Here is a 54,654-nt window from a genome sequence, read left to right as displayed (position 1 = left end):
CACCGCCATCTGGCACAACTGGACCGCAGGCACACCAGCCAAACGCTCACTGATCGCGTACGACCACTGAAGACATCGGACTCAATCATCTAGGGTTCGGGCGGCGGCCGGTGCTTCGGCCGGCGCAGGCCCGCGGCCGTCAGCCGGCGCAGCAGCTCCTTGCTGCCGACCTCCACCGCTCCGGCGCGCACCGCATCCTCATACCGCTCCGCCGGCAGGTCGTAGTGATCACGCTCGAAAGCCCGCCGGGGCAGGCCGATACGCGCCGCGAAGTCGTGCAGCTCGTCGAAGGACTCATCGCTGATCAGATGCGACCACATCCGGCCGTGCCCCGGCCAGATGGGCCGGTCGATATAGACCGCCACGTCAGCTCTCCGGCCCCATGGCCATGTCAGTTCTCCGGCCCGATCGCCATGTCAGTCCTCCGCACGGGCAGCCACCTCAGCCTTCCGCCGGCGTGCCCAGCCGGCCGACCCGGGCCACCGCGACCGCCGTCTTGGGACAGACCCAATGCGGGTCGGGCCCCAACTCCGGTTCGACGTCGAGGGCATGGGGATCACCCGACTCCGTACACACGGGGCACAGCGGCCAGCGGCCGTACCGCTCCAGGAGGGCGTCCTGGACGTCCTGCGCTATCAGTCCCGCGACGAATGCCGCGCCTTCAGGCCACTGCTCCACCCACCATCTGCGGTGAACGACCGCATCCTCCACCAGCGAGACGATGTCGGCATCGGCCACCTCGTCCGCCATCAGGTCGGCGAGCACCAGCGCCCGCGCGGCGTGCAATGCCTGTTCCAGCTCCATGCCCCCCATTGTCTCCCGACCTCCCGCCGGCGCCCGGCGTTGTCCACAGCCCCGGCCGCGGGTCACGCCGGTTGTCCACAGCCCTCGGTGAGGGGATTGACGCACAGTGCGGATGAAATTACTTTTCAAGAGTGAGTAGCAGCGTGAAGGAAACTTTCAAGGATGTGCCGGCCGAGACCCGGCCGGCACCGACCCCACCCGCCCCCGCGGCGCTCGCCGCCAAGGTCCGCACACTCGCCCCGACGATGACCCGCTCCATGCAGCGGGTCGCCGAGACCGTCGCGAGCGACCCGGCCGGCTGCGCCGCGCTCACCGTCACCGGCCTGGCCGAACGCACCGGCACCAGCGAGGCCACCGTCGTACGCACCTCCCGGCTGCTCGGCTACCCGGGCTACCGCGACCTGCGGCTCGCGCTCGCCGCGCTCGCCGCGCAGCAGGCGGCCGGCTGCGCGCCCGCCGTGACCGCGGACATAGCGGTCGACGACTCCCTCGTCGACGTCGTCGCGAAGCTGGCGCAGGAAGAGCGCCAGTGCCTCGCCGACACCGCGGCCGGGCTGGACGTCACCCAGCTCGAAGCGGCCGTCGCCGCACTCTCCGGAGCCCGCCGCATCGATGTGTACGGCATCGGCGCCTCCAACCTCGTCGGCCAGGACCTCGCCCAGAAGCTCCTGCGCATCGGCCTGATCGCGCACGCCCACGCGGACCCGCACCTCGCCGTGACCAACGCCGTGCAGATGCGCACCGGCGATGTCGCCATCGCCATCACGCACTCCGGCCGCACCACCGACGTCATAGAGCCCCTCCGGGTCGCCTTCGACCACGGCGCGACGACCATCGCCATCACCGGCCGCCCCGACGGCGAGATCGCCGCCTACGCCGACCACATCCTGACCACCTCCACAGCCCGCGAAAGCGAACTGCGCCCCGCCGCGATGTCGTCCAGGACAAGTCAACTGCTCGTCGTGGACTGCCTGTTCATAGGAGTCGCGCAACGCACCTACGAGACCGCGGCCCCCGCCCTCTCCGCGTCCTACGAGGCCCTGGCCCACCGCCACTCGCCACGCCACACCCCGCGCTGACCCCGCACCGCCCCGCCCGCCGTCCGTCCCCCTCCCCCCGCCGCTGGAAAGAGCCGCCACGCCATGACCTCCACCGCCGACCACGCCCGCCTACGGGCCGAGCTGGAGACCCTCACCACCGAGGCGTTCCGCCCGGACCTGGCGGAGATCGACCGCCGCCCCACCCTCGACATCGCCCGCACGATGAACGACGAGGACGCCACCGTCCCCGCCGCCGTCGCCGCGCGCCTCCCCGAGATCGCCGCCGCCATCGACGCCACGGCCGCCCGGATGGCCCGCGGCGGCCGCCTGATATACGCCGGCGCCGGCACGGCCGGCCGCCTCGGCGTCCTGGACGCCAGCGAATGCCCGCCGACCTTCAACACCGACCCGTCCGAGGTTCTCGGCCTCATCGCGGGCGGCCCGTCCGCGCTGGTCACCGCCGTCGAAGGCGCAGAGGACAGCAAGGAGTACGCGGTCAAGGACCTGACCGCGGCCGGCCTGACCGAGCTCGACACCGTCGTCGGCATCTCCGCCTCCGGCCGCACCCCCTACGCGGTCGGCGCCGTCGAGCACGCCCGCGCCCTCGGCGCACTGACCATCGGCCTGTCCTGCAACGCCGGTTCACCCCTGGCCGGCGCCGCCGAGCACGGCATCGAGGTCGTGGTCGGCCCCGAACTGCTCACGGGCTCCACCCGCCTCAAGGCGGGCACCGCCCAGAAGCTGGTGCTCAACATGCTGTCGACGATCACCATGATCCGGCTCGGCAAGACCTACGGGAACCTGATGGTCGACGTCCGCGCCTCCAACGAGAAACTGCGGGCCCGCTCACGGCGCATCGTCGCACTCGCCACCGGCGCCACGGACATGGAGATCGAGACGGCGCTCAGCAGCACACACGGCGAGGTGAAGAACGCCATCCTCACCCTCCTCGGCAGCGTCGACGGCCCCACCGCCGCCCGCCTCCTCGCCGCCTCCGACGGCCACCTCCGGGCAGCCCTGGAGGCCGCCAAGAACCACTGACCGCCCCCTGGCGTGTCCCCACAGCAAGGCGCCGCACATGCCCGAAGACAAGAACCGCGCCACCGCCGCCGCGATCCTTCCCCTCGTCGGCGGCGCCGAGAACATCACCTCCATCGCCCACTGCATGACCCGCCTCCGCCTCGGCATCCAGGACCGCACACGAGTCCAGGACGAGGCCCTCAGAGCCCTGCCGGCCGTCATGGGCGTGGTCGAGGACGACACCTACCAGATCGTGCTGGGCCCCGGAACAGCCTCCCGCGTAACCCCCGAACTCGAACACCTGACAACCCAGCCCCACCCCACACCCCCCACCCCCACCACCCAACAACCACCCCCCGCCCACCCCACCCCACCCTCCGCACCACCTCACAAGGATCCACCCCACAACAAACCACCCCGCAAGGATCCACCCCACAAGAATCCAATCCGCAAGGAACCAATCACTCTCCGTAATCGTTGCCGGAACAAGGAGGCACCCCACCAGGCAGAAACAACACGGCCCCAAGCAGAAACAACCCACCGCACAGAGACCCCACCCCTGGCAGCAACCACGCCCTTGCCAGCCACACCACCCAAGCCCCGCCCAACCACCACCCCCACCCCCGTCGACGGCCCCACCCCCGCCAACCCCGCCACCGCCAGCGCCACCGCCGACCCCACGACCACCACCGACCAACTCCCCCGCCCAGACACCCCCACAGCCGACCAACTGGCCGCCCAAGGCGCCGCCATCAAAGCCCGCCAGAAGGCCAGAAACGCCACACCGCTCAAGCTCTTCCTCCGCCGGATCGCGAACATCTTCGTCCCGCTGATCCCCGCCCTCATCGGCTGCGGCATCGTCGCCGGCATCAACGGACTGCTCACCAACCTCGGCCAACTGCCGTCCGTCGTACCCGCCCTCACCGCGATCGCCTCCGGTTTCCTGTCGCTGATCGCCGTCTTCGTCGGCTTCAACACCGCCAAAGAGTTCGGCGGTACACCGATCCTCGGCGGCGCGGTCGCCGCCATCACCGTCTTCCCGGGCGTCACACACATCACCGCCTTCGGCCAGCAGCTCTCCCCCGGTCAGGGCGGCGTACTCGGCGCGCTGGCCGCGGCGCTGTTCGCCGTCCAGGTCGAGAAACGGTGCCGCAAGGTGATCCCCGAGGCGCTCGACGTCCTGGTCACCCCCGCCCTCACGGTCCTCGTCACCGGCCTGGTCACGCTCTTCGGCCTGATGTACGCGGCGGGCGAGGTCTCGGGCGCCATCGGTGCCTTCGCCACCTGGCTGCTCGCCCACGGCGGAGCGTTCGCCGGCTTCGTCCTCGGCGGTCTCTTCCTCCCCCTCGTCATGCTCGGCCTCCATCAGGCCCTGATCCCCCTGCACGCCACCCTCATCCAGCAGCAGGGCTACACGGTCCTGCTGCCGATCCTCGCCATGGCCGGCGCGGGCCAGGTCGGCGCCGCCATCGCCGTCTACCTCCGCCTCCCCCACAACCGTTCGCTCCGCACGACCATCAAGTCCGCCCTCCCCGCCGGCTTCCTGGGCGTCGGCGAGCCGCTGATCTACGGCGTCTCGCTCCCGCTGGGCCGGCCGTTCATCACGGCCGGCATCGGCGGCGCGTGCGGCGGCGGCTTCATCGGCCTGTTCAACCAACTCGGCGACACTGTCGGCTCCACCGCCATCGGCCCCTCCGGCTGGGCGCTGTTCCCCCTGGTCAAGGGCAACCACGGCATCGCCGTCACGCTCGTCGTCTACGCCCTGGGGCTCGCCGTCGGCTACGTCACCGGGTTCCTCGCCACCTACTTCTTCGGCATCAGCAAGCAGATGCGGACGGAGCTGAACGCGGAGGGGTAGGCGGGCACGGAGAGGGAGGCGGGCACGGAGCAGGAGACGGCCACGGAGAGAGACACGTACGCGGAGGGGGACGCGCGCACGGAGGGGGACGCCCCCGTGGAGAGGGAGGCATGCGCGGAGCGGGAGGCGCGCGTGGCAACCGGGGCGAAGGCGGGCGCAGTGAGCGCGGCGGCTGACGCGCCTGCAGGGGCGCGGCTCACACCTCAGGCCCCGACTCCCGCTCCGGTCGGCACTCACGTCCCGTCCGACACTCGCGCTCCGTTCGGCACTCACGCTCCGGCCGATACTCGCGCTCCGTCTGACGCAGAGTCATGGCGTGGTCCAGCAGGCCAAGCGCCCTGAGCCGGCCTCGTTCACGGGATTCGATCTCTTCCGCGCTCTCGCCCGTCGCGGCGACCCTCGGGCAGTCGGGGCATGCCCACCGGTCCGTCCAGCTCCGCACCGGCGGCCGCATCGCGACCTCGCAGTGCGGGCAGCGCACGGTCACTCCCTCGACATGGCCGCAGAACGCGCAGACCCAGACGGGCCCTTCGCTGTCGCGCTGCTGCCACATGGTCCGCCGGCACAGCGGACATCCCTTCGTTCCGATCCCCAGCGACCCCATGATCGGCGGGTCCGGCGTCGCGTCGGCATAGGCGACGATCTGCTTGCGCAGCCGGTCGTCCGAGGTGTTGGCCATCCTGAGCAGCCGCACCGTGCGGGAACGGACTTCTTCGACAAACTCGGTCATCGTCGCAGCAGCGTACGCGGCTTCCCACCGGGCAACGCCCGCTTCTGCCGAAACCAGCGGCGCAGTCTCCGCTGCCTGTACCCGCAGCCTCCCCCGCCCGTGCCCATCGCTGCCCTCCGCCGCCCTCCCTGACCTCCGCCACCCTCCACGAGTGACACACCCTCACATGATTGACGGCTACGGGGTCATGAGGACGCAGGCACATGATTGACGACCGTCGGGCCATGACCACCGGCCACGCGAGCGACGACCACCGCACCGTTACCACCAGCCACACGAGCCACGCCCCCCGGACGATGACCACCAGCCACACGATGGCCGCACCGGACCGTAGCCACCACCAGCCCCCATCGACGGTCAGCCGACCGCGGCCACCGGCAGGCAGGCCACCGGCGGACTACAAGGGCGTGCCCGCTGCCGGGATCTCTTCTCCCAGGGCGGATGGGCCGGTTGGCGTAACGCGGCCGGGCCACCATCGGGATGATCTGGCCAACTCGGCTGCCAGCAAGGCGAACCACACGCCCACCAGCGTCAGATGCGCCCGCTGTGCGACGCCGTGCCAGCCGGGTCGGCCGAAGAGCGGGCCGACCGTGCACACGGCGGTGGGAAGGGCCAGCGCCAGGACGCGCGTGCCCCAGCGGCGGATCAGCGGCAGGCGGGGCCAGGCGGAGACGGCGGCCCGGCTGAGCAGCGCCATGGAGGCGAAGACGAAGAAGTGGGCCAGCGCGCTGGTGACCGTGTGGCTGGGGTGTACGGCCTGGCAGGCGGGGTCGACCGAGGGCGCGCAGCGCATGGGCAGGAGGACATCGGCCACGGAGGACATGCCGAGGCCGAACAGCGCCAGCCAGCCGCCCCGCCACCAGCCGTCCGGCGCGGACCCGGACGCCAGGAGCGCCCCGACGATGACGAATGCGGCAGAGACACTCTCGATACCGCCGAAGAGCGGCCGGAAGGGCTGGTCGGCGGCGTACAGCTCGCTCACGTACGAGTGGCGCGGATCGAGTCCCGTCGGCAGCAGGTACTCCAGCAGCCACCCGTTGTAGAGCACGGCGGCCGCGGCCAGCAGGAGGGCCGCCCACGCTTCCCTGCACCGCCGGCCGCCTGGCCGCGCCGGCCCGCGCGTCAGGTCTGGAGTCCGCTCACCGACAAACATGATCAGTCACTGTCCATGCTCGACCCGTTCACGCCCGTACGCATCCCGGTTCACGCAGATGCTCTTCCGACATTGACCACTCGGGTCACGTTTTCCGACCACTCAGGACCATTTTTGGATCACTCGGTCCTCGGCGCCGGACCGCTCGGTCCTCGGCGCCGGACCGCTCGGTCTACGGCGCCGGACCGCTCCGTGCTCGTCGCCGAACCAGCTCAGGCCATGTCCACGCACCCACTCAGGCCACCCCTCCACCCCTTCATCCCCCTCACCTCACCCCCTCACATCAACACCCCCTCACCTCAGCCCCAGCCCCTGCACGCCGCGCACAAAGCCGTACGCAAAGCACGCCCGCAAGGCCGTACCCGAAGCAGCCCGCACCCCGCACCCAACGCCACCCCCAAGCCCTCCGCAAAGCCGCCCACAACCGCCCGCAAAGCACGCCCACAAAGCCACCCACAAACCCATAAGCCAAGCCCGCAAGCCCACACGCCACCCCACCCCCCCACCCCAAACCGCCACCAGGGCGGCACCCCCTGGGAGAGGGGTGCCGCCCTGGCGTACTGAGGACGTGTGATCCGTGCGGGATCAGCGTTCCGATCCGGGGGATCAGAAGTCCATGTCACCGCCCGGCATGCCGCCCGGAGCGGCCGCGGCGGCCTTCTCCGGCTTGTCGGCGATGACGGCCTCGGTGGTGAGGAAGAGCGCCGCGATGGAGGCGGCGTTCTGCAGCGCGGAGCGGGTGACCTTGGCCGGGTCGATGATGCCTTCGGCGATCATGTCGACGTAGTCGCCGGACGCGGCGTTCAGGCCGTGACCCGGGGTCAGGTTGCGCACCTTCTCCACCACGACGCCACCCTCGAGGCCGGCGTTGACGGAGATCTGCTTCAGCGGGGCCTCCAGGGCCAGCTTCACAGCGGCGGCACCGGTGGCCTCGTCGCCGTCCAGCTCCAGCTTCTCGAAGACCGAGGAGGCCTGCAGCAGGGCGACGCCACCGCCGGCGACGATGCCCTCCTCGACGGCCGCCTTCGCGTTGCGAACGGCGTCCTCGATGCGGTGCTTGCGCTCCTTGAGCTCGACCTCGGTGGCGGCACCGGCCTTGATGACCGCAACACCGCCGGCGAGCTTCGCCAGGCGCTCCTGCAGCTTCTCGCGGTCGTAGTCGCTGTCCGAGTTCTCGATCTCGGCGCGGATCTGGTTGACGCGGCCCTGGACCTGGTCGCTGTCGCCGGCACCGTCGACGATGGTGGTCTCGTCCTTGGTGATGACGACCTTGCGGGCGCGGCCCAGGAGGTCGAGACCGGCGTTCTCCAGCTTGAGGCCGACCTCCTCGGAGATGACGGTGCCACCGGTGAGGATGGCGATGTCGCCGAGCATGGCCTTGCGGCGGTCACCGAAGCCCGGGGCCTTGACGGCGACGGACTTGAAGGTGCCACGGATCTTGTTGACGACCAGGGTCGACAGGGCCTCGCCCTCGACGTCCTCGGCGATGATCAGCAGCGGCTTGCCGGACTGCATGACCTTCTCCAGGAGCGGCAGCAGGTCCTTCACGTTGCCGATCTTGGAGTTGACGATGAGGATGTACGGGTCGTCGAGCGACGCCTCCATACGCTCCATGTCGGTGGCGAAGTACGCCGAGATGTAGCCCTTGTCGAAGCGCATACCCTCGGTGAGCTCCAGCTCCAGACCGAAGGTCTGGGACTCCTCGACGGTGATGACGCCTTCCTTGCCGACCTTGTCCATGGCCTCGGCGATCAGCTCGCCGATCTGGGTGTCGGCGGCGGAGATGGAGGCGGTGGAGGCGATCTGCTCCTTGGTCTCCACGTCCTTGGCCTGCTCGAGCAGGGCGGCGGAGACGGCCTCGACGGCCTTCTCGATACCGCGCTTGAGGGCCATCGGGTTGGCGCCGGCGGCGACGTTGCGCAGGCCCTCGCGGACCAGGGCCTGGGCCAGGACGGTCGCGGTCGTCGTGCCGTCACCGGCGACGTCGTCCGTCTTCTTCGCGACCTCCTTGACCAGCTCGGCGCCGATCTTCTCGTACGGGTCCTCGAGCTCGATCTCCTTGGCGATGGAGACACCATCGTTGGTGATCGTGGGGGCGCCCCACTTCTTCTCGAGGACGACGTTGCGGCCCTTGGGGCCGAGGGTGACCTTGACGGCGTCGGCGAGCTGGTTCATCCCGCGCTCGAGACCGCGCCGTGCCTCCTCGTCGAACGCGATGATCTTGGCCATGTGAAGTGGTCCTCCCGGACTGGGGTGGATTGCTCCGGACCGCGCCTGGCGCCCGCGACGGACGACCTGCAGACCTGTGTGGTTCCTTGCCCCACCCGGCCTGCGGGCCTCACCGACCCGGTCCTTCTTTGTCACTCTCACCCGGAGAGTGCTAACGCCAATGATTAGCACTCGGGGTGGGAGAGTGCAAGCCGCCCGGAGGGGGTCGTTGAGGGGTGGCGGTCGGGTTGGGGGCACCTCCCAGCGTGAGCTTGGGGAGGGTGGGCGCAGGCGACCGAGGGTCAGTTCCGCCCTTCGAGGGCGGCGGGCGGACGGCAGAAGGCCCGTACCCCCTCCAGGGGTACGGGCCTTCACTACGCAGCAGTCGGTCGGCGCCTCAGCCGGCCACCCGGACCATGTCCGCCTGCGGCCCCTTCTGGCCCTGCGAGATCTCGAACTCGACTCGCTGGCCCTCCTCAAGGGTGCGGTAGCCGTCCATCTGGATCGCGCTGTAGTGGACGAATACATCCGCACCACCGTCGACCGCGATGAAGCCGTACCCCTTCTCCGCGTTGAACCACTTGACGGTGCCCTGAGCCATGCCTAACTCCCCTATTACTGGCCCTTGCGCAGGACCGCACTCCGCGGACCCGGGTCAGACCTCACCCCGCGAAGGCCCGTGGGGTGTGCGCCGGAACGCGTCGACCGCCGCTGAATGTATCTGCACCGATGCCCAGCGCAACAGGTCAATCGGACGAGAATTCTGGCGCCGCAGAATCGGCAATATGGAGGGAAATCCCGTTTCTCCGGGGCAAGTCGGGCCGGGCATAGCGCACGTAAGCGACAAATACCGCACACACTTTGGACACAACTCTCCGCGGTTTCCTATGCGTTCGGCATGTGCGCGGAGTTATCCGGAACGGGGATCGTCACAATGGTATCCCCTTTCACGAAGCGGAATTGCCCCGTCCGAATTCAGCGGACGGGGCAATTCCAGTCAAGCGGGAGAAGAGATGGCGCAAATCAACGCCCGGTCGTCGGCCATCCGGTGGCCGACGGGCCCTCAGCCGCCGGCGACCGCCGGGATGATCGAGACGCCCGCGCCGTCCGGCGTCGGCGTCTGCAGGCCCTGCTCGAAGCGCACGTCGTCGTCGTTGACGTAGACGTTCACGAAGCGGCGCAGCTTGCCGGCGTCGTCCAGCACGCGGGCCGCGATGCCCTGGTGGTTCTTCTCCAGGTCGGCGATCACCTCGGAGAGGGTCGCGCCCTCGGCGGTGACCTCGGCCTCGCCACCGGTGTACGTGCGGAGGATGGTGGGGATGCGGACCTTGACGCTCATGGGTTCTGCCTTCCGGACAGGGGGTGCGGGTACGGGTCGGGGAGCTGCGGCCTCAGCCGGCCAGGCCGGCCGCGCGGAACGCGTCCAGGCTCGGGCGGATCGTGGCCGTGGGCCCGGAGGTCGGCGCGACGGCGTCAAGTGTCTTGAGGCCGTCACCCGTGTTGAGGACGACGGTGGTCAGGGACGGGTCGAGCAGACCGTCCTCGATCAGCTTCTTGGTGACGCCGACGGTCACGCCGCCCGCGGTCTCCGCGAAGATCCCCTCCGTCCGGGCCAGCAGCTTGATCGCGTCCACGACCTGCTCGTCGGTGACGTCCTCCACCGCACCGCCCGTACGGCGCGCGATGTCGAGCACATACGGCCCGTCGGCCGGGTTGCCGATCGCCAGGGACTTGGCGATGGTGTTCGGCTTCTGCGGGCGTACCACGTCGTGCCCGGCCTTGAAGGCCGCCGACACCGGGGAGCAGCCCTCGGCCTGGGCGCCGAAGATCTTGTACGGCCGGTCCTCGACCAGGCCGAGGGCGATCAGCTCCTTGAGCCCCTTGTCGATCTTCGTCAGCTGCGAGCCGGACGCGATCGGGATGACGATCTGGTCGGGCAGCCGCCAGCCCAGCTGCTCGCAGATCTCGTACGCCAGCGTCTTGGATCCCTCGCCGTAGTACGGGCGGAGGTTGACGTTGACGAAGCCCCAGCCCTCGCCCAGCGGGTCGCCGATGAGCTCCGAGCAGAAGCGGTTGACGTCGTCGTAGTTGCCCTCGATGCCGACGAGGTCGCCGCCGTAGACCGCGGCCATGACGACCTTGCCTGCCTCCAGGTCGTGCGGGATGAAGACGCAGGACTTGAAGCCGGCGCGGCGGGCGGCGGCGCCGACCGCTCCGGCGAGGTTGCCCGTGGAGGAGCAGGACAGGGTGGTGAAGCCGAAGGCGCGGGCGGCCTCGACGGCGATGGCGACGACGCGGTCCTTGAAGGAGTGCGTCGGGTTGCCGGAGTCGTCCTTGACGTACAGGCCGCCGGTGACGCCCAGCTCGGCGGCGAGCCGGTCGGCCTTGACGAGGTGGGTGAAGCCGGGGTTGAGGTTGGGCTTGTCGGCCACGTCCGCGGGGACCGGCAGCAGGGGGGCGTAGCGCCAGATGTTGTTCGGGCCGGCCTCGATCCGCTTGCGGAGGGCTTCGGGGTCGCCGCCCGGCAGGTCGTAGGCGACTTCGAGCGGCCCGAAACAGCTCGCGCAGGCGAAGATCGGCCCGAGGTCGAAGCGCTCGCCGCACTCGCGGCAGGACAGCGCCACGGCGGGACCCAGAGCGACGGCGGGGGTGTTTGCGGTGGTTTCGGCGGTCTGCACAGCCATGGAGGCGAGGCCCTTTCTCCTCATCTTCCTCGCGGCGCATCTCGCCACGAGACGGATTTGGCACCTTCCCTAGCCGGGAGCCTCGCTGCTGGCAGCAAGAACCGACTGGAGGGTTGCCGGGGCTTCAACGGGCCGTATCCCTCTGCCCCTCTGGATGAGCGGTATGGCGCTGGGATCGAACCCAGGCGTTTATGGCGCGGTGACCCCGACATGCGACGGTCATCCGCGTTGTTCAAGACTGTAACCGAAGGCACTGACAGTTGAGATAGTCGTCCGCACCGCGAGATGGATCACAGAATGGCCCAGACGATGGATTGCATACCGGTCGCGGCACCGGCGGCCACCGAGGAGTCGTAGACGTGCTGGAAGAGGTGGAGCGCTGGCTGAGCAGCCGCTCCTGGTCCGCCGCGGACCGTCCGCTGGAGCAGCTGCTGGAGGCGAAGCGCCAGACGGGCCGTACGGTCAGCGTCGTGCTGCCCGCGCTGGACGAGGAGGCCACGGTCGGCGCGATCGTCGCGGCGATCCGCGCGGGGCTGATGACCGACGCCGTGCCTCTGGTCGACGAGCTGGTGGTGCTGGATTCCGGCTCCACGGACCGTACCGCCGAGGTCGCGGCCGCGGCAGGTGCCCGGGTGGTCCACCGCGACACCATCCTGCCGCGGCTGCCGGCGCTGCCCGGCAAGGGCGAGGTCCTGTGGCGGTCGCTGCTGGTCACCACCGGCGACATCATCTGCTTCATCGACGCCGACCTGCGGGAATTCTCGGCCACCTTCGTCTCGGGAATCGTCGGCCCGCTGCTGACCGACCCCGACGTGCAGTTCGTCAAGGCGATGTACGACCGCCCTCTGGAGCCGGGCGGCCGCCCGTCCGGAGGGGAGCAGGGGGGCCGGGTGACCGAACTGGTCGCGCGGCCGCTGCTGAACCTCCACTGGCCGCAGCTGGCAGGCTTCGTCCAGCCCCTGGGGGGTGAGTACGCGGCCCGGCGCTCCCTGCTGGAGCGGCTGCCGTTCCCGGTGGGTTACGGGGTGGAGCTCGGCCTCCTCGTCGACGCCCTGCACACCGTCGGCCTGGACGCCCTCGCCCAGGTGGACGTCGGCGTACGCAGGCACCGCCACCAGAGCGGTCAGGCCCTCGGCCGGATGGCGGCGGCCATCTACCGCACCGCCCAGCTCCGGCTCGCCCGCGGCCACTTGGTGCGCCCCCGGCTGACCCAGTTCGACCGCGGCGAGGAGGGGTTCGTCCCGCGCACCACGGACGTGGACACCGAGGAGCGCCCGCCGATGGCCGGGGTCCCGGAGTACGCGGCGCGCCGGGCGGCGTGACCGGGTCCGTACGTGACCGGGTCCGTACACGACGGGGTCCGTACATGACGGGGTCCGTACATGACCGGGTCCGTACGTTTGCACGGATCTGCCGCTGGTTAACCTCGCGTCATGGTCTCCGAGGGCGGTGTGGTGCAGGCGGGTGCCGAGGTTCTGGTCGCGTCCAATCGCGGGCCGGTGTCGTACGCCCTGGCGCAGGACGGGACGCTGAGCGCCAAGCGGGGCGGGGGCGGGCTGGTGTCCGGGCTGTCGGCGATCGGGCCCGGTACGGACGCGGTGTGGGTGTGTGCGGCGCTCGGTGACGGGGACCGGGAGGCCGTGCGCCGGACGGGTGGCGCCCTGGAGCGGGCGGACACCGGCGGACAGCGTGTCCGCATGCTGGACATTCCGTCTCAGGTGCATGCCGACGCCTACAACGGCATCGCGAACTCGGTGCTGTGGTTCGTCCACCACATGCTGTACCAGACGCCGCTGGAGCCGGCCTTCGGCTCCGCTTTCCGGCAGCAGTGGGGCGCGTACGAGACGTACAACCGCGCCTTCGCGCGGGCGCTCGCCGACGAGGCCGCCGAGGGGGCGGCGGTGCTGGTGCAGGACTACCACCTGGCGCTGGTGCCGGGCATGCTGCGGGCGCTGCGGCCCGACGTCCGCATCGCGCACTTCTCGCACACGCCGTGGGCGCCGCCGGACTACTTCCGGATGCTGCCGGACGATGTCGCGCGGCAGCTGCTGGAGGGCATGCTGGGCGCCGATCAGCTGGGGTTCCTCACCCACCGGTGGGCGGACGCGTTCACCGCGTGCTGCGCCGAGGTCGTCGGCGGCACCGGGGGCACCCGGCTCGGCGTGTACGGGCTCGGGGCGGACGCGGGCTTCCTGCGGGAGCGGTCGCGGCGGGCGGACGTCGACGAGCGGCTGGCCGCCCTGCGGGAGCAGATCGGCACCGGTCCCGACGGCGCGCCGCGCAAGGCGATCGTCCGGGTCGACCGGACCGAGCTGTCGAAGAACATCGTGCGGGGCCTGCTGGCCTACCGCCAGCTGCTGGCCGAGCGGCCTTCCTGGCGCGAGCGCGTGGTGCATGTCGCCTTCGCATATCCGTCGCGCCAGGATCTGGCCGTCTACCGGGAGTACACGGCGCAGGTCGGGCGGCTCGCCGAGGAGATCAACGCCGAGTACGGGACGGCGGGCTGGCGCCCGGTGGTGCTGCACGTCAAGGACGACTTCGCGCGGTCGCTGGCCGCGTACCGGCTGGCGGACGTGGCGCTGGTGAACCCGATCCGGGACGGGATGAACCTCGTGGCGAAGGAGATCCCGGTGGTGTCCGAGCGGGGCTGCGCGCTGGTGCTGTCGCGCGAGGCAGGGGCGCACGAGGAACTGGGCCAGGACGCCCTCACCGTCAATCCGTACGACGTCAGCGGTACGGCGCAGGCGCTGCACGAGGCGCTGTCGATGGATCCCGGGGAGCGCGACCGGCGCACGGCACGGCTGGCGGCGGCCGCGACCGCGCTGCCGCCGGCGCAGTGGTTCCTGGGGCAGCTGCGGGAGCTGGGCGGGTGAGGGGGCGCCGACGCCCTCCGGCCACCTGCGACACCCGCCCGCCTCCTGACCGGGGCCCGCGTGCGTGACCGGCGTCACACCCCGTCGCCTTGAGGTTCACATAAATGTGAGGGTTCGAGGCTGCATGCGTACCGGCAGGAAGCGCAGTGCGCAGCAGACGCGAGGTGAGCGTGATGGACAACCGGCTCTACGACTACAGCCCGATCACCGGCCGGGAGCCGATCCGGTGGCCGGGTGGCGCCCGGGTCGCCTTCTACGTCGGCCTGAACGTCGAGCACTACCGCATCGACCGCCCGTCGACGAGCACCTTCCCGGGCACCGCGGAGCTGACGCCGGATCCGCTGAACTACGGCTGGCGCGACTACGGCCCCCGGGTGGGCATCTGGCGGCTGATCGAGAGCCTCGACCGCCATCAGGTGCGCGCGAGCGTGCTGCTCAACTCCGAGGCGGGTGAGCGCTATCCGCAGATCGTCGAGGCGGGCCGGGCGCGGGACTGGGTGTGGCTCGCCCACGGCCGGGACAACTCCACCTTCCAGTCCGGTATGACGCCCGACGAGGAACGCGCCTATCTGGCCGATGTGGTCGGCAGCATCGAGAAGACCACCGGCCGGCGGCCGCGCGGCTGGATGGGACCGGCGCTCACCGAGACCTTCCGGACACCGGAGCTGCTCGCCGAACTCGGCCTGCGCTACGTACTGGACTGGACCAACGACGACCAGCCGTACCCGCTGAACGTGCCGGGGATGCTGAGCGTGCCGTACTCCGTCGAACTCAACGACATCGGCCTGTTCGTCAGCAAGGGCCTGACCGGGCCGGACTTCGTACAGATCGTCAAGGACCAGCTCGACCAGCTCCATGAGGACGCGGCGGACAGCGGCCGGGTGATGTCGCTGGCCCTGCACCCGTTCGTCATCGGCCAGGCGTTCCGTCACAAGTACCTGGACCAGGCCCTGGAGTACGTCGTGAACCACCCCGGGGTCTGGCTGACGACCAGCGACGAGATCGCCGACCACTACGCCCGGGAGCGGGCCGACGCCCGGGAACGGGCCGGTGCCCGGGAGCGGGATCGCTCCGCGGGCGGGGCGCGTAACTGACCGGGGCGCAGCGGCCGGGCCGCGGCGCAGCGGCCGGGCCGTCAGGTCGCGGCGAGGTGTTCCGCGAGCGCGCCGAGCAGTTCCACGACGCCGGTGGGGCCGTTGACCACCAGGTCGGCGCGGTCGGCCAGTTCGGTGACCTCGTTGCTGCCGCTGCAGACCAGGACGCCGGCCAGGCCGTCGGAGCGGAGCTTGTCGACGGCGGCGAAGGCGGCGAGGTCGCCGAGGTCGTCGCCGGCGTAGAGGACGGCGGATGCCCCGGTCTCGCGCACCCACTCGGCCAGGGCGACGCCCTTGTCCATGCCCGGGGGGCGCAGTTCCAGGACGAAGCGGCCCGGTTCGACGATCAGGCCGTGGCGTTCGGCGAGCGCGCTGAGCGGGGTGCGCAGCCGGTCGAAGGCGCCCTGGGGGTCGTCGGCGCGGCGGGTGTGGACGGCGATGGCCTGCCCGCCCTTGCGCTCGACGGCGGTCTCGACCCAGGTGCCGTGCCAGACGCCGGAGGCGTCCAGGACGCCGGGGAGTTCGGCCTGTATGGCGGCGACGCCGGGGTGCGGCGGGGGCGCGTGCACGGTGCCGGTGGCCGCGTCCCAGCGCTCGGCGCCGTAGTGGCCCAGGACGGTGAGGTGGTCCAGGCCGGGGACCGAGTCGAAGCCGCCGAGGCGGACCGCGACGGTGGCGGGGCGGCCGGTGATCACCGCGGCCGCGCGCAGCCGGGGCACGAGGCGGCCGAGGGCGGCGACGGCGCCGTCATGGGCGCGGGCCTTCTCCGGGTCGGGGACGATGTCGGCGAGGGTGCCGTCGAAGTCCAGGGCGATGACGGCGCGTTCGGGGTGGGCCAGCAGCGCGGCGAGGCCGTCGCGGCCGGCGGGGGTGTGCGGCGTCGGCAGGGAGCCGGGCGCACGCTCGGGTTCGGGTGTCGGCTGGGAGTGCGGCGCGGCGTTCGGGGAGCTGCCCATGCGGCGACCCTACCGGCGCGGGGCGGGCGCCGGGGGCGTCTCGGGGTCTTAGCGGCGGGCGCGGCGGGCGTCGCGTATGCGGCGCAGGCGGTTGACGGTGACGGGGTCGTGGGCGAGGGCGCGCGGGTCGTCCAGCAGGGCGTTGAGGAGCTGGTAGTAGCGGGTCGGGGATATGCCGAGCCGTTCGCGGATGGCGCGTTCCTTGGGGCCGGGGCCCGGCCAGGACCGGCGCTCGACGGCGAGCACGGCTTCGTCCCGGGCGGAGAGCCCCGGAGTCTCCTGCTGCGCGGAGGAGGCTTCGGCGTCCGCGTGGCGTGTGGGCCGCGTGCCGTCCGCGCTGCCCGCACCTTCCGCGGCACCCGCCCCGCCCGTACCGCCCATGTCCCCCGTACCGCCCCTCGTCACGCTTCCACGATAAGCGCACGGTCCCACAGCGGCCGCCGCCCCCGGTCAGCGGCCGCCCGCCGCACCCCTCACCCCGCCGCGCTGTCCTCCGCGTCCGCCGTGTTCTGGATGTCGGTGAGGACGCCGGACGGGTTGCCCTTGGGGCCGACTGCGGCGCCCATGCGGGCCTTGATGGTCTTGGAGATCAGGGGCCAGGAGGTCTTGTCCGACGGGTAGAACTCGGCGGTCGCCAGCTGCTTGAGGAAGCCGTGCAGCTTGGCGTACTTGTCGTCGGCCAGCATCGTCTGGGAGGCGGAGGTGGTGACCGGCAGCAGGCCGTATTCGCCGGAGAACTTCACGACGTTCTTCTCGCTGTAGACGAAGTCGAGGAACTTGCCGGCCTCGGCGCGGTGGCCGTTCTGCTTGAAGGCCATCATCCAGTCGGCGACGCCCATGGTGGCCTTGGCCTTGCCGTCGATGCCGGGCAGTTCGACGGTGCCGTAGTCGATGCCCTTGTCCTCGGCCTGCTTCATCAGGGTGGGGTGGCCGTTGAGCATGCCGACCTTGCCGTCGGCGAAGCCCTGGAAGGCGTCCTCGCGGTTGAGTTCGGCGGGGGCGGTGCCGGTCAGGCCCTTGTCGACGAGTTCGTTCTTCAGCCACTCGAAGGTCTTGATGTTCTCGGGCGAGTCGATGCGGTACTTGCCGATGGTGTCGGTGTATCCGCCGCCTCCGCTGAGCATCCACATCAGCGTCTCGGCCTGGGTCTCCTCGGGGCCGAGCGGCAGCGCGTAGGGCATCTTCACGCCGCGGGCCTTCAGGCGCTGGGCGTCCTTGGCGATGTCGTTCCAGGACTGGGGCGGGGTGGTGATGCCGGCCTCGGCGAACAGCTTCTTGTTGTAGAAGAGCCGCCGGGTGCTGGCGCCGAAGGGCATGCCGTACTGGACGCGCTGGTATTCGCCGGCCTCCGCGAGGGAGGGGGTGAAGCCGGCCTGGGTGGTGACGGTGAGGAGCTTGTCGACGCTGTAGAGCTGGCCCTTGGCGGCGTAGTCGGCGTAGGCGCCGATCTGTGCGAGGTCGGGGGCGTGGCCGTCCTTGACCATGTCCTCGACCTTCTTGTCGACGTCCTTCCAGCTGTAGACCTCGACGTCGACCTTGATGCCGGGGTTCTTCTTCTCGAAGGCGCGGGTGAGCTCGTCCCAGTAGCGCTCGGAGCTGTTGGCCGAGCTGTCTCCGTACTCCGCCGCGATCAGCTTGAGGGTGACGTCGTCGCCGCCCGAGCCGCTGCCGCAGCCGGTGAGAGTCAGCGTCATGGTGGTGGCTATGGTCGCCGCCGCCAGGCTCAGGTACCGCCGCTGCACCGCTGTTTACCGCCCTTTTCCGTTCCCGGAGTCATGTTCGTGCCGGGGATTGCGAAGCCGCTTCGGGGGATCGCCCCGACCCGGCGTGAGCAGCGTGTTCTTCCCGTGCTCACCCTCAAGGTCTACACCACCGGCGATCTCGCGCCGGTAGCGGGCTCCCCTGTTCCCCCGGGAGGCTCCTCTGTTCCCCCGGCCGGTTCCTCTGTTCCCCCGGGAGGCTCCTCGTCGTGATCCGACCGGTGAGTGGACTAGACCTTTCGGGGCGGGGCGCGCGAAACTGTTCCCGTGAGACACGTCATCGCCCTTGATGTGGGCGGCACCGGGATGAAGGCCGCCCTCGTAGGGGTGGACGACGCCGCGCCGTCCCCGAAGACCCCGCCCTTCCTGCTGTACGAGGCGCGCCGTCCCACCGGCCGCGAGCGCGGCCCTCAGGCAGTGGTGGAGGCCGTCCTCGGCTTCGCCGCCGAGCTGCGCGACCTCGGTGTGGCACGCTTCGGCGCCCCCGCGGAGGCGGCCGGCGTCGCCGTCCCCGGCATCGTCGACGAGCGCTCCGGTACCGCCGTGTACGCCGCGAACCTCGGCTGGCGGGACGTACCGATGCGGGCGCTGCTGTCCGAGCGGCTGGGCGGGGTACCGGTCGCCCTCGGCCACGACGTGCGGGCCGGCGGCCTGGCGGAGGGCCGGATCGGCGCCGGCCGGGACGCGGACCGTTTTCTGTTCGTCCCGCTGGGCACCGGCATCGCGGGCGCCATCGGCATCGGCGGCCGGATCGAGGCGGGCGCGCACGGCAGCGCGGGCGAGATCGGCCACATCGTCGTACGGCCCGGTGGGCGTGCCTGCGGCTGCGGGCAGCGCGGCTGTCTGGAGACGGTGGCTTCGGCGGCCGCGGTGGGCCGGGACTGGGCGGCGGTCTGCGGCGATCCGCGGGCCGGTGCGGCGGATGCGGCCAAGGCGGTGGCGTCCGGCGACGAGCGGGCCGGCGCGGTGTGGCAGCGGGCGGTGGACGCGCTCGCCGACGGCCTGGTGACCGGGCTGACGCTGCTCGACCCGCGGACGCTGATCATCGGTGGCGGGCTCGCCGAGGCGGGCGACACGCTGTTCGTGCCTCTGCGGGAAGCGGTCCGCCGGCGCGTTACGTTCCAGCGGCTCCCCTCGATCGTTCCGGCGGCCCTGGGGGACGCCGCCGGGTGCCTGGGCGCGGGGCTCCTCGCCTGGGATCTTCTCTCCACGGAGGTAACCGCCTGATGGCACAGCAACAGTCCGCGCAGCCGGTTTCGGGCCCTGGCCGCACCACCTTGGCCGGCGCCCGGATCGCCCGGCGGTCCGGTGTCGTCGAGGGCGGCCTGATCACCGTCGAGGGCGGCCGGATCGCCGGTGTCCGCAGCCGGGAGGCGGACCGGGACGAGGGTGGGGCGGGCAGCGTGGTGGATCTGTCGGGCCATCTCGTCGTGCCCGGCTTCGTGGACATGCATGTGCACGGCGGGGGCGGCGGTTCCTTCTCGTCGGCCGACGCCGATGAGTGCATGACGGTCGTCGAGACGCACCGCAGGCACGGCACCACTTCGATGGTCGCCTCCACCGTCACCGGTGAGCTGGCGGAGCTGGCCCGGCAGGCGGGGGTGCTCGCCGAACTCGTCCAGCAGGGCGAGCTGGCCGGTGTCCACTTCGAGGGCCCGTTCATCTCTGCGCAGCGCTGCGGCGCCCACCAGCCGGATCTGCTGCGCGACCCGGACCCGGCCGACGTCCGCAAGCTCCTGGATGCGGCGCACGGCAGCGCGGTGATGATGACCGTCGCCCCGGAGCTGCCCGGTGGCCTGGAGTCGGTGCGGCTGCTGGCCGACGCGGGGGTGATCGCCGCGATCGGCCACACCGATTCGTCCTACGACGCCACCCGCCGGGCCATCGAGGCGGGTGCCACGGTCGCCACCCACCTGTTCAACGCGATGCCGGCGCTGGGCCACCGGGCGCCGGGCCCGGTCGCCGCGCTCCTGGAGGACGAGCGGATCACCGTCGAGCTCATCAATGACGGCACCCATCTGCACCCGGCGATGCTGCAGCTGGCGTTCCGCGAGGCGGGGGCCGGGCGGGTCGCCTTCATCACGGACGCCATGGGTGCGGCCGGGATGGACGACGGGATGTATCCGCTGGGCCCGATGCGGGTCGAGGTCAGGGACGGTGTCGCGCGGATCAGCGAGGGGCCCACGGCCGGTTCCATCGCGGGCTCGACGCTGACGCTGGACCGTGCCTTCCGCCGGGCCGTCACCGTGGACGGTCTGACGGTCGATCAGGCCGTGCAGGCGCTGTCGGCGACTCCGGCCCGCCTGCTGGGCATCGACGACCGGGTCGGCTCCCTGGAGGCCGGCAAGGACGCGGACCTGGTGGTGCTCGATGCGGCGTACGAGGTGGCGGGCGTCATGCGGCGGGGCGAGTGGCTGGTGCGCCCGCGGGGGGTGTGAGGCCCGCGGGCGTACCACGGCGGCTACGCAGGCTGCCGTGGCCGCGCAGGGTCGGCGACCGCATGGCGGTTACCCCGGGTCTGGGCCAACCACCACCGGCGATGGCATGATCGCTCGCGCACTTGTCCGCATGCCGCCGCCGAGTGCGGTTGCCCGACGCGCGGCCGCCCGGCATGACTGCCCGGAGGGGCGACCATGATCCTCACGGTCACGCTGAACGCCGCCCTGGACATCACCTACCGCGTGCCCCGGCTCCGTCCGCACGGCACGCACCGCGTCAGCGAGGTGTCCGAACGCCCCGGCGGCAAGGGCCTGAACGTGGCCCGCGTACTGGCCGCGCTCGGTCACCGTACGGTCGCCACCGGCTTCGCGGGCGGCGGTACCGGTGACGCGCTGCGCGCGCTGCTCGCGGACACCGAGGTCACCGACGCGCTGGTGCCGGTGGGTGGTGCCACCCGCCGTACCGTCGCCGTCGTCGACGCGGCCGGCGGGGACACCACTCAGCTCAACGAGCCGGGTCCGGTGGTCTCCCCCGCCGAGTGGGGCGCGTTCCTGGGCACCTATCGTGAACTGCTGGGTGAGGCGCGGGCGGTGGCGCTGTGCGGCAGTCTCCCGCCGGGTGTCCCGGTCGACGTCTATGCCCGTCTCACCCGCGCGGCGCGCACCGCGGGCGTCCCGGTCCTGCTGGACACCAGTGGCGAGCCGCTGCGCCGGGGCCTGGCCGCCCGCCCGGATCTGGCCAAGCCGAACGCGGATGAGCTCGCGGCGCTCACGGGCAGCACCGAGCCGCTGCGTGCCGCTCGCGACGCCCGCCGCCGCGGCGCCCATGCGGTGGCCGCGTCACTGGGCCCGGACGGCATGCTGGCGGTGACCGCCGACGGTGCCTGGCAGGCCGTTCCGCCGCGGCGGTTCGCCGGCAATCCCACCGGCGCCGGCGATTCGGCGGTGGCGGGGCTGCTGTCGGGCCTGGTGGAGGAGCTGCCGTGGCCGGACCGTCTGATCCGCGCGGTGGCGCTGTCCGCGGCGACCGTACGGGCCCCGGCGGCAGGGGAGTTCGACCAGGCCACGTACGAGGACCTGCTGCCCCGCATCGAGGTCGCCACTGCCCCGTGACCGGATGCGTCACCGGGTTTGACAGACAACTTCAAGATCACTTGAGTTGCCGGGGCACTTGTACCGCCCAAAGGAGCAACTGATCGTGAAGAGCCGCATACTCGCCACCGCCGTGGCCGGAACCGCGCTTCTCCTGCCGCTGGCCGTCGCCGGAACCGCGCAGGCGGCACCGGCCGTCACCAAGGCGTCCGTGGAGTGGGGTGGAGTCTTCACCCACCCGAAGCACGCCGCCACCCTCAGGGCCGAGCGCAGCTCCGCGTCCGCCTCGGTCGGCACCATTGCCAAGAACAGTGAGCGGAAGTGCGCGAGGTCCGACTGCCAGCTCAAGACGGGCAGCTCGTACACCTGTTGGAGCGGCGGCCCGCAGGGCAAGACGTGGGTGGCGGTCCTCAACGCGCAGAACCGGCTCGGGTGGGTTGCCGCGCGGTGCGTCACGATCCAGCGCATCGAGTAGCACCGAGTAGCACCGAGTAGCACCGACCGACAACGGCCTGCCGGGCCCCTCCAGGCCGCCCTTCCACCTCGTGAGGAGTGGGCGGCGTCGCCGCGCTCGGGGGCGTCCGGGGGCGTCAGCCCTTGACGTGGCCGGCCTTCAACCAGACCTGGTCGAGGTTGAAGTCGCACTGATCACCCTGCTCACAGGAGACCTTCACGGTGTTCTGGCCCTGCTTGAGCTGGACCCAGCTGAAGGTACGGGTCCAGCCCTTCTCCCAGTCACCCTCCGCCGCCTTGGCGAAGTTCCCCATGTTGATCTTGCGGGTGTCGGTGTCGTTGATCGTCATCGTGGACTTGGCGTCCTTGCCGGGGACGCCGTAGCCCACGAACACCGTGTAGTCACCGGACTTGGGAACGTCCAGGGTCCAAGTGGCGGACGCGCCAGGGGTGTTCATGCCGGCGACGTAGGTCCCGCCGGACGAGCGCGCGCCCGGGACGTCCTTCGCGGTGCTGGCGCCGCCGTCGAGACGCAGGGTGCCCGCGTCGTCCTTGGGCAGCTCACCGGGCTCGGGCTTGCCGGTGGGCTCGTTGGGCTTGACGGTGTCGCCGGCCGTGGGGCCCGGCTTGCCCGCGTCGTCGGTCTTCTTGTCGCCGCTGTTGGTCAGCATCGCGACGCCGATGCCTATGCAGACCACCGCGACCACCGCGACGGCGCCGATCAGCAGGCCGTTGCGGCGGCGCGGCTCCGCGCCGCCGTGGTGGCCGGCGGCGGGGACGGCGCGGGTGCGGTCGCCGCCCGGCAGGGTCTCGGGCGCGGCGTAGGTGGCGTTCGGCTGCCCGTAGGTGATCTGCTGCGGGGCCTGCTGGCCGTACTGGCGCTGGCCGACGGCGCGTACCTGGTTGTAGGAGGTCCGCGGGACTCCCGGCTGGCGGGCGGGTGCGCCGTCGCCCGCCGAGCCCGCTGCGCTGTCCTGGCCGCCTTCCGAGCGGTAGAGGTAGGCGAACGGGTCGTCGTTCTCCGGCGTGTCCGCGCCGTTGTTGCCGGCCGTCATTCCGTGTCACTCCCAAGCGATGTGTGCGCGTCGTGTATGCGTCGGTACGTGTGCGCAGTCGGCTGCGCGGCACCGTCTTCCCGGACCCCCGGCGCCCCCGCGCCGCATCGGCGCAGCCTACCCCCTCGCGGCCGGGCCACACCGGCCCCGGAGTGCCACAAGATCGCTACGAATCGGTGAACCGCTGGTGCGGAGGGCGGCGGGGTGCGGGTGTGAGATGCGCGGCAGTCGGCGGCCGGGGCGCGGGCGGTGCCGGGGCCTGTCCGGTGGGGGCATGGCCGGGCCGTGGCCTTCGGGTCCTGGCCCCTCGGGCAGGCTCTAGCCGGCCGCGCGCCGGCCCGCCTTGGAGCGGGAGCGCTTTTCGACGTACATCCGCTGGTCCGCGGACTCCAGCACTTCTTCGGCGGTCATTCCGCAGCTGGCCCAGCCGATGCCGAAGCTGGCGCCGACCCGGACGGCGCGGCCCTCCACCCGGATCGGCGGGATGATCGCGTTGCGCAGGCGGACCGCGAGGTCCTGGGCGTCGGCGGTGCCCAGGCCGTCGGCGAGCACCACGAACTCGTCGCCGCCGAGCCGGGCGACGGTGTCGCCGTCGCGTACTCCGCTGGTCAGCCGGCGGGCGACCTCGATGAGCACCGCGTCGCCGGTGTTGTGGCCGAAGCGGTCGTTGATCGATTTGAAGCCGTCGAGGTCGCAGAAGAGGACGGCGAGTCCCTTGGAGCCGTCGTCGGCCGGGCCGTCCGCGGGGGCGATGAGGTGGACGTGGTGGTCGAACGGGACGGGGGCCTTGCCCTCGAAGCCGTCGATGCCGTCGAACGGCTCCTTGCCGTCGGCGTGGAAGCCGTGCGGGTCGCTGGGGTGCAGGCCGCCCGCGGAGGCGTAGGCGTCGGCCATCGAGCCCGGCCGGCGGGAGCAGAGCCGGGCGCCGAGGCGGGCGCGCAGTTCGGCGCTGTTGGGCAGCCCGGTCAGGGAGTCGTGGCTGGCGCGGTGCGCGAGCTGCAGCTCGTGCCGTTTGCGTTCCTCGATGTCCTCGACGTGGGTGAGCAGGTACCGGGGGCCGTCGGCGGTGTCGGCGACGACGGAGTTGCGCAGCGAGACCCAGACGTAGGTGCCGTCGCGGCGGGCGAGGCGCAGTTCGGCGCGGCCGCCTTCGGCGGAGGTGCGCAGCAGGGTGCCGATGTCCTCGGGGTGGACCAGGTCGGAGAAGGAGTAGCGGCGCAGTCCGGAGGCGGTGCGGCCCAGCAGCCGGCACAGGGCGTCGTTGGTGCGCAGCAGCCGTCCGTGCTGGTCGCCGCCCATTTCGGCCACGGCCATGCCGCTGGGCGCGTACTCGAAGGCCTGCCGGAAGCTTTCCTCGCTGGCGCGCAGTGCCTGCTGCTCGCGCTCCAGCCGGACCAGGGCGCGCTGCATGTTGGCGCGGAGCCGGGCGTTGCTGATCGCGATGGCGGCCTGGAAGGCGAACATCTGGAGGGCTTCCTGGCCCCAGGGGCCGGGCCGGCGGCCGTTGCGCGGCCGGTCGACGGAGATCACTCCGAGCAGTTCGCCGCCGGCGGTGCCGGCGCTGTACATGGGCGCGAAGAGGCGGTCCATGGGGTGCCACTCGTCGGGGAACCGGGGTGCAGGGCCGGCCGTGTGCCACTGCGGGACGTCGTCGTCGTCGAGCACCCAGCCTTCGGTGTACGGGATGAAGCGCAGGTCGCCCCAGCGCTCCCCCATGGACAGCCGGCGGTCCCAGGAGGCCCGGGAGCCGACCCGGCCCGCCATCAGGGCCTCGGCGCCCGCGCTGCCGGCCACCGCGGCGACGACGAGGTCTCCGTCGGGGCGGACGAGGTTGACGGCGGCCAGCTCATAGCCGAGGCCGTTGAGCGCGCCGTCGGCGACGGTCTGCAGGGTGTCCGCGAGGCTGCGTGCGGTGTTCAGCTCGGCGACCACTTGGTGCAGCTGCCGCAGGGTCGCAAGGCGGACGTATGGCTCCGACTCGGTCTCCATCGCTCGCTCTCCCTGAGACCTCGACAGCAAACTCCACGATTCTTCGTCGTCCGATTCCTCGCTCACTGAATCACAGTGAGCTGTTCACTCGGTACACAGGGTCAACAATTAGCGCCTGCTGTGACTCAAGTCACAGACCGTGAGCGAGCGTTGGTGATCTACCGCGCAGCCATTATTCGAGCCCACGTTCACTATTTCTACACTTTCTGAACGCAAATTCTGAGGTTCCCGGCTCCCGGGCGCCCGCCACGCCCGGCGACTCGGCCGCCGGACCTAGGTCGCGCCTGGTCCCCGGGTCCGATGCGGGCCGGCACGCGGGGAAGTTAGCGTTCATGGCGTGTTCACGAAAACCCCCGCCGACGTGGCGGCCGCCGGGCCCGCCGCCCCAGCCACACCCGTCGTCGCCCCGGCATCCGTGCCGGGCGGCGCACCGATCCCGCATTCTGGTGGGGTGAGTGACGACGAGTTCCGCGCCGCCCTGTCCCGCCTCGCCGCCGGCGTGGTGCTGATCACCGCCCACGACCCGGACGACGGGCCGCGCGGCGAGGACGTCGGCATGACCGCCACGGCGTTCCTGTCCGTGTCCCTCGATCCGCCGCTGGTGATGGTGAGCGTTCGCAACGACTCGCGGATGGACGACCTGCTGGCGCTGCAGCCGCTGTGGGCCGTGTCGGTGCTGTCGGGCCATCAGCGGCAGGTTGCCGGACGATTCGCAATGAAAGGCCGCATCAGCGACCGACTGCTCTTCGAGGACATTGCGCATGTACGGGGCGAAGCGTCCGGCGCGCCGCTCATCTCGGGCGCGCTGGCGACGCTGGAGTGCCGTACCGAGCAGCGGATCGTGGCCGGCGACCACACGCTCGTCATCGGGCGCGTCCTGGCCACGTCGATCCCCAATGAGGACGACGGCCCCCTGACGTACTTCCGCGGGAGGTACCGGCAGTTGGGGTGAGCGCGGGTGGGGTGGGTGCGGGCGGGGTGGGTGCGGGCGGGGTGGGCCCTGCCGGGTGAGCGGGGGCCGGGGCGGGCGCCGTCAGGGTGGGCGAGCGGTCGGCCGGTCCGGGCGAGCGGCCTACCGGTCCGGGCGGGGCGGGGTGCGGCGTGCCGTACCGGGGCTCAGCTCCAGTCGCGGCCCGAGCGGCCGCGCTTGGTCTCGCCGCGCTGCTTCTTCTCGCGCAGCCGCCGCTCGTTGATGCCCCGTGGGATCCGCGACTTGCGGCGCGGCTTGGGCGGCGGCGCGGTGGCCTCGGCCAGCAGCGCGGCGAGCCGGACGGCCGCGGTCTCGCGGTTGCGCCACTGGGAGCGGTGCTCGGAGGCGCGTACGCACAGCACGCCGTCGGCCAGCCGTCCGGCCAGCCGCTCCAGGGCGCGTTCCTTCCACACCGGCGGCAGCGCCTGGGTCTTCACGAGGTCGAAGCGCAGCTCGACCTGGCTGTCGCTGGTGTTGACGTGCTGGCCGCCGGGACCCGAGGACCGCGAGAATCGCCATACGAGCTCGGCCTCTGGAAGGACGACCGAACCGCGGATGACATGGGGCCCGGACATGCGTCCTATGATCCCCCGGGCCGGGGACCCTCGTCACCCTCTTTACGGGGCGCCCGCGGAGGCGTCCGCATCAGGATTCGGCAAAGAGAGTAAAGACAGCTGGAACCCCGTGGTCCCCTCACGACGTTGTGGTGAGTGACGGTAGCTTCGTGCGCAGCACGGAAACCGACGATTCGACGCGTTGACAAGGAAAGGGACATCCCCATGGCTGTAAGCCTGTCCAAGGGCGGCAACGTCTCCCTCACCAAGGAGGCACCGGGCCTGACCGCCGTCACGGTCGGCCTCGGCTGGGACGTCCGCACCACCACCGGCACCGACTTCGACCTCGACGCGAGCGCGATCGCGGTCAACCCGAGCGGCAAGGTCTACTCGGACCAGCACTTCGTCTTCTTCAACAACAAGGCCACGCCGGACCAGTCCATCGTGCACACGGGCGACAACGTCACCGGCCAGGGCGAGGGCGACGACGAGCAGATCAACGTCAACCTGGCGGGTCTGCCGGCCGACATCGACAAGATCGTCTTCCCGGTCTCGATCTACGACGCCGAGAACCGCAGCCAGAACTTCGGCCAGGTGCGGAACGCCTTCATCCGCATCATCAACCAGGCCGGCGGCGCCGAGATCGCCCGCTACGACCTCAGCGAGGACGCGGCCACCGAGACCGCGATGGTCTTCGGCGAGCTGTACCGCAACGGCGCCGAGTGGAAGTTCCGCGCCGTGGGCCAGGGCTACGCGTCGGGCCTCGTCGGCATCGCGCAGGACTTCGGCGTGAACGTCTGAGGTATGCGGGTGTTCCAGCCTTAGGCGTCTCGCGAGGTACCTCGTGTTTCTCGCGTATCTCGCATACCTCGGGTATCTCGGGTATCTCGCGTAGTTCAGGTGCCTGAGGCGCGGCAGTGCAGCAGGGCCGGTCCCCTTGGGGGCCGGCCCTTTGTGCTGCGCAGGGGGCGGGGGGACTCGACGGTGGCCGTACGGCAGGGGTCGCACGGCGGTTGTCGTATGGGCAGGGCCGCACGGCGGTGACCGTATGGGCAGCGGTCACGCTGCGGCGATCAATCGGGGAAGGGGCCCGCTCCCGCTCCCCGCTCCCGCTCCCGTCAGGCGACCGCTTCCGTGGGTGCCGCCTCGGGGGGTGTGGCCAGCGTCGCCACCTCGTCCAGCGACAGCCCGAGGGTGCCCGCCAGTGCGGCGACCGTGAAGAACGCCGGTGTCGGCGCCCGGCCGGTCTCGATCTTCCGCAGCGTCTCGGCGGACAGCCCCGCCGCCGCCGCGATCTCGACCATGCTGCGCTCGCCGCGCGCCGTACGCAGCAGCGCGCCGAGCCGCTCGCCGCGTTCACGTTCCCAGGGGGTCAAAGGAGTCCGCACCATGCCCGTGATACTAATACCGGTAAACAAATACCGGTAAAGAAATACCGGCTCGGGTCGGATGCCCACGGCCGGGCCGGCGCCGGGGAGGGCGTACTCATGGTGGAGATCAAGACGGACGCGGCACTGGACGCGATGCGGGTGACCGGCCGGGTCGTCGCCGATGCGCTGGCCGCGGCGCGCGCGGCGGCCGCCCCCGGGGTGCGGCTGCGGGAGCTGGACGAGGTCGCCCGTACGGTCCTGCGCGAGGCCGGCGCCACCTCGCCGTTCCTCGGCTACCGACCGTCCTTCGCCCCCACTCCGTTCCCCGCCGTCATCTGCGCCTCCGTCAACGACGCGATCGTGCACGGCATCCCGGATGCGTCGCGGCTGCGCGACGGCGACCTGGTGAGCATCGACTGCGGCGCCATCGTGGACGGCTGGGCCGGCGACGCGGCCATCAGCTTCACCGTCGGCGCAGCGCGCCCGGAGGACCGGCGGTTGATGGACGTCACCGAACGGGCGCTGGCGGCGGGCATCGAGGCGGCGGTGGTCGGCGCCCGGATCGGCGATATCTCCCATGCGATCGGCAGCGTCGGGCGCGCCGCCGGCTACGGCATCCCCGAGGACTTCGGCGGGCACGGCATCGGCCGCCGGATGCACGAGGACCCGCCGGTGCCCAACGACGGCCGCCCGGGACGGGGTCTCGTACTGCGCCACGGCCTGGTCATCGCCATCGAGCCGATGTTCCTCTCCGGCGGCACGGGCGCCTACCGCGCGGACGGCGACGGCTGGACGCTGCGCACGCTGGACGGCAGCCGCGCCGCCCACTTCGAGCACACGGTGGCGGTGACGGAGGAGGGGCCGCGGGTGCTGACGATGCCGTAGGGGCGCTGCGGGGCACATCGCGGCGGCTCAGGGGGGCCGGGGTCCGGAGCCTGGGGGCCCGGGAGCCCGGGGGTTCGGAGGCCCGGGGGTTCGGGAGCCCGAGGGTTCGGGAGCCCGGCGTCCGGAGCTCCGGGGCCCGGGGGTTCGGGGACCCGGGGCCTGGGGGGCCGGGGTTCGGTGTCCGAGGCTCCGGGGCCCGGGGACCCCACCCGTTACCCGTTGGGAATACCGCCCCGCCCCGGCCCGTTGTGGCCCCGCAGGGGGCCCTCGCGCCCCCTACGGGAAGCGTTCGACCCCGCCCTACGGGACACCCCTACGGCACGCCCCTACGGGACGCCCCGTCGGAACCCCCCAGCGGAACGCCCCGGCGGAACGAGCAAGCCGCCGCGGCGACTCCCGCTACCCGCCCAGTGCCTGCGCGCCCACCTGTGCGTACTGCTCGTCGAGGGCGCCGCTCGGGGCGCCCGCGACGCCGATGCCCGCGATCGGGGCCCCCTCGGCCTGGACGGGAGCGCCGCCGCCGAGGAAGAGCGTGCCGGGGATGTCCTTGAGCGTGGGCGCCTGCTCGAGACGCTTGACCAGCTCCGAGGTCGGGGCGTTCCAAGAGACCGCGGTGTACGCCTTGCGCGCGGCCGACTCGTACGACTGCGGCCCGGCGCCGTCGCCCCGCAGCTGGACGAGCGTGCTGCCGTTGCGGTCCACGACGGCGACCGAGACCGCGTGGCCCCCCTTCTTCGCGGCGTCCACGGCGGCCCGGGCGGCCCGGGTCGCGGCGCCGAGGGTGCGGTGGGTGGTGGTGCGGGTGTGGCTCTTGTCCGCGGTGGTGGCAGCGGACGGGGCGGCGGCCGGTGCGGGGGCGGCGGTCGCGGAGACGGCTCCGAGGGTGCCCGCGCCGAGCAGGGCGGCAGCGGCGGCACCGGCGACGATACGGGCGCGCGGGGAGAGCTTCTTGATGACCGGGGTCTTCTCGGCCGGGTTCTGAGTCATGTCCCCATCGTCGAAGGCGCACGGGGCCGCGCGGGTCGGCGTTCCGGCCCGGATCGCCGTGCATGATGGGGGATACGGGTATCGGCCGATCGGTTGATGCGGACCGCTCTCCGCCCGGGTTACGACTACGAGGTCATCCGCTACAAGGCCAGCGACCACGAGGCCGACGAACGCGCGGTCAGCGGCCAAGAGGTCAGCGAACGTGCGGTCAGCGACCAAAAGGCCGGCGACGCCTCCGGGCTCGCCACGGCTGTGCCCGGCCGCCTCATGCGGGCCCCGGCCGGTCGTACGAGCCCGGGCGTAGGTTCACGGGCCGCGGCGTACGGTCGCAGCCCGGCCTCACCGGAGAGCCCGACGAGGAGATCCACGTGCACAGCACCCCGCAGCCCCCGGCAGCGGACCCGCCGCGAGACGCCCATCCGGATGCCCGCTGGCTGGGCCCGGTCATGCATCTCGCGTTCTTCCTGCTGCTCGGCGCCTCGCTCGCCCGTTTCCTGCTCCGGCACCCCGGCGAGCCCCGCACCCCGTGGATCATCGCCCTCAGCCTCGCCCTCGCCCTGCTGTACGTCCTCGGCCCGGCGCTCGGCTCCCGTACGCACGACGAGCGGCGGCCCACCGCCCGCCGGCTGCTGTGGCTGGGCGCGGTGGTGACGGCCTGGGTCGTCCTCGTGCTTCTCGCGCCGAGCTTCGCCTGGTGTGCGGTGCCGCTGTTCTACACGGGTCTGCGGACGCTGCCGGCCGGTGCGGCATCGCTGCTGGTGGGCCTGCTCACCGCGTTCGTCGTGGTCGCCCAACTGCGGCTGTCCACCGGCTTCGACCCGAATCTGCTGCTGGCCCCGCCGGCCATCGCGGCGCTCGCCACCGCCGTGTTCGTCCATATGGAGCGGCAGGCCGAACGCCAGCGGGCGCTGATCGGCGATCTGCTGCGCACCCGCCGCGAACTGGCCGCCACGGAGCGGCGCGAGGGCACCCTCGCCGAGCGGCAGCGGCTCTCGATGGAGATCCACGACACCCTCGCGCAGGGGCTGTCCAGCCAGCAGATGCTGCTGCAGGCCGCCGAGCGCACCTGGGACCGTGACCCGGCCACCGCCCGCGGCCATGTCCGTACGGCCACCGAGATCACCGCCCGCAACCTCGCCGAGGCCCGCCGCTTCGTCCATGACCTCGCCCCCGCCGACCTGGCCGACGGCGCCTCGCTCCCGGAGGCGCTGCGCGAACTCGCGGCGCGTACGGGAGGGTCGGGCCCGGCGAGCGACGAGCCGGCCACCCGTGGCCCGGCCGTACGGTTCCACCAGGACGGCACGGCCGTTCCGCTCCCCGACCGGGTGCAGTCCGCGCTGCTGCGCATCGCCCAGGGCGCCCTGGCGAACGCCCGTGAGCACGCCGCCGCGACCACGGTCACCCTGACCCTGAGCTACCTCGGCGACCAGATCGTCCTCGACATCGCGGACGACGGCCGCGGCTTCACCCCGCCTCCGGCCCCGTACACCCCGGTCTCGGCCCCCGCCTCCGGGCGGGTACGCGGACACGGCCTGCCCGCCATGCACGCCCGGATGCGGCAGCTCGGCGGCACCCTCACCATTGAATCGGCACCGGGCGAGGGCACCGTCCTGTCCGCCGCCGTCCCCCTGGAGAACGCCCCATGACCCCATCCTCCGGCGCCCCCGCGCACACCCCCGTACGCGTCCTGCTCTGCGACGACCACGCCGTCGTGCGCGCCGGGCTGCTCGCCCTGCTCAGCAGCGCTCCCGGCATCGAGGTCATCGGCGAGGCCGGCGACGGTGAGGAGGCCGTGGCGATGGCCGCCAAGCTGTGCCCCGATGTGGTCCTGATGGATCTCCAGCTCGGCTCCGGCATCGACGGCATCGAAGCCACCCGCCGCATCGCCCGCCCCGGGGCCGCGTCCGGCGCCGCGTCCGCCGCCGCCCCGGCCTCACCGCCTGCCGCCGCCGGCACCCCCCATGTCCTCGTGCTGACGACCTACGACACCGACGCCGACATCAACCGCGCCATCGAGGCCGGTGCCACCGGCTACCTGCTCAAGGCCGAGCGGCCCGAGGAGCTGTTCTCCGCGATCCGTGCCGCCGCCGCGGGCCGCGGCACGCTCTCCGCGCCGGTCGCCCACCGTGTCCTGGCCCAGATGCGCAGCCCCCGCCCCACCCTCACCGACCGGGAGCTCGACATCCTCGGCCAGCTCGCGCGCGGGCTGAGCAACCGTGAGATCGCCCGCGCCCTGTTCATCAGCGAGGCCACGGTCAAGACGCACCTGGGCCGCATCTACGACAAGCTCGGTGTGGACACCCGCGCCGGCGCCGTCTCCGTCGCCAAGGAGCAGCGGCTGCTGCCCTGACGGCGACGACGGCTGATGGCTGACGGCCGATGGCTGACGGCTGACGGCTGACGGCTCCGGCAGCGGGTCACGCGCACCCTCAGAACGCCCCGGGGTCGTCCGCGCCCTCAGAGCGCCCCGAGGTCGACGGCCTCGGCCATCGCGCGGTATCCGGCGTCGTTCGGGTGCAGATGGTCGCCGACGTCGTACGCGGCCGCCATCCGGTCCCGGTCAGCGGGGTCGGACAGCGCACGGTCCAGGTCGATCACCCCGTCGAACTCGCCGGAGGTGCGTATCCAATCGTTGAGTGCGTCGCGCTTGGTCTCGCCGCGCTCGGTGTAGTAGGCGGCGCCCTTGAACGGTGTCAGCGTCGCCCCGATCACCTTGATGCCCTTGGCGTGCGCCTGGCGTATCAACTCGCGCTGGGCGGCGATGAGTTGTTCGACGCTCACGTCCGGGGACGGCTCGACCGGGCCGTCCTTCCACTCGCTCATTCCGATGTCGTTGATGCCTTCCAGCAGGATGACCGTGCCCACGCCCGGCTCGTTGAGGACGTCCTTGCGGAAGCGGGCCACGGCCTTCTCACCGGCGAAGTCCGTGTCGTGGGTGAGCTGGTTGCCGCCGATGCCCTGGTTGACGACGCTGCGCGGGCGGCCGGTGGCGGCGAACCGCTCGGCCAGCTCGTCGGGGTAGCGGTTGTCGGCGTCGGGTGTGGCGCCGAAGCCGTCGGTGATGGAGTCGCCGAAGGCCACCACGCCGTCGCGGTGCGCGGACCGGCCGCCGGCGACCTCGACGCCCGAGAGGAAGTACCAGGACTGCGAAGTCTCGGTGAAGGCCGCCGCGCCGGCGTCGGAGCGGTGGTCGCCGGAGGCGCGGTAGCTCGTGGCTCCGGCCAGCGCGTGGAAGGTGGCCGGGCCGGTCGGGGCGTCCAGGTAGAGCGTGACGGTCAGCGACTCCAGGGCGTGGACCTTGAGTGCGGCACCGTCGCTGAGCAGCTCGCCGCCGGCCGGTACGGTCGCCGACCGCCGGCCGTCGAAGGTCAGCGTCCGTACGGATCCGGGCTGCACCGAGGCGCCCTGGCCGGCGCGGGCGATGGTCGCACCGGCCACCTTCAGCGGCGTGCGGCCGTAGCGGTTGGACAACTCGATACGGGCCTGTGTGCCGCCGGTGCTGACCCGGACGATCTGGCGGACGGTCTGGCGGGCGAAGCCGGTCTCGGACCAGTTCGGGCTGAAGACGCTGGTCGGCGACTGCGGCGAGGCCGCCCAGCCGCCGCGCCACCGGTCGCTGCCGTGCCGGTCTTCGCGCTGGCCTTCGTGCCGATCTTCGCGGTGGCGTTCGTGCCGTTCCTCGCGCTGGCCTTCGTGCCGGTCCTTGCGTGCGTCACCCTGGCCGCCGCTGCCGTGCCGGGCTTTGTGCCCGTCGTCCTGGCCACCGCTGCCGTGGCCGCCGCTCTGCCCACCGGCGTGCCCGTCGCCGTGGCCGCTGCCCGCGTCGGCCGCGTACGCCGCCGCGCCCTGCGGGCCGGACCCGCCCGGCAGGGCCGGCAGCACCGGCAGGGCCGCCAGCGCGGCCGCCGAGAGCAGCGCGGCACCCGTACGTCTCACCATGGAACCAGACATGATCTTTCTCCCCACCCTCTGGTCTGTGTGTTCCCCCAAGGCCGCCTGCGGCCCCGGGTCGGGTCGGTGCGGGCGATGATCCGCCGCACCGGCGTGACACCATCAAGGCGTGATCGACCTCGGCTATTCCCTCTCCCGCCGCTTTCCGGATCCGCCGCAGACGGACTACCGGACCGCGGACGTGCGCTCGCTGCGCCACGACCTTTTCTGCGGTGACGTCTACATCGCCGACACGGAGACGGACCGCGAGCTGTCCACGGCCTGGGGCTGGGTGCCGGTCCTCGACTTCGCCTGGGCGCTGTGCGACATCGTCGAGCAGCTCGACACCGACCCCCGGGGCAGCCGCTCCGCGCGCCCGGTCCACGCCGAGCTGGATTTCACCGAATCGGCCGACCGGATGCTCTTCGAGCGCCGCTTCGGGTGGGTGGACATCGACGCCGACTGGATGCCGGCCGACGAGGCCCCGCTCACCTTCAACCACTCCGCGCTGCGCCGCGAGGCCCGCGACTTTCTGCACGACCTGATCGCCGACCTCACCGACATGCACGACGGCCTCGGCGACAACCCTGCCGTCTGGGACCTCCAGGCCCGCTTTCCCCGCGTCTGACCCGGCGCCGCAGCGCCCGGAACGGCCGGAATAGCCTGAGTGGCCGGCGAGGCCCCGCCACGTGGGCCCGCCTCGTGGCCCCGCCACGTGAGCCCGCCGTGTGGCTCCGCCGTGTGGGTCCGCGCTCACTCCACCCGTACGCCTATCTGTGCCGCGAACGCCGGTGCCAGATCCATCAGTTGGGACGTGCTGATCACGGCGCCCGACAGCCGGTCGATCCCCCGCGCGATGTCGACCGCGGCCGCGCCGCGCAGGTCGACGTCCTTCATCGTCGCCTGGGAGAAGTCCACCCGCGCCAGGGTGCAGTCGTCGAACGTGACCCGTTCCAGCTCCGCCCCCGCGAAGTCGGCTTCGATCAGTACGCACCCCTCGAAAGCGACGTCTCGCAGCGTCGCCCGCCGCAGATTCGGGAAGTCGATCTTCCCGCCGCGCACCACGACCCGTTCCAGCACCGCGCCGTGCAGCTGCGTCCCGCCGAGCCGCGCGTCCGACACCTCCACATCGCGCAGTGACGCCCCGGACAGATCCGTCCCGACGCCGCGCACCCCGCTCAGCACACTGTCGATGAACCGCGCCCGGCCGAGCACTGTCTCGTCGAGCCCGCAGCGCCGTACGGCGCAGTCCATGAACCGCGCGCCCCGCGCCGACTGCCGCGCCCAGTCGGCCTCCGCGAACTCCAGCCCGTCGTAGTCCCCTTCGGTCTCCAGCTCCCTGCCGTCCCACGCCGCCAGCTCCGGCAACCGCACCTCCGGCCGCCGCACCGCCCGCACCGTCTCCTTGCCGCGCCCCGCCACGCGATCACCTCTTCCGTCCTCGCGCGGCCCGCGTCCCATACGCGTTGCCTTCGCGTCCCGTACACGTCCCGCGCTCATTCCGTACTCGTTCCGTACTCGTTCCGCGCCTGCCCACCCATCGTGGACCACCCCACTGACAATCACCCCTGACCTGCGGCAACGCGGGTGGCGAGGCACGTAAGGCGGATGGCGGAACGCGCGGAGCCGCCGACGGAACGCGCGGAACGCGCACAGCGGCCGACGGAGCGCGTGCGGGCCCGGGCGGCCGGAGCCGCCCCACAGCGGGGAGCCTCCTCACCGCGGGGAGCCACCTCACCGCAGGGAGTTGACCTCAACCAAACTTCAGGTAACAGGGTGAGTCTGCACGCCCCACACTCACTCCAACTCCCCAGGAGACAGCGCCATGCACGCGATCCGGCTGCACAGTTTCGGCCCCGCCGAGAACCTCGTCCACGAGACCGTCGAGGACCCCGTACCGGGCCCCGGCGAGGTCCGCATCGCGGTGGCCGCGGCCGGCGTCCACCTGCTGGACACCGCCCTGCGCGAGGGCCAGAAGGGCGGGCCGATGCCGCTCCCCCAGCTCCCGACCGTGCCCGGCCGGGAGGTCGCCGGCACGGTCGACGCGCTCGGCGAGGGCACCGACCCCGTTTGGCTCGGCCGACGCGTCGTCGCCCACCTGGGCATGGCGCCCGGCGGCTACGCCGAACTGGCCGTCGTCGCCGCCGACCGGCTGCACCCGATCCCCGAGAACCTGACCCCCGCCCAGGCCGTCGCCATGATCGGCACCGGCCGCACCACCATGGGCATCCTGCTCTTCGCCGACCTCACCGCCGACGACGTCGTCCTCGTCCCCGCGGCCGCCGGCGGCATCGGCTCCCTGCTCGTCCAGTACGCCAGGAACACCGGCGCGACGGTCATCGGGCTGGCCGGCGGCGCCGCCAAGGTGGCGCGGGTCCGCGAACTGGGCGCCGACCTCGCCGTCGACTACACGGACGACGACTGGCCGTCGCTGGTCCGCGCCTTCCTCGACGGCCGTGGCGCACCCGGCGCCACGCTCGTCTTCGACTCGGTCGGCGGCGCACCCGGACGCGCGGCCGTCGACCTCCTCGCCAAGGGGGGCCGCCATCTGGTCTTCGGCTGGTCCTCGGGCGGCCCCCTCACCGGCGGCCCGCTGGAGTTCACCGACGCCGAGCTGGCGGCCCGTCAGATCACCTCCGAGCCGGTGCTCGGCCCGCCCATGCTGGCCAAGGCCGGCGGCGACAATCCGATCCGCACCCTGGAGACCGCCGCACTCGCGGAGGCCGCGGCCGGCCGCCTGATACCGGGCGTCCAGTCCTTCCCGCTGTCCGAGGCCGCGGCCGCCCACCGTGCCCTGGAGACCCGCGGCACGATGGGAAAGGTGGTCCTGGTGCCGTAGTCCGGCGCGCGGCACGGGCGGGCGGGCGGGCCAGGCACCCCGGGGGCCGGGCCCTTGACCTGCCGCCCCGAGCCTGAGCCCTTGACCACCCCCAGGGCCCGGGCTCTTGACCCGCGCGCACTGGGGCCGGGCCCTTAACCACCCTCTCCCCCGGGGGCCGAGCCCTCGCCCCACCCACCCCGGGGGCCGGGGCCCCATCCCGCCCGCCCCAGAGCGGTCCCCACCCAGAGCGAAGGCCCATGCACCCTCTACCGGGCTCTACCGGGCCGGCCCCTACCGCACCACCGCCATCTCCCGCGCCGTCTCGTTCAGCCGCCGCCCGCCCGAGTCCGTACACGTCACGATGTCCTCGATCCGCACCCCGAACCGCCCCGGCAGATAGATCCCCGGCTCGATCGAGAAGCACATCCCGGGTACCAGCGGCAGATGCTCGCCCTCCACCAGGTACGGCGGCTCATGCGTGGTCACCCCGATGCCGTGCCCGGTCCGGTGGATGAAGTACTCGCCGTAGCCCGCCGCCTTGATCACCCTCCGGGCCACCCGGTCGACGTCCTGGCACGCGACGCCCGGCCGCACCGCCTCGAAGGCCGCCTGCTGCGCCTCCCGCACGATGTCGTGCACCTTGCGCTCCTCGGCGCCCGGCTCGCCGACGTGCACGGTCCGCGTCGTGTCCGAGCCGTAGCCGTCCTTCAGCCCGCCGAAGTCGAGCACGACCATGTCGCCGTCCTCGATGACCCGCTCCCCCGCCTCGTGGTGCGGATTGGCGCCGTTGGGGCCCGAGCCGACGACCGTGAAGTCCACCTGGCTGTGCCCGTGCTCGATCAGCAGCCGCGCGAGGTCCGCGGCCACCTCCAGCTCCCGCCGCCCGGCGAAGCGCACCCCCAGGATGTCGTCGTACGTCGCATCCGCGGCGGCCCCGGCCGCGGCCAGCCGCGCCACCTCATGGGCGTCCTTGACGGCGCGCAGCATCGGCAGCACCTCCGTCAGCGCGGCGTACGCGCTCCCCGGGAGCGACCGCTGAAGCCCCAGCAGATGCAGCGCCCAGGTGGCGTCGGACACCCCGTAACGGCCTTCCGGGGCAACCCACTTGGCGATCTCCGCGTACGGATCCGCGCCATCGCTCCACCCGGCCACCTCCAGCGCCCCGGCCCCGGCGGAGCGCTCCGCGTCCGGCCGCTCCAGTACGGGCACCAGCAGCCGCGGGCGCCGCCCCGGCTCGATCACCAGGGCGGTCAGCCGCTCCGTGACGGCGGGCGGGCGGTAGCCGCACAGCCACACCAGATCCGGCCCCGGCGTCACCACCAGCCCGGCCAGCCCGGCCTCGGCGGCGGCCTGCCCCGCGCGCTCCATCCGCCGCTCGTAGTCCTCGTGGGTCATCGAAATCACCATGCCGGTGAACTTACGCCGATACACCCCTACGAGCCGTCTATGAATCGTTTACGACCCGTCAGAATCAGCCCCCACTCCGCTAGTCCCTACTCCCCTGCCCCTGCCCCCTACCTCCCTGCTCCCCACTCCGTACCTCCCTACTTCCTACTTCCTTCTGGGGCCTCGCCCTCCAGTGCCGCGCGGAACGCCTCTTCGGTCCCGTCCTCCTCGCCCATCAGGACGGGACCGTGCGCAAAGCGGAACGCCGGCACCGAGGGCAGCCGCCACCGCCGCACCCGAGCAAGCTCGGCACGCAGCCGGTCCCGCTCCCGCCCCTCCTCCTCGCCAGCCGCCACGACCACACCCACCTCACCGGCCAGCCGCCTCAGCGTGTCGCCGTCGGCGATGTGCAGCCCGTCCGTGAAGTACGCCCGGAACAGCCGCTCGGCCATCTGTTCGCCCTTCCCCTGGGCGGACGCCCGGGACAGCAGCAGATGGGCGTCGAAGGTGTTGGTGAACACGGCGCGCCCGAAGTTCAGTTCCAGGCCGTCCGCCGCCCCGATGGACGAGTCCGCCGCGACCGCACGGGCGAACTCCTCGCCACGGTCGCGCTTGTGCTCCTCGAACAGCGGCTCACCGGCAGCCGACGCGTCCGGCCGCAGCTGATACGGCCGGAAGACGGTCGTCACGCTGCCGCCCGTCACGCTGCCGCCGTCCCGATAGCGTGCTGCGGCCCGCAGGAACCGGGTGAACCTGAGATACCCGTGCACACACACCAGATCCGCGACGATCTCCACCCGCCGGGGCGGGCGCATCGCCCCCTTCCCGCCCCTCACCACGGCACCGGCCCGTCTGCGGCGAAGTATCCGCCACTGGGGCCGTCGGCGCCGATGAGAGCCATCCGCACAATGATCTCGGCGCCTTCCTCGACCGTCTGGGGGCCTGTATGGCTGTTGAGATCGGTGGCGGTGTGACCGGGGTCGACGGCATTGATCCGCAGGTGCGGGCAGGCATGTGCGTACTGCGCGGTGATCATGTTCAGCGCCGCCTTGGACGAGCTGTACGCCGGGACCGGCAACCAGGTGGGCACCACGGCCGCATGGCCGACGGGGTCCGCGGTCACCGCCAGCGACCCCAGCCCGCTGCTGACATTCACCACTACGGGCACCGCCCCACTACCCACCCAGGCGCCACCACCTTCCCGAGCGCCACCGCCTTCCCGAACGGCACCGCGCTCCACCCCGCCAGCGCGCTCCACCCCGACGCTGTCCTCCAGCAGCGGCAAAAAGGCGTGCAGAACCCGGACCGCCCCGAACACATTGGTGTCGTACACCGCCAGCATCTCCTGCGCGGTCAGTTCCCTCGCCGGCCGCCCGCTGCCCGCGATGCCCGCGTTGTTGACCAGTACGTCGAGCCGCCCGGCGGCCTCCCGTACGCGCTCCGCGGCCGCCGCCACGGACGCCTCACTGGTGACGTCGAGGAGCAGCGGCCGCGCACCGATCAGGCGCGCCGCCTCCTCCCCGCGCCGTACGTCCCGAGCCCCCAGATAGACCGCATACCCGGCCTCGGCCAGCCGCCTCCCGGTCTCCAGCCCCAGCCCCTTGTTGCCCCCGGTGACCAGGGCAACCCTCCCGCTCCCCCGGAGACACCCGGCAGTCCCGGCGCTCCCCGTACTCCCGTCCGGCACCCCGTCAGCGCGTGCGCCGTCAGCCCGTGCGCCGTCATCGCTCGTCTTCGTCATGCCCCCCACCCTCGCCGTCCCGCCAACAGGCAGGAAGCTCACCCCGCTTCCTGGGAACGCCAGTACCAGGCTCGGCCCGCCGCCTGTGCCCCACCGCCCGGATACTGAAACCATGACCGCACGCCGGAGCGCACCCGCGCACGAGGGCACCCCCCTTGCCACCGCTCTGCGCCTGTGGCGCACCCGCCTCTCCCCCTCCGCCGCCGGACTCCCCACCGCCTCCGCCGGCCCCCGCCGCACCTCCGGTCTGCGCCGCGAGGAACTCGCCCTGCTGGCGGGCATCTCAGCCGACTACCTCGTCCGGCTCGAACAGGGCCGCGCGAACTCCCCCTCCCCTCAGGTCCTCACCGCCCTCGCCCGTGCACTACGGCTCTCCGGGGCGGAGCAGCGGCATCTGTTCCTCCTGGCCGGGCAGCGGCCGCCCGACCACGACCGGATTCCGGCGACGCTCACCCCTGGCCTGCGACGACTCCTCGACCGGATGCCGGACACCCCCGTGGGTGTCTACGACGCGACCTGGACCCTCGTCACCTGGAACCGTCTGCACGCGGAGCTGACGGGCGACCCCGCCGGGCTCCCGGCGCGCGAACGCAACGTCCTGTGGCGGCACTTCACCGGTATGCCCGGCCGCGTGCGCCACACCCCGCAGCAGACCGCCCACTTCGAAGCCGCCACCGTCGCCGACCTGCGAGCGGCCACCGCCCGCTACCCGGCGGACCCGTCCCTGCGCTCCCTGGTCACCGACCTGTGCCGGGCCAGTCCCCGCTTCGCCGACCTCTGGGCCTCCCACGCGGTCGGCACCCACTCCGCGGACACCAAGACCTTCGACCACCCCGTCCTCGGCCCGCTCACCCTCGACTGCGATCTGCTGACCGCGCCCGACAGCGACCTGCGCCTGGTCGTTCTCACCGCCGCCCCGCACACCGAAGCCGCCGCCAAACTCGCCCAGTTGTCCAGCCTGCACCACATCCCCACGGCGCCGGCCAGCTGAGCAGCCCCGGCCAGCTGAACGGCCCCGCGGCCGGCCGCCCCGCTCACCGCCGACCGGGCAGTACGGGCACGACGGCCTCACCGCCCGCGCTGACGGCTTGCAGGACGGCGGCATGCAGCATCCCCAGGCCACCGGGCGCCACGGCAACCGGGCTGCCCGTCAGCGTGTACCACTCCTCCGCGCCGGTGTACTGGATGCGCACCGCCGCCCGCCCGTCGGCCCCGAGGGTGGTGACGACGGTGAGGTCGCCCGTGATGACGCCGACCTCATCGGTCATCGCCCCGCCGGGCCCGGCGGTCACCGCGCCGATGCACCGCTGGGGTCCGTCGGGCATCAGGCGCAGGTGTCGAGCATCGCGGCGAGCTTGTCCGCCTCGGGCGGGGTCACCGACAGCCGGTAGAGGTGCTTGACGTCCGTCCAGGCCCGCGCGTACGTGCACCAGTAGCCCTGGCTCGGCGGACTCCACTGGTCGGGCGACTGATCGCCCTTGCTCCTGTTGGAACTTGCGGAGACGGCGATCAGCTGCGAATGCTCCAGGTCGTTGGCGAACTGCTGGCGCCGGGCCGTCGTCCAGCTGTCGGCCCCGGACCTCCAGGCGTTGGCCAACGGCACCATGTGGTCGATGTCCACCTGCGACGCCGCGGTCAGGGTCTTGTCGTCGTAGAGGCTGTGCCACGTACCGGAGACGGCCCGGCACTGGGCGTCCTGGGTGACGTTCTGACCGTCCCGCTTCAGCACGACCTCACGGGTGTCGCAGCTGTTCCCCTGCTGGATCCAGTGCGGGAACTTCGCGCGCGAGTAGCCGTCCATCGAGTGCGGTGCCTCGACCGTCAGGTCCGCGAGCTCGGTCCGGGCGGCATCCGCCGACGGCGGCTCGGGCATGTCCACGGGCACCGCAGCGGACGGAGCAACGGCGACCGGGCCGAGCACAGCGGCCAGCGCAAAGGCCACAACGGCAGCCAGCCGCCGGGCGCGTGTACGGATCATGCGCTAGCAATATCCGACAAACACGACAGAACGCCGCACCCTCCCCCGACGGCGGCGTGTCCCCGCCCCGCTCCCCACCTCCCCACAACCGACCAACCCGCCTACCCACCACCCCCTCTCACCACCGCCGCCCCCTCACCCACCGCCCCCTCACCCATCAACAGCGCACACCTCAACGGCACACACCCCCGAGCCAAGCGGCACCCGCCCCGTACGCGGTCTCCGCCCGCCCTCCCCTCCCTCCCCCACCAGGCGGAGGAAGACCATCACAGCGGACGACGCCCCCCACGCGGCCGGACACGACGATCGCCCCATGACCGATCACGCACACACGACAACCAACAGCACGCCCCCGGGCGAACAACACCGGGCCGGGCCGCGGCAGCCAGGGCGAGCGGGGCAGGCAGGACAGGCAGAGCGGACAGGGCAGACAGGGCGGGCAGGACAGGCAAGGCGAGCCGGGCGAGCGGGACGAACAACGCTCTACTGGGCCGCAATCCAGGGCGGGTTCGCACTGGTCTGTGCCCTGGGCGGCACACCGCTGTCCGGCAGCGACAGTGACCAGGGGACGGTGTGGCTGGCCCGGTTCGTCGTCGCGGTGGCCGCGCTGGCCGCGACGGCCGCCACGGCTGCGGTCCGCGGGACGGCCCACCCCGCCGTGCGGACCGCGCTCTGGGCGGCCTGCGGGCTGTCCGCGATCTCGGCGTTCAGCCTGCTGATGGACGTGATCGGGCTGCTGTTCGCCCAGGGCGTCGACAACGCCGACGCCGCCGTACTGCACGCCCTCGGGCTGACCGGCGCGGCGCTCCTCGCCGCCACGGCTCGTGCCCACCGGCCCGGCAGCAACTGCGCACGCTGCGGCACAGCGCACAAGACGGTGGTCAGACCACAGCCGTCCCGGGCTCCGCGCGCCGTACGCCTCACCGCGTACGCCGGGACCGTGGCGTTCCTCCCGTATGCGGGGATGAAGCTGGTCTGGGCAACGGGCGGGACGTTCGCCGGGATCAGCGGTGCCGAGGCACTGGAACGCTCCCGCCACTACGGAGCCTCCGACATCTGGCTCACCCTGGAGTCCTGGGGCCTGGACGGCACCGTACTACTGGCCGCGCTCGGCATCTTCCTGCTCTTCGGGCTGATCCGGCCCTGGGGCCAGGTCTTCCCCCGCTGGACCCTCGCCCTGAACGGCAGACGGGTACCGCGCTGGCTGCCCCTGACCCCCGCCGTCATCGGCGCGGCCACACTGGTGCCCTACGGCGTGCTCGGCGTCGGCTACCTGGCCCTCGCGACGGCGGGCGTACTACCGATCCGGCGCGGCGATTTCCACTCCCCGACGGACACCCTCCTCGTCGGCTGGATCGGCCACACGGCATTCGCCGCCTACGGCATCGCCCTACTGACCGCCACCCACTCCTACTGGCTCCGCACCCGCCCAGCCTGCGCCCCCCTCGCAACCACCCCGGACCACTAAACGCCAGCCCCAGCCGAACGCCCTCACCCCAGCACCCAGTTCCCCCTGAACCGCCCACCTCCGCAGCCCGCCACCACCCAAGATCAGCCACACCTCGCTCCCCCGAGGCGCACTCCCGCCTCACCCCACGCATGCCGTACCTGCACCACATAACCGGAGGCCCCACCGCCCACTCAGACGGCAGGGCCTCTGACCTGCTGCTTCTCGGATCCCCCTGTCGGATTCGAACCGACGACCTTCGATTTACAAGTTCGATCAACCGGGCACCACTGCATGCCGGCGGTAGAAGGCGCGAGGGCACACTGGATTGGGGAGAACCGTGGTCGTGCGCCGTCGTTGATGTCAGCTGCGGATGTCAGCGGCCTTCCCCGACCGGCTCGATGACATCGGCCCACACACGAGTCGACCATGGGTTTCCGCTCACCCCAAGCCGCGCAGCCACTACGTCATCAAGGAAGCGTGCGTTGGAGATCTCCAGGGCCTCATGCGGCCACCAGAAGGAGTCACATTCAGTACACAGGGAGAACGGAGACCCGTCGTCCTTGAACCGGTAGGGATGAACCCAGTCCTGACCGCAGCGCGGACACTCTGGAAGCTGTGTGGGCATACACGTCGCCGTTCAGATCGAGTGGAAGGCGCTCGGGTCGGTTCCCGGCGGAAGGCGCCTGGTCATGTTGACGTAGACCGGACCATAAGGAGTGGTGGTCTGCCACGCCTCCCACTGATCTAGATCATGGGAGCAGAACCTCTTCAAGAAGCTGAGGAACTCCTTGAACTCATCGTCCGACAGTCGACCGTTCTCCACCTGGTCCATGCACCGAGGCTAGATGCCCGTCCCAGGACAGGAGCAGGCCCGTCGCCCCATCGAACCGCGGAACCTGAACCGCCCCTTCTCCCGGCTCACAGCCTCCGCCGACCTCCACCCGATCCGACTCCACGACGCCCGGAACGGCTGCGCCACCCTGCTCACCGCAGCCGGCGTCGCCCCTCGCGCCCTGATGGAGATCCTCGGCCACAGCCAGATCAGCATGACCATGGACGTCTACACCCACGTCGCGCAGGACACCCAGCGGCAAGCGATCAGCCACATGGACCGGCTCCTGAAACGGCGGCTCGATCAGGACTGATCTCGACCGACCGCCCCGTTACCGACCGCCGCGTTACCGACCGCCTCATTGATGTCACCCGTACATGTCAGAAGCCCCAGGCCAAGATCGGCCCGGGGCTTCTTCCCTGCTCAAACACAGAGCCCCCTGTCGGATTCGAACCGACGACCTTCGCTTTACAAGAGCGGTGCTCTGACCAGCTGAGCTAAGGAGGCGTGCGTGGAGAAGTGTACCCAGGCGTGCCGGGTGCCGGTCTCCTGGATTTGGTGAGAGCCAGGCTACTGACACCGGGCCCGGTCGAGGGTAGCGTCACGGGACAGTTCCACATCAGTGGACTACACCACTCCTTTTACTCGGATCGTCCGGCACGTTCCTGCCGGTGAAGGGACTCTCACCATGGCTACGGTCACGTATGACCAGGCAACCCGTATCTACCCGGGTTCCGACAAGCCCGCCGTCGACAAACTGGACATCGCCATCGAAGACGGCGAATTCCTCGTCCTGGTCGGCCCCTCCGGATGCGGCAAGTCCACCTCTCTGCGGATGCTCGCGGGGCTGGAGGACGTCGACGGAGGCGCCATCCGCATCGGGGACCGCGATGTCACCCACCTTCCGCCCAAGGACCGGGACATCGCCATGGTGTTCCAGAACTACGCGCTCTACCCGCACATGACGGTCGCCGACAACATGGGCTTCGCGCTCAAGATCGCCGGTGTTCCGAAGGCCGAGATCCGGCAGAAGGTCGAGGACGCGGCCAAGATCCTTGACCTGACGGAGTACCTGGGGCGCAAGCCCAAGGCGCTGTCCGGTGGTCAGCGCCAGCGCGTCGCGATGGGCCGGGCGATCGTCCGTGAGCCGCAGGTCTTCCTGATGGACGAGCCGCTGTCCAACCTGGACGCGAAGCTGCGCGTGCAGACGCGTACGCAGATCGCCGGCCTGCAGCGGCGGCTGGGGATCACGACGGTGTACGTCACCCACGACCAGGTCGAGGCCATGACGATGGGCGACCGGGTCGCCGTCCTCAAGGACGGCCTGCTCCAGCAGGTCGACTCGCCGCGCAACATGTACGACCGTCCCGCCAACCTCTTCGTCGCCGGCTTCATCGGCTCCCCCGCCATGAACCTGGTCGAGGTGCCGATCACCGACGGCGGCGTGAAGTTCGGCAACAGTGTGGTCCCGGTCAACAGGGAGGCGCTGAGCGCGGCCGCCGACAAGGGCGACCGTACGGTGACGGTGGGTGTGCGCCCCGAGCACTTCGACATCGTCGAGCAGAACGGCGCCGCGGCGAAGTCGCTGTCCAAGGAGGCCGCGGACGCACCGGCTGGCCTGGCCGTCACGGTCAACGTCGTCGAGGAACTCGGCGCCGACGGCTATGTGTACGGCACCGCGGAGGTCGGCGGCGAGACCAAGGACCTGGTCGTACGGGTCAACGGCCGCCAGGTCCCGGAGAAGGGCAGCCGGCTGCACGTCGTCCCGCGCCCCGGCGAGACGCATGTGTTCTCGACGTCTTCGGGGGAGCGCCTCAGCGACTGAGGCTCCGCTCCGATGGAGACCGAGACCGCCGAGTGGCGCCGGAGATCGCTGAGCGGACGGAAACGGCCGAGCGACGGCCATCGCCGAGCGACGGACGTCTCTGGGCGAGGAGACGGCCGACTCAGCGGAGACGGCCGACTCAGCGGCGACGGCTGATTCGGCGGAGACGGCAGAGGAGAGCGGCGCGTTAGGGCGGTGGCGGTCCGGGGTAGTCCTGGACCGCCACCGCTGCCGCGTTTCCGGAGCGGCCGCCGGGCCCTGCCCGCCGCGCGCCGTACGGGACATGCCGGCCGCACAGACCCTGCACCGCAGGGACATATCGGAGCTTTTCGTACCAGTGCGTCAACATCGCGACCGCACCGACGGGCCATTGCGTCCCTCGATACGGTGACCAAATGTCGCCAAATCATCACTCCTCGCTACCATCTCGACCGTGAACTCCGCAGCCCGCCGCATCGGCAGAACTCTCGCTCTCGTCCTTCCCGTCGTCCTCGTGCTGTCCGGGACACTCGCGGTCACCCGCGTCCCCTGGGCATCGACGGCCACCGACTCACAGGTGCTGACCGCATCCTCCGGAACGGCATCCACCAAGGCCGCCCCGGCCACCCCCGCGGACGCTCTCCGCAAGCGCCTCCTGATCGAGCTCCAGGAGAAGAACCCCAGCGTCGCCCTGACCCGCCTCCAGGAGGCGACCGCCAAGCGGCCCTCGCTGCTCAAGGCGTGCCCCGACATCGCACGCGCCCTCGGCCGTGCCGCCGTCGCCAAGTACGGTGCCGCGCACCGCGCCCAGGCCTTCTCCCGCCCGGTCTGCGACACCTCCTTCGCCACCGGCGTCGCCGACGCCCAGTGACCACCGATCGCACCGCATAGGGTGCGAACCATGACAGGCGCCCCGCATCCGTACCCCACGCAGGCCGTGGTCCTGGCCGGCGGCCAGGGCTCGCGTCTCCGCCCGTACACCGATGACCGACCCAAGCCGATGGTCGAGATTCCCGGCACCGGAACCCCGATCATCGGCCACCAGCTGAACTGGCTGGCCGAGGAAGGCGTCACGGACGCGGTCGTCTCCTGCGGCCACCTCGCCGAGGTGCTGCAGGACTGGCTGTCACAGGCCCGACTGCCCTTGCGCGTCACGACCGTTGTCGAGACGGAGCCACTGGGCCGCGGCGGCGGACTCAAGTACGCGGCCGGCTCGCTGCCCCGCCCGCACGAACCCTGGTACGCCACCAACGGCGACGTCTGGACCCGCTTCCCGCTCCGCGAGATGGCCGCCTTCCACCACGAACGCGACGCCGACGCCACCCTCGCGCTGGCCCGCCCCCGCATCCCCTGGGGAGTCGTCGAGACCGACGCGTTCGGGCACGTACTGGATTTCATCGAGGCGCCGCCCTCGCCGTATCTGATCAACGCCGGCGTCTACGTCTTCTCCGCCGCGTTCACAGACCTGCTCCCCGCCCGCGGCGACCACGAGCGCACGACCTTCCCTCGCCTGGCCCGCGAACGCCGCCTGGCCGGTTTCCCGCTCCCGCAGGGCGCCTACTGGCGCGCCATCGACACGACCAAGGACCTCACCGAGGCGGCCAAGGAGCTGAGCGCGCAGGCGGGTTGAGGGAGTGGAGGGGGGCGATGCCGTGCGGCGGGGCCGCCGGCCGCCCGTCTGCCACGGCTCAGCCCGGCTCCCGCCTCCCGCCGCCCACCTCCCGGCAGATGGCTCCGCGGCGAGGCTGTGGGGCCCGTACGCGCCCGCAGAGGCCCGGCCCTCGGGGATTTGGTCGCGTACGTCGCCGCAGGCGCCCCAGCGGCCGTACGCGACCTGTAGCCGCCGCAGCCACACCAGCAGCCGTCGCAACGCCAACGGCCCTTGTCACGCTGGTCGTCACCACCTCGGCACTCACGAATGCCGGTCGCCACAACGCCGGCCGTCATGATGTCGCTTGCCACGGCGTCGATCGCCACACCACCCCCACCATCGGCTGTCGTACGCGGCCCCCAGCGCCGCCGAAGCCAGCCCCGATCGAAGGCCCCGCTCCATTCCAAAGCCCCGCTCCGGTCAAAGGCACCACTCCGTTCCAAAAGCCCCGCTCCGCTCAAAGGCCCCGCGCACATACACCCGCCCACCCCCCGAAGGGGGGTGGGCGGCGGGGAAAAAGTAGGCGGTGGGAAAGAGCGGAAGCGAAGGCGAAAGCGGGAGCAGGAGCGAAGCCGGACGCAGAAGCGAAGCCGGACGGAGCGGAAGCACGAGCGAAGCCCGAAGCGGAAGCCAAGCCGCAAGCAGAAGCCAAACCGCAAGGGAGAGGAAGCCGGACGCAGAAACGAAGGCAACGAAGGCCCAGAAAGCGGGGAGAAAACCGGACCACCGGCCAGATCCCCGCTCGCGCGCGCCCCGAGGCAGCAGCCCCGGAGCGCGCGCCCCTGGGGGCCGCCCCGCGCCTCAGCCCAGCAGCCCTCCCAACGTGCTGCCGCGGCCGCCGGAGTCGCCCGAGTCGCCGGAGCCGCTGCTGCCGGTGCCGGTCGTGCCGCCGCCGGTGCCGCCCGAGGTGTTCGGGACGCGGGTCGGGGCGGGGGCTCGGGTCGGGGCGGTCTGCTGCGGGGCGCTGGTGGTGGCGCCGGGCTGCTGGGAGAGGCCGCTGGTGCTGCCCGCGGTGCGGCCGGTGCGGGTCGACGCGGACGGCTGGCCGGGCCTGCGGGCCTTGTGCGAAGCGCCCGCGGAGGGGGTGCCGGGGCGTACCGCACTGCCGGTGTGCCGCTGGCCGGGGCGGGTGGCGCTCTTGCCGGGGCGGGGCAGCGGTGAGCCGGGCAGGTTGTTGATCGCGGGCTCGCCGGGCCGCGGCACGGTCGCGACCGTCGCGGACCGTACGGCACCGCCGAGCAGCGAGCCGATGAGCAGGGTGAGCCCGCCCACCACCATGGTCATCATGGCGCCGCGGCGCAGCACCCGGCGTCGCAGGTCGGCGACCTCGACGCGGGGGCCGAGCCGCCGCCAGGCCTCGCCGGCGAGCCGGGCGTCCATGGAGTAGACCGGGGCGCCCGCGATGATCAGCGGGCTCCAGGCGGCGAGGTAGATGATGTCGGGGGCGTCGTAGGCGGGGAGCGTGCGCCAGCTGACGGTCATCAGCAGCGCCGCGGAGAGCAGCGCGCCGATCGACGCGGCCACCCGCTGCCACAGCCCGCAGATGGTCAGCACGCCGACGACGACCTGGAGGAAGGCGACGGTCAGGCCGGCGCCGACGGGGTGCGAGACGGCGAAGTCGCGCAGCGGTACGGCCAGCGCCCACGGGTCGAGCGACAGCAGCCACTTGACCATCGAGCCCCGCTCGCCGCCGTCGAAGTAGACGGGGTCGCAGAGCTTGCCCATACCGGCGTAGACGGAGATCAGGCCGAGGAAGATGCGCAGCGGCAGCAGGACGACGCCGAGGTTCATCCGGCGGCCCGGGTAGTACGCGTGCCGCACGGTGTCGGCGGCACGCCGCCCGCCCTCGGGGTCGTACTGGCCGCGGGGCTCGAAGCGGTCGTCACGGTCGTCGTCATAGCCGTCGTCGGCGGGGCCGCGGCCGCCGTACATGTCGCGGTGGGGGTGGTCGCTGTAGGGGTCGCCGTACGCGCTGCCCACGGGGCGTACGCCGCGCAGCAGGGTGCCGTCGGATTCGGCGGGGCCGCGCTGGCCGATCACGGTCTGGGCGGGGGCCGGGCCGTCGAGGCGGACCCGGGGCAGGACCTGGGTCGTGCCGACGTCCTCGCTCTGGCCGCCGGTGTCGAGGCCGATGCCCGCGTTGCGCACCGCGTGCAGGAGTTGGGTGGTGGCGCCGGCCGTGCCGCCCGGTTCGGTGCGGCCGCTCCACACCACCGGCGCCCGGCGTCTGCCACCGGCGGACGGGCCCCGGGTGGCGGGGATGCGCGCGGTGTCGGCCGTGACGTGGCCCGCCGCGGGTGCGGCGAGCTGTACGCGGAAGCTGGCGTGGTTGACGATGACCTGCGCGGGATCGCACGGCACCTTGACCGAGCTCAGGCCCGGCTCGTCATCGAAGCCCGGCGAGCGTCCCCCCGTAGGCGTGCGGGGTGTTCTGGTGTCCACGCTCATCTAACCGAGTGACTCGCGTATAAGACACTGCCTTGACCGGGCCGATCTGTCCGAGACCCGTCAAAAGATCACGGGATACGGGCAAGGCGTACGGAGGGTCAGGTTTTGCCCCGAGGTGTGGCCCGGGTGCGGCGCGCACGCGCGGACCACCCCCGGGCGCCACTGCTCAGGCGCGTCGGCGCGCCGCCTCCCACAGGACGACACCGGCCGCGACACCGGCGTTCAGCGACTCCGCGCCGCCCGGCATCGGGATCCGTACGCGCACGTCACAGGTCTCGCCGACGAGCCGCGACAGGCCCTTGCCCTCGCTGCCGACGACGATGACGACCGGGCCGTCCAGGACCTCCAGGTCCTGCAGCTCCGTGTCACCGTCCGCGGCCAGGCCGACGACCGTCAGACCGGCCTTCTGGTACGACTCCAGGGCCCGGGTCAGGTTGGTGGCGCGGGCGACCGGCGTACGGGCCGCGGTGCCCGCCGAGGTCTTCCAGGCGCCGGCCGTCATCCCGGCGGCGCGGCGCTCCGGCACGACCACGCCGTGGCCGCCGAAGGCGGAGACGGACCGGACGACCGCGCCCAGGTTGCGCGGGTCGGTGACCCCGTCCAGCGCGACGATCAGCGGGTCCTCGCCCTCGTCGAAGGCGGCCGCCGCCAGGTCCTCGGGGTGCGCGTAGTCGTACGGCGGGATCTGCGCGACCAGGCCCTGGTGGTTGAGGCCGTTGGTCATGCGGTCCAGCTCGGCCCGCGGCGCCTCCAGCAGGTTCAGCCCGCCTTCGGTGGCGAGCTGCAGCGCCTCGCGCACCCGCTCGTCGCTGTCGATGAACTGCTGCACGTACAGCGTGGTGGCGGGCACGCCCTCGCGCAGCGCCTCGACGACCGGGTTGCGGCCGACGACCAGCTCCGCGGTGCCCTTGGCGCCGCCGCGCCGCGGGGCCGGGCGGCGCGCCGCGGCCTGCTTCGCCTTGGCGTTGGCGACCCGGTTCTTGACGTGTCCCTTACGTGCGGAGGCGGGCGGGGTCGGGCCCTTGCCCTCCAGGCTCCGGCGCCGCTTACCGCCGCTGCCGACCTGCGCGCCCTTCTTGTTGGACGTGCGGCGGTTCCTGCGCTGGCTGTTGCCGGCCATGGGTCACCTGTTTCTTCACTGCTCTCGACGTCTCGCGACGTGGAGTGGGTACGTACGTATGGATTGAGTGTCGCCCGCGGGCACCCGGAAGGGCGAATCCGGGTGCGCGCTCACGGAGCGCGAGCGGGTCAGGACAGCGACCAGCGCGGGCCCGACGGGGTGTCCTCGATCGACAGTCCCGACTGCTGGAGCTGGTCGCGGATGGCGTCGGCGGTGGCGTAGTCCTTGCGGGAGCGGGCGGCCTGGCGCTGGTCGAGGACGAGGCGCACGAGGGAGTCGACGACGCCGTGCAGGTCCTCGCCGCGATCCGTGCCGCCGCCGGACCAGCGCTCGTCGAGCGGGTCCAGGCCCAGCACTCCGAGCATCGCCCGCAGCTCGGCCAGCCGGGCCACCGCGGCTTCCTTGTCGTCGGCGGTCAGCGCGGAGTTGCCCTGCCGGACGGTGGTGTGCACGACCGCCAGCGCCTGCGGGACGCCCAGGTCGTCGTCCATCGCCTCGGCGAAGGCCGGCGGCACCTCGGCGGCGGGCTCGACGGCACCGGCCTTCTCGACGACGCGCTGGATGAACCCTTCGATACGGGCGAACGCCGCCTCCGCCTCGCGCAGCGCGTCCTCGCTGTACTCGATCATCGAGCGGTAGTGCGGGGTGCCCAGGTAGTAGCGCAGCACGATCGGGCGCCAGCGCTTGACCATCTCCGAGACCAGCACGGAGTTGCCGAGCGACTTGGACATCTTCTCGCCGCTCATGGTCACCCAGGCGTTGTGCGACCAGTACGCGGCGAAGTCGTCGCCGAAGGCCTTGGCCTGGGCGATCTCGTTCTCGTGGTGCGGGAAGACGAGGTCGACGCCGCCGCCGTGGATGTCGAAGGCGGAACCCAGGTACTTGTGGGCCATCGCCGAGCACTCCAGATGCCAGCCGGGCCGGCCGCGGCCCCAGGGGGTCTCCCAGCTGGGCTCGCCCTCCTTCGCGGCCTTCCACATGGCGAAGTCGCGCGGGTCGCGCTTGCCGGTCTCCCCCTCGCCGGACGGCTGCAGGAGGTTGTCCAACTCCTGGTTGGACAGCTGGAGATACCCGGGGAAGGACTTGACGTCGAAGTAGACGTTGCCGTCGGCGGCGTAGGCGTGGCCGCGCTCGATCAGGCCGCGCATCATCTCGATCATCTCGGGGATGTGGCCGGTGGCGCGCGGTTCGTAGGTCGGACGCAGGCAGCCGAGGGCGTCGTAGGCCGTGTTGAAGGCGACCTCGTTCTCGTAGCCGATCGACCACCAGGGGCGGCCCTGCTCGCCGGACTTCGCGATGATCTTGTCGTCGATGTCCGTGACATTGCGGACGAAGGTCACGTCGTAGCCGCGGTGGGCGAACCAGCGGCGCATGATGTCGAAGTTGAGTCCCGACCTGATGTGCCCGATGTGCGGGGCGGCCTGCACGGTCGCACCACAGAGGTAGATCGAGACACAGCCCGGCGTGAGCGGGGTGAAGTCACGGATCTGCCGGGCGCTGGTGTCGTACAGGCGAATCGTCACGGAACCAGGGTAGTCGGAACCGGGCAGTGCCCCGCGACGCATGGGCCGAGGGGACACGGATCTGTCACAACCGTCCGATACCGACTGTTTTGCTCGCTTTCGCCGTCGACTTTTACTGCCGGGCTTCACTGCCGGTCTTGACTACCGGCCTTCACTACCGGCCCTCACTACCGGATCCCCCTGCCCGGGGGTGTCCGTCAAAGGTGCCCGTTGCCGTTGCCCGTCAGATGCTGCCGACCACCTTGCGCGGGGTGATCCGGATGACCACCCGCTCGTCGTCGTCGGCCGAGGCCGGGTTGAACTCCGCGTACGGCTTGCCGGTGTACTTCCGGGACAGCTCGTCGATGAGCTCCTGGCCGCCCTCGGTGGTGAGCGTGACGGTGCCGCGGATCTCCGCGTAGGTGTACGGGGCGTCGAAGGGCTGGACGACGACGGTCACGCGCGGGTCGCGGCGGATGTTGGCCTCCTTGCGGCGGCCGGCGGTCGTGGAGACCAGGAGGTCGTCGCCGTCCCGCTTCACCCATACCGGCGAGACCTGCGGACTGCCGTCGGGCTGGATGGTCGCCAGGGTCACGAACACCGGCGCGTCGAGGAGCTGCTTGAGGTCGTCGGACAGGGTGGCGGTCACGAGGGGTCCTTCCTGCGGGCCGTTCCGAGGGCCGTTCCGAGGGGTGCAAGCCCTCCGTTTCTCTCCAACACCCGTGCGGCGCCCGGCATTCCCCCGTCATACGGGGGAATGCCGGGCGCCGCACGTCAAGCCCCGGGTGCCGGTTCAGGCCATGCGGAGCCCGCTCAGGCCGTACGGAAGACGATGGCGGTGGCGATGGCGGCCAGGCCCTCGGCGCGGCCCGTCAGGCCCAGCCCGTCCGAGGTCGTCCCGGAGACCGACACCGGCGCTCCGACGGCCGCCGACAGCGCCTTCTGCGCCTCGTCGCGCCGCTTGCCGACCTTCGGCCGTACGCCGATGACCTGCACCGCGACATTGCCGATGGTGAAGCCCTCGGCCCGGACGATCCGCGCGGCCTCGGCCAGCAGCGTCACACCGGAGGCGCCGGACCACTCGGGGCGGCCGGTGCCGAAGTGCGCGCCCAGGTCGCCGACGCCGGCCGCCGAGAAGAGCGCGTCGCAGGCGGCGTGCGCGGCGACATCGCCGTCGCTGTGACCGGCCAGGCCGTAGCCGTCGCTCTCCGCGGCGTCCCAGAGCAGCCCGGCGCACCACAGCTCGCGGCCCTGCTCGAAGGCGTGCACGTCCGTGCCGACGCCGACGAGGGGGAGGCCGGCGGGCCCGCCGGCGGGGGTCGGCTCAGACATAGCCATCGGTGGCCCTCCTGCGGGCGAGTACGGCCTCGGCCAGGACCAGGTCCAGCGGCCGGGTCACCTTGAACGCTTCCTCGTGGCCGGGGACGACCACGACCGGCGCGCCGAGCCGTTCGACCAGCCCGGCGTCGTCGGTGGCGCCCTCGCCCTCGACGACGGTGTCGTGCGCCTTGCGCAGGGTCTCGGGGTCGAAGCCCTGCGGGGTCTGTACGGCGCGCAGCAGAGCCCGCTCCGGGGTGCCGACCACCGGCTCGGGGGCGCCCTGCGGCTGCGGTTCGACCTGCTTGACGGTGTCGGCGAGCGGCAGCGCGGGGACGACGGCGGGCGCACCGGCGCGTACCGCCGCGATCACCGCGTCGACGGTGTCGACGGGGACCAGCGGGCGGGCGGCGTCGTGCACCAGCACGACGTCGACGTCCTGCGGCAGCGCCGCCAGACCGAGCCGTACGGACTCCTGGCGGGTCTGCCCGCCGGGGACGACCACGAGGTCGGTGCGGTCGGCGAGCGGGTACTCGTTAAGGAGGCGGTCGACCTCGCCGGCGCCGTCGGGCGGGGCCACCACGACGATGAGCGAGACGGCGCGGGAGGCGGCCATCGCGCGGACGGCGTGCACCAGCATGGGGGTGCCGCCCAGCGCGCGCAGGGCCTTGGGGGTGCCGGGACCGAGCCGGACGCCCCGG

The 54,654-nt window shown here is 72.0% G+C and carries 52 protein-coding genes, 1 tRNA gene, 1 pseudogene and 1 riboswitch (1 of these 55 cut by a window edge); of the genes and pseudogenes, 23 read left to right on the top strand and 31 right to left on the bottom strand.

What is annotated here, in order from left to right; translation table 11 throughout:
- Positions 1-89: 89 nt before the first annotated feature.
- Both ACWD6P_RS07570 and ACWD6P_RS07565 read right to left on the bottom strand, forming a co-directional pair.
- The gene (locus tag ACWD6P_RS07570; RefSeq protein WP_451443095.1) at positions 90-365 is read right to left on the bottom strand and encodes a DUF4031 domain-containing protein; all 276 of its coding nucleotides are present in this window, start codon (positions 363-365) and stop codon (positions 90-92) included.
- Between the two features lie 76 nt (positions 366-441).
- On the bottom strand, positions 442-804 hold the full coding sequence (locus ACWD6P_RS07565; RefSeq protein WP_451443094.1) for a hypothetical protein: 363 nt from the start codon (positions 802-804) through the stop codon (positions 442-444).
- Positions 805-935: 131 nt separating this feature from the next.
- On the opposite strand from ACWD6P_RS07565, the gene ACWD6P_RS07560 reads away from it, so the two are divergent.
- From ACWD6P_RS07560 to ACWD6P_RS07550, 3 genes are all read left to right on the top strand, one after another.
- Positions 936-1,883: a MurR/RpiR family transcriptional regulator gene (locus tag ACWD6P_RS07560; RefSeq protein WP_451443093.1), complete on the top strand. Its 948-nt coding sequence runs from the start codon at positions 936-938 to the stop codon at positions 1,881-1,883.
- 63 nt (positions 1,884-1,946) lie between these two features.
- The gene (gene murQ, locus ACWD6P_RS07555) at positions 1,947-2,885 is read left to right on the top strand and encodes an N-acetylmuramic acid 6-phosphate etherase (RefSeq protein ID WP_451443092.1); all 939 of its coding nucleotides are present in this window, start codon (positions 1,947-1,949) and stop codon (positions 2,883-2,885) included.
- Between the two features lie 37 nt (positions 2,886-2,922).
- Positions 2,923-4,722 (top strand): PTS transporter subunit EIIC, encoded by a 1,800-nt coding sequence (locus tag ACWD6P_RS07550; RefSeq protein WP_451443091.1) that lies wholly within the window; start codon positions 2,923-2,925, stop codon positions 4,720-4,722.
- A 196-nt stretch (positions 4,723-4,918) separates the two neighbouring features.
- On the opposite strand, the gene ACWD6P_RS07545 is transcribed toward ACWD6P_RS07550, so the two are convergent.
- From ACWD6P_RS07545 to thrC, 6 genes are all read right to left on the bottom strand, one after another.
- A complete protein-coding gene (locus ACWD6P_RS07545) occupies positions 4,919-5,452 on the bottom strand; it encodes a hypothetical protein (RefSeq protein WP_451443090.1) in 534 nt (177 codons plus the stop codon).
- A 397-nt stretch (positions 5,453-5,849) separates the two neighbouring features.
- Positions 5,850-6,605 (bottom strand): DUF998 domain-containing protein, encoded by a 756-nt coding sequence (locus ACWD6P_RS07540; RefSeq protein ID WP_451443089.1) that lies wholly within the window; start codon positions 6,603-6,605, stop codon positions 5,850-5,852.
- A 606-nt stretch (positions 6,606-7,211) separates the two neighbouring features.
- Positions 7,212-8,834, bottom strand: coding sequence for a chaperonin GroEL (gene groL / locus ACWD6P_RS07535; protein ID WP_451443088.1), 1,623 nt, complete (start codon positions 8,832-8,834; stop codon positions 7,212-7,214).
- Between the two features lie 376 nt (positions 8,835-9,210).
- Positions 9,211-9,414 (bottom strand): cold-shock protein, encoded by a 204-nt coding sequence (locus ACWD6P_RS07530; RefSeq protein ID WP_003986833.1) that lies wholly within the window; start codon positions 9,412-9,414, stop codon positions 9,211-9,213.
- A gap of 462 nt (positions 9,415-9,876) precedes the next feature.
- A complete protein-coding gene (locus tag ACWD6P_RS07525) occupies positions 9,877-10,152 on the bottom strand; it encodes a MoaD/ThiS family protein (protein WP_451443087.1) in 276 nt (91 codons plus the stop codon).
- A 52-nt stretch (positions 10,153-10,204) separates the two neighbouring features.
- The gene (thrC, locus tag ACWD6P_RS07520; RefSeq protein WP_451443086.1) at positions 10,205-11,497 is read right to left on the bottom strand and encodes a threonine synthase; all 1,293 of its coding nucleotides are present in this window, start codon (positions 11,495-11,497) and stop codon (positions 10,205-10,207) included.
- A 17-nt stretch (positions 11,498-11,514) separates the two neighbouring features.
- A riboswitch (SAM riboswitch) is annotated at positions 11,515-11,658 on the bottom strand.
- Positions 11,659-11,856: 198 nt separating this feature from the next.
- Here thrC and ACWD6P_RS07515 point away from each other — a divergent pair.
- The 3 genes from ACWD6P_RS07515 (at position 11,857) to ACWD6P_RS07505 (ending at position 15,464) form a co-directional block, all read left to right on the top strand.
- On the top strand, positions 11,857-12,819 hold the full coding sequence (locus ACWD6P_RS07515; RefSeq protein WP_451443085.1) for a glucosyl-3-phosphoglycerate synthase: 963 nt from the start codon (positions 11,857-11,859) through the stop codon (positions 12,817-12,819).
- Between the two features lie 111 nt (positions 12,820-12,930).
- Entirely contained in the window at positions 12,931-14,370 is a 1,440-nt protein-coding gene (locus ACWD6P_RS07510; RefSeq protein ID WP_451443084.1) for an alpha,alpha-trehalose-phosphate synthase (UDP-forming), read from the top strand.
- Positions 14,371-14,516: 146 nt separating this feature from the next.
- Positions 14,517-15,464: a polysaccharide deacetylase family protein gene (locus ACWD6P_RS07505; RefSeq protein ID WP_451443083.1), complete on the top strand. Its 948-nt coding sequence runs from the start codon at positions 14,517-14,519 to the stop codon at positions 15,462-15,464.
- 41 nt (positions 15,465-15,505) lie between these two features.
- Here ACWD6P_RS07505 and otsB read toward each other — a convergent pair whose 3' ends face one another.
- The 3 genes from otsB to ACWD6P_RS07490 all read right to left on the bottom strand — a co-directional run bounded on the left by otsB (position 15,506) and on the right by ACWD6P_RS07490 (position 18,162).
- A complete protein-coding gene (gene otsB / locus ACWD6P_RS07500) occupies positions 15,506-16,420 on the bottom strand; it encodes a trehalose-phosphatase (protein WP_451443082.1) in 915 nt (304 codons plus the stop codon).
- A gap of 48 nt (positions 16,421-16,468) precedes the next feature.
- A complete protein-coding gene (locus ACWD6P_RS07495) occupies positions 16,469-16,801 on the bottom strand; it encodes a DUF3263 domain-containing protein (RefSeq protein ID WP_451443108.1) in 333 nt (110 codons plus the stop codon).
- Positions 16,802-16,893: 92 nt separating this feature from the next.
- Complete coding sequence (locus ACWD6P_RS07490) at positions 16,894-18,162, bottom strand: extracellular solute-binding protein (RefSeq protein ID WP_451443081.1); 1,269 nt, start codon at positions 18,160-18,162, stop codon at positions 16,894-16,896.
- A 285-nt stretch (positions 18,163-18,447) separates the two neighbouring features.
- Here ACWD6P_RS07490 and ACWD6P_RS07485 point away from each other — a divergent pair, with 285 nt between their 5' ends.
- The 4 genes from ACWD6P_RS07485 to ACWD6P_RS07470 all read left to right on the top strand — a co-directional run bounded on the left by ACWD6P_RS07485 (position 18,448) and on the right by ACWD6P_RS07470 (position 22,185).
- Positions 18,448-19,407, top strand: coding sequence for an ROK family protein (locus ACWD6P_RS07485; RefSeq protein ID WP_451443080.1), 960 nt, complete (start codon positions 18,448-18,450; stop codon positions 19,405-19,407).
- Complete coding sequence (nagA, locus tag ACWD6P_RS07480) at positions 19,407-20,618, top strand: N-acetylglucosamine-6-phosphate deacetylase (protein WP_451443079.1); 1,212 nt, start codon at positions 19,407-19,409, stop codon at positions 20,616-20,618. Before ACWD6P_RS07485 ends, nagA begins: the two co-directional genes overlap by 1 nt.
- A 195-nt stretch (positions 20,619-20,813) precedes the next feature.
- Positions 20,814-21,731 carry a 1-phosphofructokinase family hexose kinase gene (locus ACWD6P_RS07475; protein ID WP_451443078.1) on the top strand — a complete coding sequence of 306 codons (918 nt, stop codon included), beginning with the start codon at positions 20,814-20,816 and terminating at the stop codon, positions 21,729-21,731.
- 85 nt (positions 21,732-21,816) lie between these two features.
- Positions 21,817-22,185 (top strand): hypothetical protein, encoded by a 369-nt coding sequence (locus ACWD6P_RS07470; protein ID WP_451443077.1) that lies wholly within the window; start codon positions 21,817-21,819, stop codon positions 22,183-22,185.
- 115 nt (positions 22,186-22,300) lie between these two features.
- On the opposite strand, the gene ACWD6P_RS07465 is transcribed toward ACWD6P_RS07470, so the two are convergent.
- Positions 22,301-23,218, bottom strand: a complete 918-nt coding sequence (locus ACWD6P_RS07465; RefSeq protein ID WP_451443076.1) for a carbohydrate-binding protein — start codon at positions 23,216-23,218, stop codon at positions 22,301-22,303.
- A gap of 318 nt (positions 23,219-23,536) precedes the next feature.
- Positions 23,537-25,207, bottom strand: coding sequence for a diguanylate cyclase CdgB (gene cdgB / locus ACWD6P_RS07460; protein ID WP_451443075.1), 1,671 nt, complete (start codon positions 25,205-25,207; stop codon positions 23,537-23,539).
- A 337-nt stretch (positions 25,208-25,544) separates the two neighbouring features.
- Here cdgB and ACWD6P_RS07455 point away from each other — a divergent pair, with 337 nt between their 5' ends.
- The gene (locus ACWD6P_RS07455) at positions 25,545-26,159 is read left to right on the top strand and encodes a flavin reductase family protein (protein WP_451443074.1); all 615 of its coding nucleotides are present in this window, start codon (positions 25,545-25,547) and stop codon (positions 26,157-26,159) included.
- 164 nt (positions 26,160-26,323) lie between these two features.
- Here the strand turns inward: ACWD6P_RS07455 and arfB are convergent, their stop codons facing one another.
- Positions 26,324-26,752 (bottom strand): alternative ribosome rescue aminoacyl-tRNA hydrolase ArfB, encoded by a 429-nt coding sequence (gene arfB, locus ACWD6P_RS07450; RefSeq protein ID WP_451443073.1) that lies wholly within the window; start codon positions 26,750-26,752, stop codon positions 26,324-26,326.
- Between the two features lie 204 nt (positions 26,753-26,956).
- Here arfB and ACWD6P_RS07445 point away from each other — a divergent pair, with 204 nt between their 5' ends.
- Positions 26,957-27,532 carry a TerD family protein gene (locus tag ACWD6P_RS07445; RefSeq protein ID WP_384424968.1) on the top strand — a complete coding sequence of 192 codons (576 nt, stop codon included), beginning with the start codon at positions 26,957-26,959 and terminating at the stop codon, positions 27,530-27,532.
- Positions 27,533-27,849: 317 nt separating this feature from the next.
- Here the strand turns inward: ACWD6P_RS07445 and ACWD6P_RS07440 are convergent, their stop codons facing one another.
- Positions 27,850-28,122: a helix-turn-helix domain-containing protein gene (locus ACWD6P_RS07440; protein WP_451443072.1), complete on the bottom strand. Its 273-nt coding sequence runs from the start codon at positions 28,120-28,122 to the stop codon at positions 27,850-27,852.
- Between the two features lie 96 nt (positions 28,123-28,218).
- Here ACWD6P_RS07440 and map point away from each other — a divergent pair, with 96 nt between their 5' ends.
- Positions 28,219-28,986, top strand: coding sequence for a type I methionyl aminopeptidase (gene map, locus ACWD6P_RS07435; RefSeq protein WP_451443071.1), 768 nt, complete (start codon positions 28,219-28,221; stop codon positions 28,984-28,986).
- Between the two features lie 399 nt (positions 28,987-29,385).
- On the opposite strand, the gene ACWD6P_RS07430 is transcribed toward map, so the two are convergent.
- Positions 29,386-29,940 (bottom strand): GlcG/HbpS family heme-binding protein, encoded by a 555-nt coding sequence (locus tag ACWD6P_RS07430; protein WP_451443107.1) that lies wholly within the window; start codon positions 29,938-29,940, stop codon positions 29,386-29,388.
- 395 nt (positions 29,941-30,335) lie between these two features.
- Here ACWD6P_RS07430 and ACWD6P_RS07425 point away from each other — a divergent pair, with 395 nt between their 5' ends.
- Together ACWD6P_RS07425 and ACWD6P_RS07420 are read left to right on the top strand one after the other, a co-directional pair.
- On the top strand, positions 30,336-31,619 hold the full coding sequence (locus ACWD6P_RS07425; protein WP_451443106.1) for a sensor histidine kinase: 1,284 nt from the start codon (positions 30,336-30,338) through the stop codon (positions 31,617-31,619).
- A complete protein-coding gene (locus ACWD6P_RS07420; protein WP_451443070.1) occupies positions 31,616-32,323 on the top strand; it encodes a response regulator in 708 nt (235 codons plus the stop codon). Before ACWD6P_RS07425 ends, ACWD6P_RS07420 begins: the two co-directional genes overlap by 4 nt.
- A 107-nt stretch (positions 32,324-32,430) precedes the next feature.
- On the opposite strand, the gene ACWD6P_RS07415 is transcribed toward ACWD6P_RS07420, so the two are convergent.
- Positions 32,431-33,924, bottom strand: coding sequence for an SGNH/GDSL hydrolase family protein (locus ACWD6P_RS07415; protein ID WP_451443069.1), 1,494 nt, complete (start codon positions 33,922-33,924; stop codon positions 32,431-32,433).
- 109 nt (positions 33,925-34,033) lie between these two features.
- Between ACWD6P_RS07415 and ACWD6P_RS07410 the strand changes: the two genes are divergently transcribed.
- Positions 34,034-34,531, top strand: a complete 498-nt coding sequence (locus ACWD6P_RS07410) for a hypothetical protein (protein WP_451443068.1) — start codon at positions 34,034-34,036, stop codon at positions 34,529-34,531.
- 125 nt (positions 34,532-34,656) lie between these two features.
- Here ACWD6P_RS07410 and ACWD6P_RS07405 read toward each other — a convergent pair whose 3' ends face one another.
- Entirely contained in the window at positions 34,657-35,301 is a 645-nt protein-coding gene (locus ACWD6P_RS07405; protein WP_451443105.1) for a pentapeptide repeat-containing protein, read from the bottom strand.
- A 427-nt stretch (positions 35,302-35,728) separates the two neighbouring features.
- Between ACWD6P_RS07405 and ACWD6P_RS07400 the strand changes: the two genes are divergently transcribed.
- A complete protein-coding gene (locus ACWD6P_RS07400; RefSeq protein ID WP_451443067.1) occupies positions 35,729-36,742 on the top strand; it encodes a zinc-binding dehydrogenase in 1,014 nt (337 codons plus the stop codon).
- Between the two features lie 273 nt (positions 36,743-37,015).
- On the opposite strand, the gene ACWD6P_RS07395 is transcribed toward ACWD6P_RS07400, so the two are convergent.
- From ACWD6P_RS07395 to ACWD6P_RS07385, 3 genes are all read right to left on the bottom strand, one after another.
- Positions 37,016-38,119: a M24 family metallopeptidase gene (locus ACWD6P_RS07395; protein ID WP_451443104.1), complete on the bottom strand. Its 1,104-nt coding sequence runs from the start codon at positions 38,117-38,119 to the stop codon at positions 37,016-37,018.
- A gap of 149 nt (positions 38,120-38,268) precedes the next feature.
- On the bottom strand, positions 38,269-38,925 hold the full coding sequence (locus ACWD6P_RS07390) for a DsbA family oxidoreductase (RefSeq protein ID WP_451443066.1): 657 nt from the start codon (positions 38,923-38,925) through the stop codon (positions 38,269-38,271).
- 17 nt (positions 38,926-38,942) lie between these two features.
- Positions 38,943-39,851: an SDR family NAD(P)-dependent oxidoreductase gene (locus ACWD6P_RS07385; RefSeq protein WP_451443065.1), complete on the bottom strand. Its 909-nt coding sequence runs from the start codon at positions 39,849-39,851 to the stop codon at positions 38,943-38,945.
- Positions 39,852-39,963: 112 nt separating this feature from the next.
- Between ACWD6P_RS07385 and ACWD6P_RS07380 the strand changes: the two genes are divergently transcribed.
- Positions 39,964-40,842, top strand: coding sequence for a helix-turn-helix transcriptional regulator (locus tag ACWD6P_RS07380; RefSeq protein WP_451443064.1), 879 nt, complete (start codon positions 39,964-39,966; stop codon positions 40,840-40,842).
- Positions 40,843-40,885: 43 nt separating this feature from the next.
- Here the strand turns inward: ACWD6P_RS07380 and ACWD6P_RS07375 are convergent, their stop codons facing one another.
- A complete protein-coding gene (locus tag ACWD6P_RS07375) occupies positions 40,886-41,176 on the bottom strand; it encodes a hypothetical protein (RefSeq protein WP_451443063.1) in 291 nt (96 codons plus the stop codon).
- Positions 41,176-41,829 carry an HNH endonuclease family protein gene (locus tag ACWD6P_RS07370; protein WP_451443062.1) on the bottom strand — a complete coding sequence of 218 codons (654 nt, stop codon included), beginning with the start codon at positions 41,827-41,829 and terminating at the stop codon, positions 41,176-41,178. Before ACWD6P_RS07370 ends, ACWD6P_RS07375 begins: the two co-directional genes overlap by 1 nt.
- A 571-nt stretch (positions 41,830-42,400) precedes the next feature.
- Between ACWD6P_RS07370 and ACWD6P_RS07365 the strand changes: the two genes are divergently transcribed.
- Complete coding sequence (locus ACWD6P_RS07365; protein ID WP_451443061.1) at positions 42,401-43,297, top strand: hypothetical protein; 897 nt, start codon at positions 42,401-42,403, stop codon at positions 43,295-43,297.
- 619 nt (positions 43,298-43,916) lie between these two features.
- Here ACWD6P_RS07365 and ACWD6P_RS07360 read toward each other — a convergent pair.
- Positions 43,917-44,111 (bottom strand): hypothetical protein, encoded by a 195-nt coding sequence (locus tag ACWD6P_RS07360; RefSeq protein WP_451443060.1) that lies wholly within the window; start codon positions 44,109-44,111, stop codon positions 43,917-43,919.
- A gap of 43 nt (positions 44,112-44,154) precedes the next feature.
- Here ACWD6P_RS07360 and ACWD6P_RS07355 point away from each other — a divergent pair.
- A pseudogene (locus ACWD6P_RS07355) lies at positions 44,155-44,424 on the top strand (tyrosine-type recombinase/integrase); the annotation flags it as partial.
- A 120-nt stretch (positions 44,425-44,544) separates the two neighbouring features.
- Here the strand turns inward: ACWD6P_RS07355 and ACWD6P_RS07350 are convergent.
- Positions 44,545-44,618: transfer RNA gene (locus ACWD6P_RS07350), tRNA-Thr, on the bottom strand.
- A 181-nt stretch (positions 44,619-44,799) separates the two neighbouring features.
- Here ACWD6P_RS07350 and ACWD6P_RS07345 point away from each other — a divergent pair.
- The 3 genes from ACWD6P_RS07345 to ACWD6P_RS07335 all read left to right on the top strand — a co-directional run bounded on the left by ACWD6P_RS07345 (position 44,800) and on the right by ACWD6P_RS07335 (position 47,545).
- Positions 44,800-45,936 (top strand): ABC transporter ATP-binding protein, encoded by a 1,137-nt coding sequence (locus ACWD6P_RS07345; protein WP_451443059.1) that lies wholly within the window; start codon positions 44,800-44,802, stop codon positions 45,934-45,936.
- 433 nt (positions 45,937-46,369) lie between these two features.
- On the top strand, positions 46,370-46,786 hold the full coding sequence (locus ACWD6P_RS07340; RefSeq protein WP_451443058.1) for a hypothetical protein: 417 nt from the start codon (positions 46,370-46,372) through the stop codon (positions 46,784-46,786).
- Between the two features lie 30 nt (positions 46,787-46,816).
- A complete protein-coding gene (locus tag ACWD6P_RS07335; RefSeq protein ID WP_451443057.1) occupies positions 46,817-47,545 on the top strand; it encodes a nucleotidyltransferase family protein in 729 nt (242 codons plus the stop codon).
- 822 nt (positions 47,546-48,367) lie between these two features.
- On the opposite strand, the gene ACWD6P_RS07330 is transcribed toward ACWD6P_RS07335, so the two are convergent.
- The 6 genes from ACWD6P_RS07330 to ispD all read right to left on the bottom strand — a co-directional run.
- Entirely contained in the window at positions 48,368-50,014 is a 1,647-nt protein-coding gene (locus tag ACWD6P_RS07330; protein WP_451443056.1) for a DoxX family membrane protein, read from the bottom strand.
- A gap of 166 nt (positions 50,015-50,180) precedes the next feature.
- Complete coding sequence (gene rlmB, locus ACWD6P_RS07325) at positions 50,181-51,134, bottom strand: 23S rRNA (guanosine(2251)-2'-O)-methyltransferase RlmB (RefSeq protein WP_451443055.1); 954 nt, start codon at positions 51,132-51,134, stop codon at positions 50,181-50,183.
- 128 nt (positions 51,135-51,262) lie between these two features.
- Positions 51,263-52,657, bottom strand: coding sequence for a cysteine--tRNA ligase (gene cysS, locus ACWD6P_RS07320; RefSeq protein WP_451443054.1), 1,395 nt, complete (start codon positions 52,655-52,657; stop codon positions 51,263-51,265).
- Between the two features lie 223 nt (positions 52,658-52,880).
- Positions 52,881-53,285 carry a PPOX class F420-dependent oxidoreductase gene (locus ACWD6P_RS07315; RefSeq protein WP_451443053.1) on the bottom strand — a complete coding sequence of 135 codons (405 nt, stop codon included), beginning with the start codon at positions 53,283-53,285 and terminating at the stop codon, positions 52,881-52,883.
- Between the two features lie 164 nt (positions 53,286-53,449).
- Positions 53,450-53,968: a 2-C-methyl-D-erythritol 2,4-cyclodiphosphate synthase gene (gene ispF / locus ACWD6P_RS07310; protein WP_451443052.1), complete on the bottom strand. Its 519-nt coding sequence runs from the start codon at positions 53,966-53,968 to the stop codon at positions 53,450-53,452.
- Positions 53,961-54,654: the 3' portion of a 2-C-methyl-D-erythritol 4-phosphate cytidylyltransferase gene (gene ispD, locus ACWD6P_RS07305; RefSeq protein WP_451443051.1), read on the bottom strand. The gene runs 53 nt beyond the window's last position; 694 of the gene's 747 nt are visible here — the last part of the coding sequence; its start codon lies off the right edge, out of view; its stop codon occupies positions 53,961-53,963. The genes ispF and ispD overlap by 8 nt, the downstream gene beginning before the upstream one ends.

The organism is Streptomyces sp. NPDC002446 (assembly GCF_053595675.1).
Note: the sequence above shows the minus strand (reverse complement) of the source record. Positions and strands in the feature narration are given on the sequence as shown.

Bases quoted from the DNA above. Each gene is read 5' to 3' on its own strand.
- thrC (WP_451443086.1), bottom strand. From the start codon at position 11,497: ATGGCTGTGCAGACCGCCGAAACCACCGCAAACACCCCCGCCGTCGCT.
- ACWD6P_RS07495 (WP_451443108.1), bottom strand. From the start codon at position 16,801: ATGGGCGGTACGGGCGGGGCGGGTGCCGCGGAAGGTGCGGGCAGCGCG.
- ACWD6P_RS07445 (WP_384424968.1), top strand. From the start codon at position 26,957: ATGGCTGTAAGCCTGTCCAAGGGCGGCAACGTCTCCCTCACCAAGGAG.
- otsB (WP_451443082.1), bottom strand. From the start codon at position 16,420: ATGGGCAGCTCCCCGAACGCCGCGCCGCACTCCCAGCCGACACCCGAA.
- ACWD6P_RS07550 (WP_451443091.1), top strand. From the start codon at position 2,923: ATGCCCGAAGACAAGAACCGCGCCACCGCCGCCGCGATCCTTCCCCTC.
- ACWD6P_RS07545 (WP_451443090.1), bottom strand. From the start codon at position 5,452: ATGACCGAGTTTGTCGAAGAAGTCCGTTCCCGCACGGTGCGGCTGCTC.
- ACWD6P_RS07400 (WP_451443067.1), top strand. From the start codon at position 35,729: ATGCACGCGATCCGGCTGCACAGTTTCGGCCCCGCCGAGAACCTCGTC.
- ACWD6P_RS07440 (WP_451443072.1), bottom strand. From the start codon at position 28,122: ATGGTGCGGACTCCTTTGACCCCCTGGGAACGTGAACGCGGCGAGCGG.
- ACWD6P_RS07420 (WP_451443070.1), top strand. From the start codon at position 31,616: ATGACCCCATCCTCCGGCGCCCCCGCGCACACCCCCGTACGCGTCCTG.
- ACWD6P_RS07415 (WP_451443069.1), bottom strand. From the start codon at position 33,924: ATGTCTGGTTCCATGGTGAGACGTACGGGTGCCGCGCTGCTCTCGGCG.
- arfB (WP_451443073.1), bottom strand. From the start codon at position 26,752: ATGTCCGGGCCCCATGTCATCCGCGGTTCGGTCGTCCTTCCAGAGGCC.
- ACWD6P_RS07385 (WP_451443065.1), bottom strand. From the start codon at position 39,851: ATGACGAAGACGAGCGATGACGGCGCACGGGCTGACGGCGCACGCGCT.
- cdgB (WP_451443075.1), bottom strand. From the start codon at position 25,207: ATGGAGACCGAGTCGGAGCCATACGTCCGCCTTGCGACCCTGCGGCAG.
- ACWD6P_RS07335 (WP_451443057.1), top strand. From the start codon at position 46,817: ATGACAGGCGCCCCGCATCCGTACCCCACGCAGGCCGTGGTCCTGGCC.
- ACWD6P_RS07525 (WP_451443087.1), bottom strand. From the start codon at position 10,152: ATGAGCGTCAAGGTCCGCATCCCCACCATCCTCCGCACGTACACCGGT.
- map (WP_451443071.1), top strand. From the start codon at position 28,219: ATGGTGGAGATCAAGACGGACGCGGCACTGGACGCGATGCGGGTGACC.
- ACWD6P_RS07565 (WP_451443094.1), bottom strand. From the start codon at position 804: ATGGAGCTGGAACAGGCATTGCACGCCGCGCGGGCGCTGGTGCTCGCC.
- ACWD6P_RS07540 (WP_451443089.1), bottom strand. From the start codon at position 6,605: ATGTTTGTCGGTGAGCGGACTCCAGACCTGACGCGCGGGCCGGCGCGG.
- ACWD6P_RS07370 (WP_451443062.1), bottom strand. From the start codon at position 41,829: ATGATCCGTACACGCGCCCGGCGGCTGGCTGCCGTTGTGGCCTTTGCG.
- groL (WP_451443088.1), bottom strand. From the start codon at position 8,834: ATGGCCAAGATCATCGCGTTCGACGAGGAGGCACGGCGCGGTCTCGAG.
- ispF (WP_451443052.1), bottom strand. From the start codon at position 53,968: ATGTCTGAGCCGACCCCCGCCGGCGGGCCCGCCGGCCTCCCCCTCGTC.
- ACWD6P_RS07465 (WP_451443076.1), bottom strand. From the start codon at position 23,218: ATGACGGCCGGCAACAACGGCGCGGACACGCCGGAGAACGACGACCCG.
- ACWD6P_RS07330 (WP_451443056.1), bottom strand. From the start codon at position 50,014: ATGAGCGTGGACACCAGAACACCCCGCACGCCTACGGGGGGACGCTCG.
- ACWD6P_RS07360 (WP_451443060.1), bottom strand. From the start codon at position 44,111: ATGGACCAGGTGGAGAACGGTCGACTGTCGGACGATGAGTTCAAGGAG.
- rlmB (WP_451443055.1), bottom strand. From the start codon at position 51,134: ATGGCCGGCAACAGCCAGCGCAGGAACCGCCGCACGTCCAACAAGAAG.
- ACWD6P_RS07395 (WP_451443104.1), bottom strand. From the start codon at position 38,119: ATGACCCACGAGGACTACGAGCGGCGGATGGAGCGCGCGGGGCAGGCC.
- ACWD6P_RS07375 (WP_451443063.1), bottom strand. From the start codon at position 41,176: ATGCCCGACGGACCCCAGCGGTGCATCGGCGCGGTGACCGCCGGGCCC.
- ACWD6P_RS07390 (WP_451443066.1), bottom strand. From the start codon at position 38,925: ATGCGCCCGCCCCGGCGGGTGGAGATCGTCGCGGATCTGGTGTGTGTG.
- ACWD6P_RS07530 (WP_003986833.1), bottom strand. From the start codon at position 9,414: ATGGCTCAGGGCACCGTCAAGTGGTTCAACGCGGAGAAGGGGTACGGC.
- ACWD6P_RS07475 (WP_451443078.1), top strand. From the start codon at position 20,814: ATGATCCTCACGGTCACGCTGAACGCCGCCCTGGACATCACCTACCGC.
- ACWD6P_RS07510 (WP_451443084.1), top strand. From the start codon at position 12,931: ATGGTCTCCGAGGGCGGTGTGGTGCAGGCGGGTGCCGAGGTTCTGGTC.
- ACWD6P_RS07380 (WP_451443064.1), top strand. From the start codon at position 39,964: ATGACCGCACGCCGGAGCGCACCCGCGCACGAGGGCACCCCCCTTGCC.
- murQ (WP_451443092.1), top strand. From the start codon at position 1,947: ATGACCTCCACCGCCGACCACGCCCGCCTACGGGCCGAGCTGGAGACC.
- ACWD6P_RS07345 (WP_451443059.1), top strand. From the start codon at position 44,800: ATGGCTACGGTCACGTATGACCAGGCAACCCGTATCTACCCGGGTTCC.
- nagA (WP_451443079.1), top strand. From the start codon at position 19,407: ATGGCACAGCAACAGTCCGCGCAGCCGGTTTCGGGCCCTGGCCGCACC.